The 57,671-nt window shown below is 62.4% G+C and carries 47 protein-coding genes (2 of these 47 cut by a window edge); 26 read left to right on the top strand and 21 right to left on the bottom strand.

Annotated features, from left to right (window positions below; genetic code table 11):
* Together ACIPY2_RS16900 and ACIPY2_RS16895 are read right to left on the bottom strand one after the other, a co-directional pair.
* A protein-coding gene (locus tag ACIPY2_RS16900) for a FadR/GntR family transcriptional regulator (RefSeq protein ID WP_400267549.1) crosses the window boundary here: on the bottom strand, positions 1–547 show its 5' portion. The gene continues 155 nt to the left of window position 1, outside the view; 547 of the gene's 702 nt are visible here — the first part of the coding sequence; it begins with the start codon at positions 545–547; its stop codon lies beyond the left edge, outside the window.
* A gap of 306 nt (positions 548–853) precedes the next feature.
* Positions 854–1,255, bottom strand: coding sequence for an alpha/beta fold hydrolase (locus ACIPY2_RS16895; RefSeq protein ID WP_400267548.1), 402 nt, complete (start codon positions 1,253–1,255; stop codon positions 854–856).
* Between the two features lie 131 nt (positions 1,256–1,386).
* Here ACIPY2_RS16895 and ACIPY2_RS16890 point away from each other — a divergent pair, with 131 nt between their 5' ends.
* From ACIPY2_RS16890 to ACIPY2_RS16870, 5 genes are all read left to right on the top strand, one after another.
* Positions 1,387–2,880, top strand: a complete 1,494-nt coding sequence (locus tag ACIPY2_RS16890; RefSeq protein WP_400267547.1) for a four-carbon acid sugar kinase family protein — start codon at positions 1,387–1,389, stop codon at positions 2,878–2,880.
* A 16-nt stretch (positions 2,881–2,896) separates the two neighbouring features.
* Positions 2,897–3,796, top strand: a complete 900-nt coding sequence (locus tag ACIPY2_RS16885; RefSeq protein WP_400267546.1) for an NAD(P)-dependent oxidoreductase — start codon at positions 2,897–2,899, stop codon at positions 3,794–3,796.
* A gap of 113 nt (positions 3,797–3,909) precedes the next feature.
* A complete protein-coding gene (locus ACIPY2_RS16880) occupies positions 3,910–5,376 on the top strand; it encodes a GntP family transporter (protein WP_400267545.1) in 1,467 nt (488 codons plus the stop codon).
* Entirely contained in the window at positions 5,376–6,251 is an 876-nt protein-coding gene (locus ACIPY2_RS16875; RefSeq protein WP_400267544.1) for a class II fructose-bisphosphate aldolase, read from the top strand. Before ACIPY2_RS16880 ends, ACIPY2_RS16875 begins: the two co-directional genes overlap by 1 nt.
* A 40-nt stretch (positions 6,252–6,291) precedes the next feature.
* The gene (locus ACIPY2_RS16870) at positions 6,292–6,678 is read left to right on the top strand and encodes a DUF1304 domain-containing protein (protein WP_400267543.1); all 387 of its coding nucleotides are present in this window, start codon (positions 6,292–6,294) and stop codon (positions 6,676–6,678) included.
* Between the two features lie 9 nt (positions 6,679–6,687).
* On the opposite strand, the gene ACIPY2_RS16865 is transcribed toward ACIPY2_RS16870, so the two are convergent.
* The gene (locus ACIPY2_RS16865) at positions 6,688–7,107 is read right to left on the bottom strand and encodes a VOC family protein (protein WP_400267542.1); all 420 of its coding nucleotides are present in this window, start codon (positions 7,105–7,107) and stop codon (positions 6,688–6,690) included.
* Positions 7,108–7,424: 317 nt separating this feature from the next.
* Positions 7,425–8,441, bottom strand: coding sequence for an Lrp/AsnC family transcriptional regulator (locus tag ACIPY2_RS16860; RefSeq protein WP_400267541.1), 1,017 nt, complete (start codon positions 8,439–8,441; stop codon positions 7,425–7,427).
* A 101-nt stretch (positions 8,442–8,542) separates the two neighbouring features.
* Here ACIPY2_RS16860 and ACIPY2_RS16855 point away from each other — a divergent pair, with 101 nt between their 5' ends.
* The 7 genes from ACIPY2_RS16855 (at position 8,543) to ACIPY2_RS16825 (ending at position 21,109) form a co-directional block, all read left to right on the top strand.
* Positions 8,543–9,961 (top strand): MFS transporter, encoded by a 1,419-nt coding sequence (locus ACIPY2_RS16855; protein ID WP_400267540.1) that lies wholly within the window; start codon positions 8,543–8,545, stop codon positions 9,959–9,961.
* Positions 9,958–11,166, top strand: coding sequence for a M20 family metallopeptidase (locus ACIPY2_RS16850; RefSeq protein WP_400267539.1), 1,209 nt, complete (start codon positions 9,958–9,960; stop codon positions 11,164–11,166). Before ACIPY2_RS16855 ends, ACIPY2_RS16850 begins: the two co-directional genes overlap by 4 nt.
* A gap of 58 nt (positions 11,167–11,224) precedes the next feature.
* Complete coding sequence (locus ACIPY2_RS16845; protein ID WP_400267538.1) at positions 11,225–12,565, top strand: acyltransferase; 1,341 nt, start codon at positions 11,225–11,227, stop codon at positions 12,563–12,565.
* The gene (locus ACIPY2_RS16840; RefSeq protein WP_400267537.1) at positions 12,562–12,915 is read left to right on the top strand and encodes a GNAT family N-acetyltransferase; all 354 of its coding nucleotides are present in this window, start codon (positions 12,562–12,564) and stop codon (positions 12,913–12,915) included. The genes ACIPY2_RS16845 and ACIPY2_RS16840 overlap by 4 nt, the downstream gene beginning before the upstream one ends.
* 478 nt (positions 12,916–13,393) lie before the next feature.
* Positions 13,394–14,995: a sigma-70 family RNA polymerase sigma factor gene (locus tag ACIPY2_RS16835; RefSeq protein ID WP_400267536.1), complete on the top strand. Its 1,602-nt coding sequence runs from the start codon at positions 13,394–13,396 to the stop codon at positions 14,993–14,995.
* Between the two features lie 216 nt (positions 14,996–15,211).
* On the top strand, positions 15,212–20,596 hold the full coding sequence (locus ACIPY2_RS16830) for a hypothetical protein (protein WP_400267535.1): 5,385 nt from the start codon (positions 15,212–15,214) through the stop codon (positions 20,594–20,596).
* An 87-nt stretch (positions 20,597–20,683) separates the two neighbouring features.
* A complete protein-coding gene (locus tag ACIPY2_RS16825; RefSeq protein WP_400267534.1) occupies positions 20,684–21,109 on the top strand; it encodes a hypothetical protein in 426 nt (141 codons plus the stop codon).
* 74 nt (positions 21,110–21,183) lie between these two features.
* Here the strand turns inward: ACIPY2_RS16825 and ACIPY2_RS16820 are convergent, their stop codons facing one another.
* Positions 21,184–21,540, bottom strand: a complete 357-nt coding sequence (locus ACIPY2_RS16820) for a hypothetical protein (RefSeq protein ID WP_400267533.1) — start codon at positions 21,538–21,540, stop codon at positions 21,184–21,186.
* 125 nt (positions 21,541–21,665) lie between these two features.
* On the opposite strand from ACIPY2_RS16820, the gene ACIPY2_RS16815 reads away from it, so the two are divergent.
* The 6 genes from ACIPY2_RS16815 to ACIPY2_RS16790 all read left to right on the top strand — a co-directional run bounded on the left by ACIPY2_RS16815 (position 21,666) and on the right by ACIPY2_RS16790 (position 28,837).
* Positions 21,666–22,508, top strand: coding sequence for a sulfurtransferase (locus ACIPY2_RS16815; protein WP_400267532.1), 843 nt, complete (start codon positions 21,666–21,668; stop codon positions 22,506–22,508).
* Positions 22,509–22,707: 199 nt separating this feature from the next.
* Positions 22,708–24,270: a pyridoxal phosphate-dependent decarboxylase family protein gene (locus tag ACIPY2_RS16810; RefSeq protein WP_400267531.1), complete on the top strand. Its 1,563-nt coding sequence runs from the start codon at positions 22,708–22,710 to the stop codon at positions 24,268–24,270.
* Entirely contained in the window at positions 24,267–25,601 is a 1,335-nt protein-coding gene (locus ACIPY2_RS16805) for a lysine N(6)-hydroxylase/L-ornithine N(5)-oxygenase family protein (protein WP_400267530.1), read from the top strand. The genes ACIPY2_RS16810 and ACIPY2_RS16805 overlap by 4 nt, the downstream gene beginning before the upstream one ends.
* Entirely contained in the window at positions 25,598–26,191 is a 594-nt protein-coding gene (locus ACIPY2_RS16800) for a GNAT family N-acetyltransferase (RefSeq protein WP_400267529.1), read from the top strand. Before ACIPY2_RS16805 ends, ACIPY2_RS16800 begins: the two co-directional genes overlap by 4 nt.
* Positions 26,188–28,020: an IucA/IucC family protein gene (locus ACIPY2_RS16795; RefSeq protein WP_400267528.1), complete on the top strand. Its 1,833-nt coding sequence runs from the start codon at positions 26,188–26,190 to the stop codon at positions 28,018–28,020. Before ACIPY2_RS16800 ends, ACIPY2_RS16795 begins: the two co-directional genes overlap by 4 nt.
* 31 nt (positions 28,021–28,051) lie before the next feature.
* On the top strand, positions 28,052–28,837 hold the full coding sequence (locus tag ACIPY2_RS16790) for an SDR family NAD(P)-dependent oxidoreductase (protein ID WP_400267527.1): 786 nt from the start codon (positions 28,052–28,054) through the stop codon (positions 28,835–28,837).
* Here the strand turns inward: ACIPY2_RS16790 and ACIPY2_RS16785 are convergent, their stop codons facing one another.
* Positions 28,838–29,881, bottom strand: a complete 1,044-nt coding sequence (locus ACIPY2_RS16785; protein WP_400267649.1) for an FUSC family protein — start codon at positions 29,879–29,881, stop codon at positions 28,838–28,840. It lies immediately after the preceding gene.
* A 137-nt stretch (positions 29,882–30,018) separates the two neighbouring features.
* Here ACIPY2_RS16785 and ACIPY2_RS16780 point away from each other — a divergent pair, with 137 nt between their 5' ends.
* Both ACIPY2_RS16780 and ACIPY2_RS16775 read left to right on the top strand, forming a co-directional pair.
* A complete protein-coding gene (locus ACIPY2_RS16780; protein WP_400267526.1) occupies positions 30,019–30,489 on the top strand; it encodes an SRPBCC family protein in 471 nt (156 codons plus the stop codon).
* Entirely contained in the window at positions 30,486–31,001 is a 516-nt protein-coding gene (locus ACIPY2_RS16775) for a GNAT family N-acetyltransferase (protein ID WP_400267525.1), read from the top strand. The genes ACIPY2_RS16780 and ACIPY2_RS16775 overlap by 4 nt, the downstream gene beginning before the upstream one ends.
* Before the next feature lie 3 nt (positions 31,002–31,004).
* Here ACIPY2_RS16775 and ACIPY2_RS16770 read toward each other — a convergent pair whose 3' ends face one another.
* Genes ACIPY2_RS16770 through ACIPY2_RS16760 form a run of 3 tightly spaced genes read right to left on the bottom strand, consistent with a single transcriptional unit; the run spans position 31,005 to position 32,999 of the window.
* Positions 31,005–31,406, bottom strand: coding sequence for a VOC family protein (locus ACIPY2_RS16770; RefSeq protein ID WP_400267524.1), 402 nt, complete (start codon positions 31,404–31,406; stop codon positions 31,005–31,007).
* 9 nt (positions 31,407–31,415) lie between these two features.
* Complete coding sequence (locus ACIPY2_RS16765) at positions 31,416–32,039, bottom strand: FMN-binding negative transcriptional regulator (protein WP_400267523.1); 624 nt, start codon at positions 32,037–32,039, stop codon at positions 31,416–31,418.
* A 27-nt stretch (positions 32,040–32,066) separates the two neighbouring features.
* Positions 32,067–32,999: a DMT family transporter gene (locus ACIPY2_RS16760; RefSeq protein WP_400267522.1), complete on the bottom strand. Its 933-nt coding sequence runs from the start codon at positions 32,997–32,999 to the stop codon at positions 32,067–32,069.
* On the opposite strand from ACIPY2_RS16760, the gene ACIPY2_RS16755 reads away from it, so the two are divergent.
* Positions 32,998–34,413, top strand: a complete 1,416-nt coding sequence (locus ACIPY2_RS16755; RefSeq protein ID WP_400267521.1) for a PLP-dependent aminotransferase family protein — start codon at positions 32,998–33,000, stop codon at positions 34,411–34,413. The genes ACIPY2_RS16760 and ACIPY2_RS16755 overlap by 2 nt on opposite strands.
* 125 nt (positions 34,414–34,538) lie before the next feature.
* Here ACIPY2_RS16755 and ACIPY2_RS16750 read toward each other — a convergent pair whose 3' ends face one another.
* The 5 genes from ACIPY2_RS16750 to ACIPY2_RS16730 all read right to left on the bottom strand — a co-directional run bounded on the left by ACIPY2_RS16750 (position 34,539) and on the right by ACIPY2_RS16730 (position 45,018).
* Complete coding sequence (locus ACIPY2_RS16750; RefSeq protein ID WP_400267520.1) at positions 34,539–36,158, bottom strand: MFS transporter; 1,620 nt, start codon at positions 36,156–36,158, stop codon at positions 34,539–34,541.
* Positions 36,159–36,923: 765 nt separating this feature from the next.
* Entirely contained in the window at positions 36,924–40,121 is a 3,198-nt protein-coding gene (locus ACIPY2_RS16745; protein ID WP_400267519.1) for a type I restriction endonuclease subunit R, read from the bottom strand.
* Positions 40,122–40,214: 93 nt separating this feature from the next.
* Positions 40,215–41,342, bottom strand: coding sequence for a restriction endonuclease subunit S (locus ACIPY2_RS16740; protein ID WP_400267518.1), 1,128 nt, complete (start codon positions 41,340–41,342; stop codon positions 40,215–40,217).
* Positions 41,339–42,967, bottom strand: coding sequence for a type I restriction-modification system subunit M (locus ACIPY2_RS16735; RefSeq protein WP_400267517.1), 1,629 nt, complete (start codon positions 42,965–42,967; stop codon positions 41,339–41,341). The genes ACIPY2_RS16740 and ACIPY2_RS16735 overlap by 4 nt, the downstream gene beginning before the upstream one ends.
* A complete protein-coding gene (locus ACIPY2_RS16730; protein WP_400267516.1) occupies positions 42,967–45,018 on the bottom strand; it encodes a hypothetical protein in 2,052 nt (683 codons plus the stop codon). The genes ACIPY2_RS16735 and ACIPY2_RS16730 overlap by 1 nt, the downstream gene beginning before the upstream one ends.
* A gap of 285 nt (positions 45,019–45,303) precedes the next feature.
* Here ACIPY2_RS16730 and ACIPY2_RS16725 point away from each other — a divergent pair, with 285 nt between their 5' ends.
* Positions 45,304–46,719 carry a DUF2130 domain-containing protein gene (locus ACIPY2_RS16725; RefSeq protein WP_400267515.1) on the top strand — a complete coding sequence of 472 codons (1,416 nt, stop codon included), beginning with the start codon at positions 45,304–45,306 and terminating at the stop codon, positions 46,717–46,719.
* A gap of 155 nt (positions 46,720–46,874) precedes the next feature.
* On the opposite strand, the gene ACIPY2_RS16720 is transcribed toward ACIPY2_RS16725, so the two are convergent.
* Complete coding sequence (locus ACIPY2_RS16720) at positions 46,875–47,663, bottom strand: putative protein N(5)-glutamine methyltransferase (protein ID WP_400267514.1); 789 nt, start codon at positions 47,661–47,663, stop codon at positions 46,875–46,877.
* Between the two features lie 321 nt (positions 47,664–47,984).
* Here ACIPY2_RS16720 and ACIPY2_RS16715 point away from each other — a divergent pair, with 321 nt between their 5' ends.
* Entirely contained in the window at positions 47,985–48,200 is a 216-nt protein-coding gene (locus tag ACIPY2_RS16715) for a hypothetical protein (RefSeq protein ID WP_400267513.1), read from the top strand.
* A 45-nt stretch (positions 48,201–48,245) separates the two neighbouring features.
* The gene (locus tag ACIPY2_RS16710) at positions 48,246–48,506 is read left to right on the top strand and encodes a hypothetical protein (protein ID WP_400267512.1); all 261 of its coding nucleotides are present in this window, start codon (positions 48,246–48,248) and stop codon (positions 48,504–48,506) included.
* A 72-nt stretch (positions 48,507–48,578) separates the two neighbouring features.
* Here ACIPY2_RS16710 and ACIPY2_RS16705 read toward each other — a convergent pair whose 3' ends face one another.
* Positions 48,579–51,119 carry an ATP-dependent DNA ligase gene (locus ACIPY2_RS16705; RefSeq protein WP_400267511.1) on the bottom strand — a complete coding sequence of 847 codons (2,541 nt, stop codon included), beginning with the start codon at positions 51,117–51,119 and terminating at the stop codon, positions 48,579–48,581.
* Positions 51,120–51,157: 38 nt separating this feature from the next.
* On the opposite strand from ACIPY2_RS16705, the gene ACIPY2_RS16700 reads away from it, so the two are divergent.
* Positions 51,158–52,024, top strand: a complete 867-nt coding sequence (locus ACIPY2_RS16700) for a Ku protein (protein ID WP_400267510.1) — start codon at positions 51,158–51,160, stop codon at positions 52,022–52,024.
* Positions 52,025–52,073: 49 nt separating this feature from the next.
* Here ACIPY2_RS16700 and ACIPY2_RS16695 read toward each other — a convergent pair whose 3' ends face one another.
* From ACIPY2_RS16695 to ACIPY2_RS16680, 4 genes are all read right to left on the bottom strand, one after another.
* Positions 52,074–52,910: a carbohydrate ABC transporter permease gene (locus ACIPY2_RS16695; protein ID WP_400267509.1), complete on the bottom strand. Its 837-nt coding sequence runs from the start codon at positions 52,908–52,910 to the stop codon at positions 52,074–52,076.
* Positions 52,907–53,875 (bottom strand): carbohydrate ABC transporter permease, encoded by a 969-nt coding sequence (locus tag ACIPY2_RS16690; RefSeq protein ID WP_400267508.1) that lies wholly within the window; start codon positions 53,873–53,875, stop codon positions 52,907–52,909. Before ACIPY2_RS16690 ends, ACIPY2_RS16695 begins: the two co-directional genes overlap by 4 nt.
* A gap of 8 nt (positions 53,876–53,883) precedes the next feature.
* Positions 53,884–55,182: an ABC transporter substrate-binding protein gene (locus tag ACIPY2_RS16685; protein ID WP_400267507.1), complete on the bottom strand. Its 1,299-nt coding sequence runs from the start codon at positions 55,180–55,182 to the stop codon at positions 53,884–53,886.
* Positions 55,183–55,243: 61 nt separating this feature from the next.
* On the bottom strand, positions 55,244–56,425 hold the full coding sequence (locus tag ACIPY2_RS16680; RefSeq protein WP_400267506.1) for an aminotransferase class V-fold PLP-dependent enzyme: 1,182 nt from the start codon (positions 56,423–56,425) through the stop codon (positions 55,244–55,246).
* Between the two features lie 280 nt (positions 56,426–56,705).
* Between ACIPY2_RS16680 and ACIPY2_RS16675 the strand changes: the two genes are divergently transcribed.
* Positions 56,706–57,398: a FadR/GntR family transcriptional regulator gene (locus ACIPY2_RS16675; protein WP_400267505.1), complete on the top strand. Its 693-nt coding sequence runs from the start codon at positions 56,706–56,708 to the stop codon at positions 57,396–57,398.
* Between the two features lie 59 nt (positions 57,399–57,457).
* Here the strand turns inward: ACIPY2_RS16675 and ACIPY2_RS16670 are convergent, their stop codons facing one another.
* A protein-coding gene (locus ACIPY2_RS16670; protein ID WP_400267504.1) for a Rho termination factor N-terminal domain-containing protein crosses the window boundary here: on the bottom strand, positions 57,458–57,671 show its 3' portion. Its footprint extends 53 nt past the window's final position; the window shows 214 of its 267 coding nt (coding positions 54–267); its start codon lies off the right edge, out of view; its stop codon occupies positions 57,458–57,460.

The raw sequence follows: 57,671 nt of genomic DNA, 5'->3' as shown, positions 1-57,671 counted from the left end.
AGGTCTCCGTCCGACGGGCCTCGAGAACGCGGTGCAGCGGCTCGAACAACACGGCGACGAAGACGTTGCCTGAAGCGTGAAGGATGACGTCGTGGAACGCGAGGTCCGATTCGACGAAGGCCGCGACGTCGTTCACCTCGTGGGCTGCCTGCATCTTGTCCACATGATCCTTGAGGACGGCAAGGTCCTGGTCCGAGATGCGCTCGGCGGCGAGTTCACAGGCCCCGGTTTCCAGCATGCGGCGCAGTTCGATGAGCTGGATCGCGGCTTCGGCATCCTTGGTTCCTTCGGAGGCGGCACGAAGTACGGCTTCCAGGGACGTCCACTGGTTCAATGGATTGACGAAGGTTCCGCGCCCCCGCTCGACGCTGAGGATGCGCTGTGCTTCCAGCGTTTTCATGGCTTCGCGCACGGTCATCCGGCTCACTTCGTGGCGTGCGCTGAGCTCCAGTTCGCCTGGGACTACGGTGCCGGGCGGAAATTCGCCGGTAACGATCCGATCCAACAGCTCATCAGCAACAACGCCCACCAGCGACTTGCGTGCCATGTGTCCCCAATCTTCTACTCCGGACCGTCCACCTGGAGGATTTTTCTCCCGGGCGGAAGGGTTGTCAGACATCTTACGCTGGCGTTGGCCGGCTTGTTCTCCAAAACCCCTGCAAGGCTGCGGCGCACGCGTCCGGCTGTTCCCAGTGGACGCTGTGGCCCGCGTCGGGGACCGCGCGTAATTGCCGTCCTGGCGCTCCAGCCACGAACCCTTCCATCTGTCCGATTGAGCGCACCCGGTCGCCGGTTCCGGCGATCACCAGCAAGGGCGCGGTGACGCGCCCGGGCACTGAGGGTTCGACGCCGGTCATGGCCGCCTTGGTGCTGGCGGCGAGCACGGGGAACGGTGCTTCAAACCCTTTGCTGAGCAGGTCCGTATTCTCCCGGGACAGCTTCCCATACCCCCCAGCGAATGTCCCACCAGGTGCACTCGTGACGCTCCCTGCGCCTCGATGGTGGCCGCGACCGAGGCTGCGGCTGAATCCAGCGTCCAGGTGAAGCCCGGTGGCAGCTCCTGGCCCGGGTGGTAGCCGGGAAGGTCCAGGATCCACACCGTTTGGCCGGCCTCGGCGAGCCGTGCGGCAAGCGGCTCCCAATATAGGGAGTGGGAGGCCCAGCCGTGGATCAGCACTGCCGGCGGCTGGTTGCCGGGCTGGCCGGCGGGCATGCGCACCTCGACGAAGCACTGCGGAGCCGGAGTGTCAGGCATGGCCCCAGCCTAGTGACGAGCGGCACCTTGCGCAGAGAAGAGCCGCGTGTCACACTGACAAGGAAATGTTAGATGTCTGACATCTTACATTCACGCAATTGCCACACAGATTTCCCACGATGGAGTGTTCCGTGATCCTTGAAGCCGACGTTCTGTCCGCATTTCCGGCGGAGGTCCAGATCCCCGCGCAGCTCGTGGCCGACGCCGTTGCAGCGTCCTCTGCCGATACACCAAAGATCCTGGTGGTCCTGGACGACGACCCCACGGGTACCCAGTCCGTAGCCGACCTGGCCGTGCTGACGCGCTGGGACGTTGAGGACTTCACGTGGGCTTTCACCCACATCAGCGAGAACCAGACCAAGCCTGCCGTCTACGTGCTGACCAACACCCGTAGCCTGGATGCGGCCGAGGCCGCTGCACGCAACGAAGAGATCGTCCGCAACGCCCTCGCCGCAGCCGACGGCAAGGTGAAGCTCGGCTTCGTCAGCCGCAGCGACTCCACCCTCCGCGGCCATTACCCCCTGGAACCGGACACCATCGCAGCCACAGTTGCCGCCGAGACCGGCGAGCCGACCGACGGCGTCGTCATCGTTCCAGCATTTCCCGACGCCGGTCGCGTCACCATCGGCGGGGTGCACTACATGCGCGGCACCGGAGAAGACGCCGGAACGCTCACCCCCGTGGCGGAAACCGAATTCGCGAAGGATGCCACCTTCGGCTTTGCCAACTCCGAGCTGGCCAAGTACGTGGAGGAGAAGTCCCAGGGACGCTTCTCCGCAGCGAATGTCATCGTCCTTGACCTGAACATCATCCGCGCCGGAGCCGCAGCCAACGACCCCGCGATCTCCGCCAAGGCAATCGCCGACGCGATCGAGTCAGCCACGGACTCCACCCCGATCGTGGCCGACATCGTCACCGAAAACGACTTCCGCGCCCTGGCCCTCGGCCTGGACGAAGCAGAACGCCGCGGCAAGAAGCTCCTGTACCGCGTGGGCCCGCCGTTCGTCCGCGGCCGCATCGGCCAGGAGATCCGCGAAGCCCTGACCGGCGAAGAGGCGTACGCGGGCAACACCCCCTCCACCGCCGGCGGCCTGATAGTGGTTGGTTCGCATGTTGGCCTGACCACCCGCCAGCTCAACGTCCTCACCAGTGAGCACAGCCGCGCCCGGATCGTCGAGATCGACGTCGAGAAGCTGCTGACCACAGCAGGCGAAGCAGACGAGTACATCGGAACCGTAGTGTCCGACGTCGTCGAGGCTCTTCGCGAAGGCGACGTGATCGTCCACACGAGCCGCCTGCTGATCAAGACCGACGATCCCGCAGCGAGCCTGGAGATCGCCCGCAAGGTCTCGGCCGCCGTCGTGTCCGTGGTGAACCGCACACTGAAGATCTTCCCGCCGCGCTTCGTCATCGCCAAGGGCGGCATCACCTCGTCAGATGTCGCCGCGCACGGCCTTGAAATCCGGCACGCAATCGTGCGCGGCCCCATGCTCCCGGGCATCGTTTCCCTCTGGGAACCCGTGGACGGACCGGCGAAGGGCATCCCCTACATCGTTTTCGCGGGCAACGTGGGCGACGACCAGTCCCTTGCCCAGGTCACCCGCAAGCTCAGCAACGCTTTCTAATTCAACGGAGAACACCATGACCAGCAATTACACCGTAACCGTCCTTGGCCTCGGCGCCATGGGCCTGCCGATGGCAACCCGCCTCGCATCCCAGCTGACCGTACACGGTTTCGATATCGCCGAAGCCCGCCTGGAGCTTGCAGCCGAAGCCGGTATCAAGACCTTCGCTTCCGCCCGCGAGGCTTCCCAGGACGCCGACGCGCTGCTCCTGGCTGTCCGCAACGGCGAGCAGCTCAACGATGTGCTCTTCGGCGAGAACGGCGTGGCGTCGGTGTTGAAGCCGGGCGCCGTCGTGATCCTCGGCAGCACCGTAGGCACCGAAGCCATCCCGGCCACGGTCGCCAAGCTGGCGGAATACGGCGTTGCCCTGGTTGACGCCCCGCTCTCCGGTGGCCCGAAGCGCGCCGGCGAAGGCGACCTGCTGATCGTCGTTGGCGCCGAGCCCGAAGCCCTTGAAAAGGCCCGTCCGGCACTGGAACTGCTGGCCTCCACCCTGAGCATCGTTGGCGACAAGCCCGGCGACGGCCAGGCGCTCAAGACCGTCAACCAGCTCCTGTGTGGCGTGCACATCGCTGCCGCTGCCGAGGCCATGGCCCTCGCCGATGCCCTCGGACTGGACCAGGCGAAGACCCTCGCTGCCCTTGAAGCCGGCGCTGCAGGCTCGTTCATGCTGTCCAACCGCGGCCCCCGCATCCTGGAGGCCTACACCGAGGACGGCGCCGAGGTACTGAGCCGCCTGGACATCTTCGTCAAGGACATGGGCATCGTGGGCAAGGCCACCCGCGCCGCCGGACTTGCTGCTCCTGTTGCTGCTGCCGCCGAGCAGCTCTACCTTCTCGGCCAGGCCCAGGGCCTCGCCGCCGCTGACGACTCCGCCGTCATCAAGGTTGTCGCGCCTGCCAAGCGCACCGCTTAGGTGCCTGCCTAAGTACCCCAGATAAAACCGCGACGACGGCGGTCCCCCCTTCGCCGTCGTCGCGCCTTTTTACCGGTCTTCTAGACTGGTATGTCAAAGGAGACACTCCCCAAATGAATCCCCTCATCAATTCGCTGATGGTTCGCGCCGCCGATGCGCCGGCCATCAAACCCGCAGTGGAACTGGGCACTCCGCTGCTGTTGACCATCGCCGCCGCGGGCATCGCTTTGCTGCTCGTGTTGATCATCCGCTTCAAGATCCAAGCCTTCGTGGCCCTCCTGGCCGTCAGCATCCTGGTGGGCGTTGCCGCGCAGATCCCGCTCAAGGACATCTTCACGGTAGTCACCAACGGTGTTGGCAGCACCATGGGCAAGGTGGCCCTGCTCATTGCCCTCGGTGCCATCCTTGGGCGCATGATCGAGGTGTCCGGCGGCGTGCAATCGCTGGCAACCCACTTCACCGAGAAGCTCGGCGCCAAGCGCGTTGCCATTGCCCTCACCGCCGTTGGCTTCCTCGTCGCCATCCCGGTCTTCTTCGAGGTGGGCGTCATTGTCCTGGTCCCGATCGTTTACGCTTTCGCCAAAATCGCCAAGGTCCACCCGATCAAGTTCGGCCTGCCCATGGCCGGAATCATGCTCTCCATCCACGTGGCTGTCCCGCCGCACCCGGGCATCGTTGCAGGTGCCGGCGTGTTCGGGGCTGACATCGGACTCATCACGCTGATCTCGCTGATCATCTGCGTGCCGCTCGGCTTCCTGTCCTACTGGGTTGCCAGCATCATGAACCGCAAGGACTACGAGCTGCTTCCCGGCGTCAAGGCGCAGGTTGAAGAATTCGGTTCCGACTCGCTGGTCCGCGTTGGCCACGACGGCCCCGGCGCCCGCGCCATCGCTCCGCCGCGTCCGGGCCTGATCATGTTCCTGATCGCCGCTCCGATCGTCCAGATCCTCCTCGGCACCGTTGGCACGCTGACTATCGCCAAGGACAACTACTGGTACGGCGTCGCTTCCTTCATTGGCAATCCGTTCTTCGCGCTCCTCGTTGCCGTTGCCCTCTCCTTCTTCCTGCTTGCTGTACGCCGCAACTGGTCGCTAAAGGAAACCGGCGAGATCTTCGAAGGCGCACTGCCTCCCATCGCTTCCATCCTGATGGTGGTGGCGGCCGGTGGCGTGTTTGGTGAAGTCCTCCGCACGTCCGGTATCGGCGCCGCCCTGTCCCACACGCTGGACAGCCTGGGCCTGCCGGTGATCGTGCTCGGCTTCATCATCTCGCTGGCACTGCGCGCAGCACAGGGTTCGGCCACCGTCGCCATCGTGACGACGACGGGCCTGCTCACCTCCGCGGTCATGGAGGGCGGCTACTCACCCGCCCAGATCGCCGTCATCGTGATCGCCATCGGCTTCGGCTCCTTGGGCCTGTCCCACGTGACCGACGCCGGCTTCTGGACCGTGATCCGCTACTACGGCCTCACAGTGTCCGACGGGCTCAAGACCTGGACCGTCCTCACCACCATCCTTGGCCTGGCCGGCTTCGTCCTGACGTACGTTGCGTGGATCCTGGTGGGAGGCCTGGCCCACTGATGCGCGCTTCCCTGGACCAGTTGGTCGGCTCCGCCTTGGCTTCGGGCTCTGCCGTTCCCGCTTTCACGTGCTACGACTTCACCACCGCGCTTGCTGTCGTTTCCGCGGCGGAGGAGGCCCGGCTGGGTGTGATCCTGTTGGTCGCTCCGAAGACGGCTTCCACGCCGAACGGCCTGCGCCTGATCAAGGCCCTGCGTGGCTTGGCGGACGATGCCGGCGTTCCGGTCTCCGTTCAGCTGGACCACGCCTCGGACCTGTCCGTGATCCTCGATTCCGTCGCGGCAGGCGCCGATGCGGTGCTGGCCGACGGTTCCTCCCTCGAATACGAGGACAACATCGCCCTGGTCCGCGAAGTCCGTGCCGCACTGGAAAATGCCGGCCACTCTGACGTTGTGCTGGAAGCCGAGCTTGGCGGCCTTGCGGGCGACGAGGACAAGGCCTTCGGCGCCTCGGTTGACGCGCACGACGCCGGGACTTCCGTTGCCGGGCTCACTGACCCGGCGCAGGTGGCTGACTTTGTTGAGCGTACCGGCGCGCAGTTGCTCGCCGTCGCGGTGGGGAATGTGCACGGAAAGTACAAGGGCGAGCCGAACATCCGCTGGGATGTGCTGCAGGACGTTGCCTCACGGACGGAGGTGCCGTTGGTGCTTCACGGTGCCTCGGGAATCCCGGCTGCGGAGTTGTCCAAGGCGCCATCCATGCGCGTGGGCAAAGTGAACTTCAACACCGAGCTCCGGACGGGCATCCTGTCCACGTTGGAGTCCGAAACCACGGCCCACCGCGCCGACGGGGAGAACCTCCAGGGGTTGCTGGCCCGCTGGAGTTTCTCTGCCGCTGGCTTTGCCGGCGCCACGCTGGAGCTGCTCCGCGCCTGACTTTCCGAGCCGGGAATTACAGGGAGGCTAGGATCAAAACATGATCCTGGCCTCCCTGATTTTTGCCCTCATCGCGGCCCTGCTGCACGTGTACATCTTCACCATGGAGTCAATCACCTGGACCAAGCCCGCCACGTGGAAACGCTTCAGCCTGACATCCCAGGCCGACGCGGAAACCACCAGGCCGCTTGCCTACAACCAGGGCTTCTATAACCTTTTCCTGGCCATCGGAGCGTTGGTGGGCATCATCGCCGTGTGGGCCGGTTCGCCGCAGGTGGGCTGGACCCTCGTGTTCAGCTCGTGCGGCTCAATGTTGCTGGCCGCACTGGTCCTCGCAGCAAGTGGGCGGAAGTACCTCCGGGCTGCAACCACGCAGGGTATTACTCCGCTGATCGCCGTCGTGCTTGGAATTGTCGCCATCCTCTAAAGCCGGTGGTTAGTGCTCCGGTGGGCCGGCCTGCGCTGCGGCGTCGTCCATCCACAGGATTTCCCAGTGGTGGCCGTCGAGGTCCCGGAACGCGCGGCTGTACATGAAGCCGAGGTCTTGGGCTTCGTAGGTTTCCGTACCGCCGGCTTCGAGTGCTTTGTTGGCCAACTCGTCCACAGCTTCCCGGCTCTCGGCCGAAAGGGCGACGATGGCCGCCGTCGAGTTCTTCGTGTCGGCGATGGGGTGCTTGGTGAATTCGCTGAACTTATCGTGCGTCAGCAGCATTGCGTAGATCGTGTCGCTGAACACCACGCACGCCGCGGTGTCATCGGTGAAGTTTGGGTTGATCTCGTAACCAAGCGCTGTATAGAAGGCTTTGGACGCCTCAAGGTCGCTGACAGGGAGATTCACAAAAATGGAGGTTGTCATGGCTCTGATCCTGCCGGTGTTTCGTCGAACCGTCCATAGCGGCCCACCGACGTTCTTCCGGTACCTCCTCCGATTGGAACAGGACGCGGCGCGCCGCCGGGCAACTGAACATTGCGTCGACGGTGCGTGGGCCATAGACTCAAGACGTGGCGTTTGAGGTTCTATGGCCCTCTTTACCGCATCAATGAGCGCACTGCTCTGAACAGGGACCCGATTGCCGTCGGGTCCATTGTTCTTTAACCGTGCAGTGGACTGTTGCCCACATGGCATTAGACTATCGTTTTATTCGCCGCTTTCAGCGGGGCCTTTCCTGTGAATTACGGCGCGGTCCACAGTGGCAGGGGAACCACGCGTGTGCTTCGGCCGGCTGCGTCCAGCACATGCCCGAGCCTCTTGAAGGTTCGCACTACCGCCTGGCGTGAGATGACGGAGCTTCCGGGCGCACGTTCCGCCAGTTCGCGTTCGTAGGCTTGCACTTCGAGATAGTCCCGGACCCACAGGGTCACCAGCAGGTTTTGCGCACCAAGGACCTGTGCGCTGAGCCGGCAGTTGCCCAGTCCGGCGAAGTAGCGGCCCACGTCGTCGACGTACTGGGCCGGGACGTTCAACACCAGGGTGACCTCCCGCAGTCCCTGTTGTGCCGCCGTCGATGCGTCACAACGCAGCGTGATGTAGCCGGTGGCAAGGAATCGCTCCACCCGGCGTCGCGCGGTTTGCGGTGAGACGCCGCAGGCACTCCCGAGTTCCGCCCAACTCGCCCGTCCGTCCTTAGCCAGTTCCACGAGCAATTCGGCGTCCAGGCGGTCCGGTGCGTAGCCCGGCTGCTCGGCCAGCGGCTGGGCTGAGACCAGCCGGGCACGCGCGGGTTCCAGTGTCCCGCTCCGCCAATCCGAGGCCTGCCTGTATAACTTGGTGACGAAAACCACCTCGCGATGGGTCACTCCGGGAAGCTCGGGGAAGGAGCCGGTGACGATGTCCATGAGCTCCTCGTGGCTTGATGCGAAGCAGTCCACAAAGAGGTCGTGCGAACCTGTCACCAAAGAGACGGTGCCAAAGGCCGGTTCAGCGCAGACGCGTTCGATGAGCGCTTGGCTATCGCTGGGCGTCGAGGAAATGTGGATGAACGCGGACCATCCGGCGCTGAGGTAGCGATGCCCGGGCGCAGGTGTGATCCATGCCTGGCCCTGCTCGGCCAGGGCATTCCACCGGCGAGCGGCGGTCGGGGCGGAGAGCCCCAAAGCTTCGGCAATCCTGCTCCATTCGGCCCGTGGATTGATCTGAAGGGCATTCACGATTTCCAGATCCGCTTCGGCAATCATGGTTGATTCGTGCATTTGTCCTCGGCGGAAGTCGGATTCGAACGATTTGAGATCAAGTGTAGTTGCCCACCCTAACGTTGTGACTCGCCTCACCACTTCACGACACAAGGACGGACATGGCAAGCAACACAGCCCCTCCCGCAACTTCGGCCACGGCACGCAGGTCCATCGCGGGGATGATCCTGGCGATGGCCTTGATCGAATCTCTCAGCGGCGTAACCCAGGGATACCTCAACCCGATCCTTCCGGCATTGGGGCCGGTCTTCGAGATCGACGATCCCACCATCAACGGCATCTTCCTGATCTCCAATGTGAGCTTCGCGGTCCTCACTCCGATCATTTCCAGGCTCGGTGACAGTTACGGATACCGGTTGGTGCTGCGCTGGTCGACCGGCATCGTAACCCTCGGCGTTCTTCAGATGGCCCTGTGGCCCTCTTTGTGGACTGTGACCCTTGGCGTTGTGATGTTGACGTGCGTGGTGGGCTTCATCCCACTCATGATGGGAATCCTCCGCGTCACCAGCCCCGCCCACACCCGTACCGGAGTGAGTGTCATGATCGGCATGCTCATGATCATGGTTGGTGCCGGAGGGTTGCTCGCCGGAATCGTGGGCGTCACCGACCCCACGCTCGGCTTCTGGGTGGGCGTTCCGTTCGCGGCGGTGGCCCTCGTCTGTTCCTTCATACTGCCCGACGCCGGGGTCCCCACCCGTGAGGGAATCGCCCTTGCGCCGCTGCTGGCTTGCTCGCTGGGCCTGATTGGCTTTGTGGTGGCTCTTTCCATGGCACCGGAGTGGGGCTGGCTGGACCCCCGCACGATTGGGGCAGGGCTGGTGGGACTCGTCCTTCTGGCCTACTGGGCCCGGCGCGACTTCAGGGCCGGATCAGGCCGTCGTTTCATGGACCTGCGGATGCTGGTGAACCCGAGGATCCGCACCATCTCGCTCGCCACGTTCTTCTTTGGGTTCGCATCCATCAGCTACTTCGGCACCAATGGCATCTTCCTGCATTCGGCACCGGAAAAATCCGGATACGGCTTTGCGCTAAGCCCCCTCATGATCGCCATCGTCCTGGCTTTGGCCTCGGTGCTCTCCCTGGTGTCCTCGCTGCTGACGGCCAAGGCCATGCGTCGATTCGGCGAACGCGCCACCTTGGTTACTGCAGGTCTCCTGTTAGCCTGCGGTTTCCTGGTCATGGCCCTGGCCCACTCCTCCTTCGCCGGGTACTGCGCTGGCTTCGCACTGTTCAACGTAAGCCTGGGGATGTACCAGGCCGGGACCCGTGCCCTTTCCGTGGAGGGCGTTCCCTTGGAGGAGACCTCTACGGCAGCCGGACTCAACGAGTTGGGGTTGTCCGTGGGGATCGCCGTGGGTGCGGCGGTGGTCAAGCTCATCTCTTCCGCCTTCGTCGAGTCGGGGCACATTTCCCAGGGCGGGGTATTCGCCATCTGGGGTGCGTTGGCCCTGGCCGCATTGGTCGCGGCAGGCGCGAGTGCCAAGTACCCCAAGCGTGCTGCCGTAACGGTGACCGCATGAGTACGGGGGTTGGATTCATCAAGCCGCACGCCGCCGTCGGGCTTGTCTCCCAGGGCGAGCTGAACCCGGAGCTGGACGAAGCCCTGGACCGCTGGAAACCGGACCTGCTGGACCTGAGCCACGCCATCCATGCTGATCCGGAATTGGGCGGCCAGGAGTTCCGGGCAGCCAAACGGGTACGGAAGCTGCTGCGGAAGGCGGGGTTCACTTTCGACGCCGTGCAGCCGGGGCAACCGACGGCCTTCAGTGCCCGGGCCGGAAGCGGTGAGCTGGTGATTGCCCTGTGCGTGGAGTATGACGCACTTCCGGCGATCGGCCACGCCTGTGGGCACAACGTGAACGCGGCCAGCGCTGTCGGGGCAGCGCTCGCCCTTGCAGCCGTGGAAGACCGCGTGGGCATAACCGTCAAGGTGTTGGGCACTCCGTCCGAGGAGACGACGGGCGGAAAAGCGGACTTGATTGAGGAAGGCTTTTTCGACGACGTTTCGCTGGCCATGATGGCCCACGCCGCAGGCCGTGACGTGGTGGGTGGAACCTCCTTGGCCATGGGCATGTGGGACGTGCTGTTCGAGGGCCGGCCCGCCCATGCCGCGGCCGCGCCTTGGGACGGCGTGAACGCGTTGGACGCGCTGGTTGTTGCCCAAACCGCGATCGCCCTTGCCCGCCAACAATTGCCCGCAGGCTCCATTGCATCCTTGATCGTGACGGAGGGTGGCAGCGCCGTAAACGTCATCCCCGAACGTGCACGGGCAAGCATCGAAATGCGTGCTCGGAACATCGCGACGCTGAAGATCATCCAGGACAAAGTCCGGCGATGCCTGGAGGCCGGTGCCCACGCCAGCGGTTGTACCCTGCAGGTCACCCCGCACGGTAATGACTATGCCGAACTGCGCCAGGATCCCTTCCTCTCGGACGCTTACCGTTCCGCCTTGGAATCCCGGGGCCGTTCCGTGGAAGTCAACGCCGATCCTGTTGCGTCCACCGATATGGGCAATGTCTCCCAACTGGTGCCGAGCATCCACCCAATGGTCGGCTATGAGGTCCGTGGCGCCGCGCACCACACTGCCGAGTTCGCGGCCTTTGGTGCCACGGCGGCCGCGGACAAGGCGGTGTTGGATGCCGCCTTTGGCATGGCCGCGGCGGCTTGTGCGGCAGCGGTGGATCCGTCGGAGCGGGAACGGTTGCTCCGGCGCACGGACGGCTGATCTCTGGCTGCTCTTGCGCCCTGGGCGGACAATGGAGGCAGCAGGAGGTGGGAAGGCCATGGAGAGGCCACAGCATCTGGACACTCCGGCCGGCCAAGCAGCGGCCGTTCGGCGGGACCCGGCGATCGACCTTGTCCGCTTTGCTTGCCTGCTCCTGGTGGTTGCCGCACACTGCATGATGGTCAGCCCGGTCCTCCACAAGGACGGAACGGTCACCACCGAGAACACCCTGATGGAGCAAGGGTGGTTCACCCCCGTGGTGTGGGTGCTCATGATTGTTCCGCTGTTCTTCGTTCTGGGCGGCGTGACAGGCCTGCAATCGTGGCGCCGCCTCCGCGCGCGTGGAGGCAACGGCTTTCAATTCGCCCAGGTGCGCCTGCTAAGGCTGGTCCGCCCGGCTATGGCCTTGCTCGCTGTCATGTGGGGCGGGCTGTGGGCGGCGTTGCTGCTGGGAGTCCATCCCCAGGTGATCGGACTGATGGCCACTGGGGCAGCGATGCCGCTTTGGTTCCTCGCCGCCTACCTGACTGCGCAGGTGAGCATTCCCCTGATGGCCCGCTTCCACCAACGCGCACCATGGTTGACCCTCGGAATCCTGACGGCACTGGTCATCACGGTGGACTCCCTGCGCGGAGCCATCCCCGTGCTGGCCTTCGTCAACATGGTGTTTGTGTGGTGTGCGGTGCAGCAGCTGGGCTTCTTTGTGGCTGACGGCTACTTCCGCAACCGCAGCCGCACATGGCTGGTGGGGGTGATCGCAGCCAGCAACCTGCTGCTCGGGATTGTCACCGGCGTTGCAGTCTACCCGGGGAACATGGTGGTGAACATCAACCCGCCCAACCTCTGCTTGTTGCTTCTCGGTATTTCGCAGACAGCCACGCTCCAACTGATCCGCGACGGCATCCAATGGCTGGGGTCGGTCCGCTGGATCCAGGCCATGATTGCCGTTGCGGGTCGGCGCGCCATGACGGTCTATCTCTGGCATTTGCCGCTTCTGGTCGGCATGTCCGGGCTGCTCCTGCTCACCGACTTCCCCAAGCCGTCACCTGTCACCGCTGAGTGGTGGTGGGCGCGGATTCCGGTCTTCTTCGCCGTGGTCGCCTTGTTGGTACCAGTCATCCTCGTCTTCGGCCGGCTGGAAAACCGTCCGACAGCGGCCAGCCACGCGCGCGGTCCCTCAAGGACCGCTGTGGTGACTGCCGGCGTCGTGGTTTTCCTCCCGGTGATGGACGCCGCCCTTAACGGCCTGACGCTGGCGCTGCTCGGCGGGGGCGCGGCGTGCTTTGCGCTCGCCGTCCTGCTTTTGGGAAGGGTTCCGACGCCGGTGCTGCCGCCCCAGGTGCCGGGCGGGGAGCCCACGTTGCCAGCGCAAGGTTTACGTGCCAATCTCGAATCATGACCGACACTGAATCATTGGCCGACTCTTTCCGCGCGGGCGTCACCACTGTCCGCAATGACAAATTCCACCGTTACGAACTGCATGTGGATGGGGAGCTTGCGGTGATATCCCAATTCATCGATCGGCCCGGTCATATCGACTTCACGCATACCGAAACTAAGCCCCGGTTCAAGGGTCAGGGACTGGCCAAGGTCCTGGCGCATTTCGCGCTGGACGATGTTGTGGCCTCCGGCAAGCGCATCATCCCGCACTGCCCCTACATTGCTTCCTATCTGCAGAAGCACGAGGGCTATGAGCAGGACGTCGACTGGCCAGCGGAGAAGCCCGTGGGTGAACCGGACAACGACTAGGGGTTTTGTCCCGCCGCATTGAAGCTGCGCGTGATGCTTTCGCCAGGCGGTTACATGGCCTCGTTGGTGAATGAGCGGGGATTAAGACAAATGTTACGCAGGTGGCTTTTGGAGCAGTTGGTGATCCATGCGGTAGAGCTCACAGTGTCTCCCGTAACCGCAGTCGACTTATCTGCGCCGTAGACCAACGTCACGTGGTTTGTGCCTTTGGATTGGACCATCCGGGTTGCCCGGGGACTTCGTGTCGGCCCATCCGTCCGGCTGTATTTCCGGGTAGAACGGGCAATTTTGCTCAATGGTGAGCCGCTGACCCGCACGCCCTGCTTCGGGTGAAGATGCGGTGATGGGAGAGCTCATATCGCGTTAGTGGCGCCTCGGTCGATGTCGTGTTGCAGTCCACCGGGATTTTTGTGCCGCTTATAGTCGTAAGCATCCTGAGATTCAAGTCATATTGCAATCTGATGTCACACTACTGCTTATGGATCAAGCATTGGTGGCAGGGGCACGCGGGGGATCGGCCTTGACTGCAGTCGACAGCGATCCCCGAATTTTGGACCTGGTGCGACAGGGGTCAACAGACGCCTTCGACATTCTCTATAAAAGGCACCTTCCGGTTGCCCAATACGTGGCGAGGCAGCAGACGGACAATCCGAGCGACGCCGATGACGTGGTGGCAGAGTCGTTTGCCTCGATTTTCCAGTCACTGAAGGACGGCAAGGGTCCGAGGGAGTTCTTCCGTTCCTACCTCCTGACAGTCGTACGGCGCACCGCCCACGATAGGAACAAGAGGGCCAGGCGCACGCCCATGGCCGTCGACGACTCCGTGCTGGATTCAGCCGTGCAGGACCCCGATACCGTCCTGCTCGAATTCGAATCCAGCACCATGGCCAAGGCGTTCAAGTCCCTGCCGGAGCGCTGGCAGGCCGTCCTCTGGCACATGGACATCGAAGGATTGAAGCCGGCTGCAGCGGCACCGTTCGTGGGTCTGAGCCCGAACGGCGTGTCCTCATTGGCGATCCGTGCCCGGGAAGGCCTCCGCCAGGCTTACCTGCAGCACCACATCAGCCAGTCAGTGGACGAAGCCTGCGATGAATACGCAGGCCAGTTGGGAAAATACGCTCGCCACGCTTTGAAGCGTTCCTCACGGGAAAAGGTCAGCGCCCATCTGGAAACTTGTGCCAAGTGCACGGCGCTGTTAATGGAACTCAGCGATGTTGAGGCCCGCATGCGCGGGATCGTATTCCCCCTGTTTGCAGGTTTTGCGCTCACACCGGCTGCGGCGGCCGCCTTTACATCCGCAGTTGCGGGCTCCGGCGCCACAAGCACGACGGCGGTCCTGCCCACTGCGGATGCTGGCAAGGGTTCCGCGGCGCTGTCCAAGCTGTTGGTCGCTGCGGCCATAGCAGCAGTGGCCCTGGCTGGATTCATGGCCTGGATCCTCCAGCCGGTTTCCGAATCGCCAGTGGCCGGGGCCGACGTTGCCCCTCCAGCCCAGTCCGCCACTCCGGACACTCCCATGGTTTCGGCGCCACCCAGCGCCGCTGCCCCCGAAGCACCGCAGGCCACGGCTGAAGAACCTCCTGCTGAGCCGGAGGTGGAAATGGTCCCACAAGTTCCCGCCGTCGTGGTTCCCGATGTGCCGGTGGTGCAGCGTAAAGCGAGCGTCATCGCTTCCGCAGTGGTCACTTCGACGCCGGTCGTCGCACAGCCTGCTGTTGCGGCGCCTGGCCAAACTGTCGAGGCTGCGTTTGCCGCTGGCCACGGGGCCAACCCAGCCGAAAGGGACCTGACGGTGGAGTTTTCCCTGCTGGGGGACGGTAGGCCGTCCTCCGGTGAGGCGATCTTTACCCTTCCCGCGCAAGCGACGTTCATCTCCGGAAAAACCGTGGCACCCGCGGGGTGGACTTGCGCGACGGCGGGGGCGGGGCAGGTTCGCTGCACAACAGCCTCCCTGAATGCGACCCAACTCAAGTTCGCCCTGGGAGTTTCCCTGTCCCAACCCGCGGATCCGGGAACCCTGGATTACCAGCTTGGGGGAGCCGGGATCGTCACCAAGACCTTCACCAACACGTTTCACTAAAAAATTCTCAAAACTTTCTTGATTTCTCGCGTCACGTTTTCAGCATGGGCTCCACAGGAGCACTAGGTCGCCCTGGTCGGCGTCCTCGTTGAAGTCCGGCCGGGTTTCGACGACACGAAAAAGTCGGCCGCCCGTACTGGACCAGTGGCGAGCAGCCGAGCGAACCCCGTTTTTTGGATGGGCTATTCGCGCGATCTAGAGAAACCAAGAGAGTCAATGAAACATACGCGTCCACGAAAGCTGTTAGCGGGTCTACTCGCCACAGCGATCATCTCCTTAGGGGTGGGCGGCGCTTTGGCGCCCCCGGCCCTGGCCACAGTCCCGGGAACGCCAGGCGTGACCCAGCCCGGCACGGTGGTCTTCACCGAAGACTTCGAGAACGGCACAGACAACACCGCGCTGGGCGCCCAGTCCTACTCGGCACCCGGCTCCACAACATACGTAGGTGCCGCCGGGCAGACCTACTCCGGTTCCTCCGGATGGATTGATGCCGCACGATGCAATGGCGTCATCCTAAGCTACGCCAATACGGATACGCCTCCGTGGGCAGTGTCTGGAAGCGGTGTTTCAGGGACCAGCAATCGTTGTGCCGACAACTCAACCCGCCGCAGTTACCAGCAGTTGCGGATGCTCGCCAAGGGCATGGGCCAACAGTTCACTCCCGGTTCTCCCGACACGGACCACGTGACCAGCTCCTTTACGGAATGCCCTTCCACAGACACCACCACTGGCTTCTGTGCCCTCGTCCCGGCCGGCCCCAACAACGGCGTGATGTTCAAGACGGTCAAGCCCATTTCCACCACGGCAGGCCATTACTACACCTTCGGCGTTGATACTGCCTACATCAACTGCATGGCTGCATCCGCGGACCCGTCCTACCAGTTCGCCAAGGTGGATGCTGACGGAACCGTCACGCCCATCGGCGATCCCTTGAACGGATGCCAGACCTCGTCTGATCCAAATGTAAAAACGTACCAGCAGCAGGTCACCAGCGATATTGGCGGTGTTTTCGGCACTGTCACCAAGACCGTGAACATCAACTCGATGATCACCAACCAGGCTTTCCAATCCGCTGGTGCTTCCTTGGGCCTGGAGATGTGGAACAACAACGGAACCACCAACGGCAACGATGGCGCCTTCGACAATGTGCGCCTCGTGGACGTTACTCCGCAGCTGGACAAGTCCTTCTCACCGGCACTGATCGGTCCAGGTGGAACGTCCACCCTGACGCTTACCGTGACCAATACCAGCGAGCTCAACGCCAAGGATGACTGGTCCATCACGGACACCCTGCCCAACGGACTGGTTGTTGCAAAAACCCCCAAGATCGGTGGCACGTGTGTTCAGTCCGCTGGTGCTCCGCTGGCTACCACTGCGACAGCAGGCAGCGGGGTCATCTCCGTTACTGGTGGCGACTTGGCGGCAGGCCAGGAATCGTGCACCATCACAGTTGATGTCACCTCGGATACCGAAGGCAGCTACGTTAACGGTGCCGCGAACATCCAGACAAACCTGAACCCCCCTGCCGACGCTACTTTGGTGGTCAAGGCTCCCCGCATCACGCTGAGCAAGGCGCTGGATGCTCCCCGCTTGAGTGATTCCGATCAGTTCACCATGGAGATCCGATCGGGTTCGGCAACCGGTGCAGTGGTCAACAGTACAGCCAACTCCACCACGTCGGGAACGGGCTCTGCGGTGGTTGCCGGTACGGGTACTACGGGTGAATACCTTGCCGACGCCGGCGCCGCTTACTACCTGACGGAGTCCGGTACGAACCTTGGTGGCTACACCCAGGCCATTACCTGCACGGACGCCAACGGACTCCAGCCCGGCCTTCCGTCGGGTGCGGCATTCTCTGGTTCCCTTTCGTTGACACCGGTTCCGGGTGCAAAGATCGATTGCGTGCTGACGAACACTGCGCAGCCTGCTCCGGCCTTGGAATTCAGCAAGTCGGCTGATGCTTCGGCCGTAAAGTCTCCGGCGCAGGTGGGTGATGTGGTCACCTACAACTTCACGGCAAAGAACACCGGGAATACTCCGCTGACCGGTGTCGTCATCAATGATCCCCTGGCTGGCCTGTCCAACCTCACCTACTCGTGGCCGGGAACTCCCGGCACGCTGCTTCCGGGTGAAACGGTGACGGCAATGGCAACGTATGCGATCACGCAGTCGGATATTGATGCCGGTCACGTGGCCAACTCGGCCACCACTTCGGGTAATCCTCCCACCGGTCCTCCGGTCACCCCTCCGCCCGGAACCACGGATACTCCGCTGACCCCGGGGCCGGACATGTCCCTGACCAAGTCTGCTGATGCTTCGGCTGTTCAGAACCCTGCGACCGTGGGTGACAAGATCACCTACACCTTCAAGGCCAAGAACACGGGCAACGTGAAGCTGACGGGTGTGACGATCAATGATCCTTTGGCTGGTTTGTCGGCGCTTTCCTACACGTGGCCTGGTGCTGCGGGTGAGTTGCAGCCCGGTCAGTCGGTGACCGCGACGGCGACGTACGCGATCACGCAGGCGGATATTGATGCCGGCCACGTGGTGAACAGGGCGACCTCCACGGGCACTCCGCCTACGGGTCCTGCTGTGACTCCGCCTCCGGCCGGTACGAATACTCCGTTGACGCCGTCGGCCAATATGACGCTGACCAAGTCGGCCGACGCTTCCGCGGTGCAGAAGCCTTCGCAGGTGGGTGACATCGTCACTTACACCTTTGAAGCCAAGAACACCGGCAACGTTGCGCTTACGGGTGTTGTGATCAACGATCCCTTGGCTGGCCTGTCGGCTCTGAGCTACACCTGGCCTGGTGCCGCGGGAACCCTGCAGCCCGGTCAGTCCGTGACTGCCACTGCTACGTACGCGATCACGCAGGCTGATATAGATGCAGGTCACGTGGTGAACACGGCCACCTCCACAGGCACGCCCCCTAACGGCCCGGAAGTAACTGCTCCGCCCGCCGGCACGGATACTCCGCTGACCCCGGCTCCGGCGATGGAGTTCTCCAAGTCGGCTGATGCTTCGGCTGTTCAGAACCCTGCGGCCGTGGGTGACAAGATCACCTACTCTTTCAGCGCCAAGAACACCGGCAACGTGAAGCTCACAGGGGTCACCATCGATGACCCGCTGGCTGGCCTGTCCGCTTTGACGTACAGCTGGCCTGGTGCTGCGGGTGAGTTGTTGCCGGGTCAGTCGGTGACGGCTACGGCTACGTACGCGATTACCCAGGGTGATATTGATGCGGGCCACGTTGCGAACACGGCGACGACCACGGGCACGCCGCCCACCGGTCCTGCTGTGACTCCGCCGCCGGCAGGTGCGGATACTCCGTTGACGCCGTCAGCCAATATGACGCTGACCAAGTCGGCTGATGCTTCGGCTGTTCAGAACCCTGCGGCCGTGGGTGACAAGATCACCTACACCCTGACGGCAAAGAACACGGGCAACGTGAAGCTGACGGGTGTTACGATCAACGATCCTCTTGCTGGCCTGTCTGCCCTGAGCTACAACTGGCCGGGAACTCCCGGTGAGCTCCTTCCCGGCCAGTCGGTGACTGCGACGGCAACCTACGCGGTCACCCAGGCGGATATCGATGCCGGCCACGTAGCCAACGAGGCCACTGCTACTGGCGTTCCTCCGACCGGTACCCCGGTCACGTCGCCTCCGGGAAAGACGGACACCCCGTTGACCCCGGCGCCGGCAATGCAGTTCACCAAGACGGCTGACGCTTCCGGCGTTCAGAACCCTGCCGTGGTGGGCGATCGCATCACCTACGCGTTCGAGGCGAAGAACACCGGCAACGTCACGCTCACCGACGTGGTCATTAATGATCCACTCGCCGGCCTGTCTGCGCTGAGCTACAACTGGCCGGGCACTGCCGGTGAGTTGCTGCCCGGCCAGACGGTAACGGCGACGGCAAAGTATGCCTTGGCCCAGTCGGACATCGACGCCGGCCATGTCGCCAACAGCGCCACGACGACGGGCAACCCGCCAACGGGCACCCCCGTGACGCCTCCTCCGGGAACGACGGACACTCCGTTGGTTCCGGCCCCGGGGATGGTGTTCACCAAGACTGCTGATTCGTCGGCGGTCCACAGTCCTGCGGTCATTGGCGATGTCATCACTTACACGTTCACTGCCAGCAACACCGGCAATGTGACGCTGAAGGATGTTGGCATCAACGATCCGCTGGCTGGTCTGTCCGCGCTGAGCTACAAGTGGCCGGGCACTCCCGGTGAGTTGCTGCCTGGCCAGACGGTGACGGCTACTGCGACATACGCGGTCAAGCAGGCAGATATCGACGCCGGTCACGTCGCCAACGTAGCTACCTCCACCGGCACTCCGCCAACGGGCACCCCCGTGACGCCTCCTCCGGGAACGACGGACACCCCGTTGACCCCGGCGCCGGCAATGGAGTTCACCAAGTCGGCCGATTCGAGCGCCGTTCAAGACCCGACAAAGGTTGGCGACCAGATCACCTATGCCTTCACGGCCAAGAACACCGGCAACGTGAAGCTGACCAACGTGTCCGTCAATGATCCCCTGGCCGGGCTCTCGGCGCTGGTCTACAGCTGGCCCGGGACTCCGGGCGAACTGCAGCCAGGCGAGACCGTGACCGCTACGGCAAGGTATGCGATCACGCAGGCAGATATCGACGCCGGTCACGTCGCCAACCTGGCAACCACCACGGGTACTCCTCCCACCGGCCCGGCGGTCAGCCCGCCTCCGGCAGGAACCGATACCCCGTTGACGCCTTCGCCGGCCATGGAGTTCAGCAAGCAGGCACTGGTTTCGTTGGTGGGCGGTCCGTCCCACGTGGGAGACGAAATCGTCTACCAGTTCACGGCCAAGAACACCGGCAACGTGAAGCTGAGCAACGTGTCCATCGATGACCCCATGGCTGGCCTCTCCGCACTGGCTTACACCTGGCCGGGCACGCCCGGCGAGTTGTTGCCCGGCGGGACGGTCACGGCCCAGGCGACTTACCACGTCACCCAGGCTGATATCGACGCCGGTCACGTCGCCAACGTGGCAACCACCACGGGTACTCCTCCCACCGGCCCGGCGGTCACCCCGCCTCCTGCCGGCACGGACACCCCGCTGTCGCCGGACGCTGCCCTGGAGTTCTCGAAGACCGCGGATGCTTCCGCCGTCGGAGATCCTGCGAAGGTGGGTGACATCGTCATCTACAACTTCACAGCGAAGAACACCGGCAACGTCACGTTGACGAACGTATCCATACAGGACACCCTGCCCGGACTGTCCGCACTGCGCTACAACTGGCCGGGTACTCCCGGCGAGCTGCAGCCTGGCCAGACGGTAACTGCTGCGGCAACGTATGCAGTCACCCAGGCCGACATCAATGCCGGCAAGGTCCTGAACAACGCGACTGCGACGGCCCTGCCTCCGACGGGACCGCAAGTCACCACGCCACCTGCAAGTGCCGTTGTGACCTTCCCGCCGGTTGTTCCGAACCAGCCAGGTGAATCGTTGGCCTACACCGGTGTTGTTCTCACCGTGTTGCCCATCAGCATCCTGGTGGTTGGCGCGGGATTGCTCCTGTTCCTCATCGGACGCCGTAAGCGTTCCGAGGCCTAGGACACGGTGCGCGGCAATCGGCCCCCATCCGGTTGCCGCGCACTTTCCACACCCTCCACGAAATCCACAGAATCAGGTAGTTATTCCATGAAGAAGTCAGTCGTGTGCATCGTGGGCGTGCTGGTCTCGGCAGCGGCGCTTGCAGGTTGTTCATCATCCAGCAACGAGGCGGGCCAGTCGCCGTCGTCCACTACAACCCAGGCCGCCACCACCGGTGAGGCCAAAGCCGCCAACCCCGGCACCGGCATTATCGAGGCCACCAAAATGACCTCCTGCGATACCGCGGCCGGAAAGGTGGCTGCCAAGGGAACCGTGACTCCACCGGACGGAACCAAGGGCACAGTAAAAGTCAGCGTGAGTTGGGTGGATCCCAAGACGTCAGCCGTGCTGGCCCGCGGAGAGCAGTCTTTCAAGGATGTCCAGTCAGGTAAAGCCCTCGACTGGGTGGTAAACGCTGAGGTCCCGGCTAACGCGGCCGAAGCGAAGTGCGTGCTCGGTGCAACCGTTCTTTAGCGGAGGCGGCGGGCATCCGGCTCAAGCAGCCGGGTCGGAGTGCACTTAAGAGAAGGCGGTCGATCAGGTCATCCTCACCTGGTCGGCCGTCTTTTTTGCCATGCGGCTGCGTGCCAGAAGAGAAGCGCCGCAGTGAGCAAAAGGAAGGCAAGCAAGCCGTAGGGGAGTGTGGAGAGCAGAAGGAAATTCCAGGGAATGCCTCCGCCGGCGGTGCTCGTGGCAGTGGGCTGGGCTGACTCGTTTAAGGTCCAGATGCAGAACCCGAGCAGTACGAGGTCAAGCGCCCACAGCGCAACGATGAAGGGGTTGACGGCGCGGAGTCCTTGGGCTTGGTGCGCGGGGTCGGGTGCGTGGGGACTCACGGCCGGCACCGCGTTGCCGTCCTGGTCGATCTCGCGGAAGCCGATCCGCTCGTGGACGTCGTCAGTCATTGGTCCCCCAACCGTTTGTGAGTGCGGTTCCGACCCTATCCCATTACCGTTTCGGCTGGACCGATCGCGTCCCATATCCTGAGATTTGAATCTCTTAGTGTGAGACGCGGCGTTACGCTCACTTCATGATGACTTCCTCTCAGCTCCCTCCCTTCGTCTCCCTCGATTGGTGCCGCGAGCATCAAGAGAGCATTATCCTTGCCGACGCCCGCTGGTATCTCGACGGATCTTCCGGGAGGGAGGCCTATGACCAAGGCCATCTGCCTGGCGCTGTATTCGTCGACCTGGACAGGTGGCTCTCAGGAGACGCGTCGGGCCGTGGTGGCCGCAACCCGCTCCCCGAGCCCCGTGTTTTCTCAGAGGGGATGGCCAGCTTGGGAATTGGGGACTCCGACGTGGTAATTGCGTACGACGACGCGGGTGGGGTCATTGCGGCGCGCTTGGTCTGGATGCTCCGGGTCACCGGCCGTCGCGCCGCACTGCTTGATGGCGGCCTCGCGGTTTACGAAGGCGAGCTGGAGTCGGCGGCCGCCATCAGGAAAGCTGCCGATTTTGCGGTTCGTCCGTGGCCGGAAGCGCGTTTGGCGGAGCTTTCGGATGTCCTGGGCGGAGGCGCCGTGATAATTGACGCCCGCAATCGCGAGCGGTTCGAGGGGTGTCAAGACCCTGTCGATCCACGGCCCGGGCATATCCCTGGAGCGATCAGCTTTCCCTGCCGGGAGAATCTGGATCCCACCGGAAGGCTGCTACCGCTCGAGCAGCTTCACCGTAATGCCAGCAGGGCGGGCATCGACAGTGCGGCAGCCCTCATCAGTTACTGCGGCTCGGGGGTAACGGCGTGCCACAATCTGCTGACGTTGGAGCATCTGGGCATGGGTGAAGGGCGGCTGTTCGTTGGCGGATGGTCCCAGTACAGCCTTGCCAAGGAGTTGCCCGTCGGGCTTGGGCCGGGCAAAAAATTGGCCTGAAGTCACCGCCGTTGGCCGAGAGGCGTGGCATTTTGCACTTGAAGAGCCGCCGGGAAAAGTCAATGACGCACTAGCGGGCATTACGTCACCACGAAATCGCCTTCAAAAGGAATTAGGTCACAAAAGTTTGACGGAAAGGCAAACCTAAGTAAGGCTTGCCTTGCTAACTAGCGACCCAATGCAACGGAAGGAAGCTGACGTGACGTCACCCAGTGTCGAAGAGCAGATAGGCCAGGAACAGGACTTCGGCTCCAAAGTGGAACTGGCCCTAGCTGCCACCAATCAGCTCTTCAACGCAAGAAATTCGCCCAGCTATGTGGCGCAGGTCCTACAGGGAGTCAATGCCGTCTCCACCAAGGTCCAACGCACCAACCGGCCCTTCACCGGCGTCGGGCACGCGGAGCTGAAGGCGAAAGTTGGTGCAGTAAACCTCGATCGTCCCCTTCCGGACACTGCATCAGCCCTCGAAGAACTGGATGAGCTGTACCTCAAGGACGCCATCTACTTCCACGACGCCCGCTACGCAGCGCACCTGAACTGTCCCGTTGTCATCCCCGCACTGGTGGGCGAGGCCGTGCTCGCTGCGGTCAACTCCTCCATGGACACCTGGGACCAGAGCGCCGGCGCCACCATGATCGAGCGTCGCCTCATCGACTGGACCGCCGAACGCATCGGCTTCCCGGACGAAGCCGACGGTATTTTCACTTCGGGCGGTAGCCAGTCCAACTTCCAGGCCCTGCTCATCGCCCGAAACCACGCTGTTGCCAGGCTCCGCGCGGACCACTCCGACGCCCGGCTTCCGCATCTCTTGGACCGCCTCCGCATCTTCACGTCGGCGGACAGCCACTTCAGCATCCAGAAGTCCGCATCGATGCTGGGCCTTGGCTTCGATGCCGTGGTCGCCGTGCCCACCGCTGAAGACCACCGAATGGACCCCGCCGCGCTCGCGGCTGCTTTGGCGGAAGCGAACGACGCCGGGCTGGTGCCCATGGCGGTGGTGGCCACCGCAGGGACCACGGACTTCGGTTCGGTCGATCCGCTCTCGGAACTCTCCGCACTGGTTCGCGCCTATGGTTCCTGGCTGCACGTTGATGCCGCCTACGGTGGCGGGCTGTTGGTGTCCGGGCGCTACCGCCACCTGCTGGATGGCATCCATCTGGCCGACTCCGTAACCGTGGACTTCCATAAAACGTTCTTCCAGCCCGTCAGTTCCAGCGCGGTCCTGGTCCGCGACGGCTCCATGTTGGGCCATGTGACTTACTACGCCGACTACCTGAACCCGGAGAGCGCGGCCAAGGCCGAGATCCCCAACCAAGTGGACAAGAGCATCCAAACCACCCGCCGCTTCGACGCCCTGAAGCTGTGGCTCACCCTGCGGACCATGGGCGCCGACGCCATCGGCGCGCTCTTCGACGAGGCAATCGACCTGGCAGGGCGGGTGGGTTCGCTGCTTGGGGAGGACGCCGAGTTCGAGCTTGCGGCGGCTCCGCAGCTCAGCACCCTCGTTTTCCGCTACCGCCCGGTTGTCGACGGTACGGTCCTCGACGAGGACGCCGCCGACGTGCTCAACCCCGCCATCCGTGCCGCGATCTTCGCCTCCGGTGAAGCCGTAATAGCCGGTACCAAGGTGGCAGGACACCACTACCTCAAATTCACTCTCCTCAACGCCGAGGCCTCCCTGAGGGACATTCAGGAAATCATCGAACTCATTCGCCGGACGGGCGCCAGCCTGCTCGCAAACACCACGGAGGCCGCCGCGTGAGCACCCCGGACAACAGCAGGATTTACGACGTCGCAGGTATCGGCGTCGGGCCGTTCAACCTCGGGTTGGCTGCACTGAGCGAGCCGCTCGAGAACCTTGATTGCGTGTTCCTTGAACGCCGCGAGTCGTTCGACTGGCACCCGGGCATGATGCTGGAACCCGCCCATCTGCAGGTGCCGTTCATGGCTGACCTGGTAAGCCTCGCCGACCCGACGTCGCCGTATTCGTTCCTCAACTTCCTGAAGCAGACCGGCAGGCTGTACCGCTTCTATATCCGCGAGAACTTCTATCCGCTGCGCGCCGAGTACAACCAGTACTGCCAGTGGGTGGCCGGGCAGCTGGAGTCGGTCCGTTTTAGCACGGATGTGCTGGATGTGGATTACGACGACGGCTTGTACCGGCTGTCCGTCCAAGGCCCGGACGGTGCTGAGGTGCTTCGTGCCCGGCGGCTGGTCCTTGGCACCGGAACCTCACCGTATATCCCGGTGTCCTGTGCGGGAATAGTGGACGGTGGGGGACTGGTCCTCCACAACGCCGAGTACCTGTCGAGGAAAAGTGAGCTGCAGTCCAAGCGCAGCATCACGATCGTGGGCAGCGGGCAAAGCGCAGCCGAGCTTTACTACGAGCTCCTCCAGGAAATCGACGTCCACGGCTACCAGCTCAACTGGGTCACCCGCTCCCGGCGTTTCTTCCCGCTGGAGTACACCAAGCTCACTCTCGAGATGACTTCGCCGGAGTACGTGGACTACTTCCACTCGCTGCCCTCGGAGCAGCGAGATTCCCTGATCAAGAGCCAGAAGAATCTGTACAAGGGCATCAACTCGGACCTGATCGACGACATTTACGACCTCCTGTACACCAAGAGCCTTTCCGGCATGGTGGACACACAGCTGCACACGCATTCTTCACTCACCGCAGCAGCGTGGGATGGTGCCGCCGGGACCCACACCCTGCGGTTGCGTCACGAAGAACACGGCCGCGACTACACCTTGGAGTCCGAGGCCGTTGTCCTCGCCACCGGCTACTCCTACAAGGAGCCTGCCTTCCTTGCAGGGATCCAAGACCGGATCCGCCGTGACCACAAGGGCCGGTTCGACGTCGAGCGCAACTATGGAACCGGCGTCGAACCCGGTGAGATTTTCGTCCAGAACGCAGAGTTGCACACGCACGGTTTCGTCACGCCGGACCTGGGCATGGCTGCCTACCGCAACTCGGTGATCCTCCGCGAAATCACCGGCCGCGAGGTCTACCCGATCGAGCGCAGCATCGCGTTCCAGCAGTTCGGCGCGCCTGCTCCGGTCACTGCTGAAACTGTAGGAGCGGCCCTGTGAGCTTCACGTTTCGGCTCGTAGATGCTGTGGAAGACGCACCTGTCCTCCACAGCTGGGTCAGTCAGGAGTATGCACGCTTCTGGGGCATGGTGGGATGTGCCGAACAGGATGTTTTGGAGGAGTACTCGAAGATTGCCGCCACCGACCACCACCAGGCTTACTTGGGACTCGACGGCGGTGTCCCCGCTTTCCTGATGGAACGGTACCTTCCGGAAGCGTCACCACTGGCGGACGTCTATGAGGTCCAGCCAGGCGATATCGGAATGCATCTGCTCGTGTCACCGCCCAAGGATGACCCGCGGCCCGGCTACACCACCGCCGTCATGCAGGCCGTTATGACGGAACTGTTCGCTGACCCGGCAAACCGCCGGATCGTCGTCGAACCTGACGCCCGCAACCACAAGATCCATGCGCTCAACGAGAAAGTGGGCTTCCGCCCGCACGGCGTGGTGACCCTACCCGCCGTCGACCCTTCCGAAGACCACAAGCAGGGCCTCCTGAGTTTCTGCACGCGCGAGGATTTCCTGTCCACTTTGACCCCAATCTTGGCTTCGGCCGCCGCCCTGCTGACCAGAGGAGAAACCCAGTGACCAGCACAGTAGAAGCCCGTGCATCGCGGGCCCACGACCACCTGACCCCGGAACGCTGGGCCGTTGCCAACCGGCACCTGCTCCTTAAAGCCATCGCCGAGTTCTCGCATGAACGCATCCTCGTTCCGGAACTCATCCGTGGTGAGGGGGACGGCCCCGGTCTCTACAGGGTGGTGAGCGACGACGACACGGTTGAATACCGCTTCCGGGCGAAAGTCTTGGAGCTTGAACATTGGGCGGTGCGGCCGGAATCCATTGCCCGCTTCCGCGATGGCGTGGAGTTGCCGTTGGACGCCTTGGACTTCATCGCCGAATTCCATGAGGCACTGGGCATCAAGATGGACATGCTTCCTGTCTACCTCGAAGAAATCAGCAGCACGCTGGCAGGCCACGCATACAAGCAAGGTAAGCCGTTCAGTTCTGCCGAGCTGGCTGCGGGCATCACCGGCGGTTTCGATGCTGCCGCGGACTTCCAAGCAATTGAGCACAGCATGACGGAAGGCCACCCCTGTTTCGTGGCCAACAACGGCCGGCTGGGTTTTGGCATGGAGGATTACCACGCGTTCGCGCCGGAGACCGGTGCTGCCGTGAAGCTGCAATGGATCGCAGTGCACCGTTCGAAGGCAGTGTTCACCTCGAGTGCCGGCCTGGACTACAGGACGCACTTCGAAGCCGAATTGGGCCCCGCCATGCTGGCCTGGTTCAACGCCGATTTGTCCGCTTCCGGCCTGGATCCGGAGGACTATCTCCTGATGCCCGTCCACCCATGGCAGTGGGACAACAAGCTGACGGTGACTTTCGCTGCGGAAATCGCCCAACGCCACATCGTTCATCTGGGTACCGGCGAGGATGACTACCAGGCACAGCAGTCCATCCGTACGTTCTTCAACACCGCCTCACCGGAAAAGGCCTACGTGAAGACCGCAATGTCCGTGTTGAACATGGGCTTCATGCGTGGGCTCTCGCCGCAATACATGAAGGCAACGCCAGCCATCAACGATTGGCTGCAGGAACTGATCGACAATGACCAGGAGCTCCAGGACCGGGGCCTGGCCATGATCAAGGAATGTGCCGCGATCGGCTACCACAACCGCTACTACGAGGTGGCTTCGGCCAAGGGTTCGCCCTACCGGAAAATGCTCTCGGCCCTGTGGAGGGAGAGTCCTCTTCCGTTGCTTGAAGATGGTCAGCAGCTTGCCACGATGGCATCGCTCCTGCACGTGGATTCATCCGGAGTTCCCATGGCTTCTTCCCTTATTGAGCGGTCAGGCCTGGCTCCCACTGAGTGGCTTCGGCGGTACTTCGAGGCCTACCTGGTCCCGCTGGTGCACTGCCTCTATGAGTACGAGCTCGCGTTCATGCCCCACGGCGAAAACGTCATCCTGATCCTGGAAAACGGAGTTCCCGTCCGCGCCGTCATGAAGGACCTAGCGGAGGAAATCGTGGTGATGGGGGACAGGCTGGAGCTGCCGGAGGCGGTTTCGCGCATCAAGGCGGAGATCCCCGCCGAGGAAATGGTCCTGGCCATCTTCACCGATGTCTTCGACTGCATCTTCCGCTTCCTGGCCGCCATCCTGGAGGAGGACGGAACGATTGGCGAGGACGAGTTCTGGGGCACTGCCGCAGCTGTGCTGCACGAATACCAAGCCCGCCACCCGGAACTCGCGGACCAGTTCGCCAAGCATGACCTCTTCGCTCCGGACTTCGAGTTGTCCTGCCTCAATCGCCTGCAGCTGCGGAACAACCAGCAGATGCTGGACATCTCGGACCCCTCGGGAGGCCTGCAAATGGCCGGCCGGCTCGTCAACCCGCTGGCCAAGTTCGCCTGACGTTCCGTGAGGGGGCCGCTAGGGTAGGGCCATGACGACTCGAGCCAATGAACTGACTGCCTTGGTCACCGGCGCTACTGCAGGGCTCGGTGCAGAATTTGCCCGCCAACTCGCTGAGGCGGGACACCACTTGGTCCTGGTGGCCCGCGACGAGGAGCGACTGAAGGCCAAAGCGGAGGAGTTCGAACGCGACTTCAGTATTTCAGCGGAGGTGCTGCCCGCGGACCTGACCACCGACGTGGGGGTTTCCACTGTCGCCGACAGGCTTCGCGACGTAAGCCGACCGGTGGATGTGCTGGTCAATAACGCTGGGATCGGTCTGCTGAAGTCCTTCGAGAACAACGAGCTGGAGGAGGAACGCAGGCACCTGCGCCTTCACGTCCAGACACCCATGGAGCTGTGTCACGCCGCGCTGGAAGTCATGCTCGCGCGGGGCAAGGGCCGGATCATCAACGTGGCCAGTGTCGCGGCGTTTGCCAACCGTGGGAGCTACTCCGCTGCCAAGGCCTGGCAAGTAACTTTCAGCCGCTGGGCCAACACGGCGTACGGCAAATCCGGCGTCCAGGTCACGGCTGTTTGCCCCGGATTCACGCACACGGAATTCCACGACCGTATGGGCATGGACAAGTCCGTCGCTCCGCGGTTCCTGTGGCTGAAGGCGGAGCGGGTTGTCCGGGAGGGTTTGGAGGACAATGCGCGCGGGAAGGCCGTCTCAATTCCGACTCGGCGGTACAAGGTGGTCAGCTTCTTCGCGCGGATCCTCCCGGCGAAGCTGACGGCAGGACCGCCGCGGCGCCCCGCTAAAAGCCGGAACTGACTAGCGCCGCCGCTGGACCACCACTGCCACGGCGATCCCCACCACCGCGCCCACGAATGTCTCAATCGCGCGCTCCAACACCAATACCCCCGGGTCCATGGGCGATGCGAGTTGTGCGATCAGCAGGATGACCGGCGTGAAGAACACCATGGCCCACCCGTAATGCCGGGTCATGAACAGCTCGGTGGGGAACTGGCAGAGCACCACCACAATCGCCAGGACCACCCCACTATGGCCTGGGAAGTACTGCAGCGGGGACAAGGGGCTGGGGAAGAGCACGACGGCGACTACGCCCAGGCCGAGGAACGTTCCCACGATGCGGTGGATACCACGGTGGACGCGGCTTGGTAGGTCTGCACCTGCCAGAGGCACTGCGGCTGCGGCCATGGCCCAGTGGGGGTGTCCGCTGCCGCTCAACACGCCAATGACCCCGGCTCCGGCGACGGCGAGCACATAACGCAGGGCATGAACCAGCGAAGACTGCCGCAATGGACCCTGTAAGAGCGGGACATCGCGGACGGCGCCACGCTTCCAGTTCCTATGCCGGATCCAGCCGGCAAAACCCACCATGATCGAGAAGGCCGCCGACGCAGCCCCGATGAGTACCGCCGTCGTGAACGGAACGCTGGTTGGAACCGAGGCGCAGGCACCCAAGGCGAGAATCCCGAAGAACGGTCCGATAGGCCGCAAGCGCACGTAATCCGCATAGAGGGAGCCGAATCCGGCAAAGACAGCGGCCACCAGCACCAGCCACCACGAGTGGATGTGGTTGACGGACAGCAGCACGCCGATGGTCAACCCGCCCACCAGGATGACGGCGGCCTGGGCTTGGTGCTTCAGGCGTAACTGGTGCGTTTCGTTCCGGCCGTACATTCCCGTCAAGGCGCCAAAGACCGCATACATCATGAGGTCGGGCCGCCCGGTCAGGATCAGTACCAAGGCAGGAACAGCGACGCTGAGCGCCACACGTACCGCGGAGAGACGGTCGTTATTGGCCGGTCCCAGCCGGTGGAGATCCCGTGCGTGCGTCATGAACGCGGGCATGGGAACACCACCAATCATCGAAGGCTTGTGGGCAAAAGGCCCACGGTCGAAAATTATCAGCATCCGGGCGCGGCCCGCCATAAGCCCGGTCACAACGCGAAGCAAAGACACACTGGGGAGTCTGGAAAGATTTAAGTATGCCTGTAGCTTTCGTCTGTCGAACCCGCTCCGCCATGTCGCCGCAGGAGCTGTTTGACCTCTCCCGTAACATTGACGCCCACGTCGGCTCGATGACAAAGAGCCGTGAGAAGGCCATCGCCGGCACCACCACCGGCCTCATCTCGGAAGGCGAGTACGTCACCTGGCAGGCGTGGCACCTCGGAGTCCGGTTCCGGATGACCAGCCGCATCGTGCGGATGGAGGCGCCGACGTCGTTCTCCGACGAACAGGTGAAGGGCCCCTTCAAGTACCTCCGTCACACGCACGAGTTCCGCCCCGACGGCAGCGGCACCCTGATGGTGGACACGATTGAGTTCGCAGCACCGTTCGGACCGCTGGGCCGCTTGGTGGAGAAGCTCGTCCTGGCCCGTTACATGCAGAACCTCATCGAGGAGCGCAACGAATTCCTCGTTTCCCAGGCACCGCCCATTCCGGAGCCAAACACATGATCCGGCTCGCACATGCAGATGATTTGGGGCTGCTGCAGGACATCGAACGGGCTGCGGGGGAGGCCTTCAGGTCCCTGGGCATGGACCAGATCGCGGACGACGAACCCCTTCCGGTCGATGAACTGCAGACGTATGTGGCTGCTGGTCGCGCATGGGTATATGTGGACGGACTCGACTTCCCAGTGGCCTACCTCCTGACTGACGTGGTTGACGGCAACGCCCATGTGGAGCAGGTCAGCGTGCATCCCGAACAGGCGCACCAGGGTTTCGGACGTGAACTCCTGCACGCCGCCCGGATTTGGGCGCGGGGCCACGGCATGCAACGCCAAACCCTCAGTACTTTCCGCGATGTTCCATGGAACGCGCCGTACTACCGCCGCCTCGGCTTCGAAATGCTCGACGCCGGCAGTTGGGGTCCGGAGCTTGCCCGCCTCATGGAGCATGAGGCAGAGCTGGGCCTGACCCGGTGGCCCCGCGTTGCAATGTGGCGCCCGGTGGTTCCGCCCCGGTAGGCGCTATTCCGCTACCAGCTCCACCTCGTAGCTGTCCGTATTGACCAGGTACGCAGCATAATGATCGGGACCTCCGGCGTGCGGGTACTTCGATTCGAACATTTCATACCAGCCCCGATCGGCGCCGAGCTCGCGGATGCGGTCCACGTTCTCCCGTGTTCCCGCGTGGAAGGCGAGGTGGTTCATTCCCGGATCTGTGCGTCGGTGGGCTGTCCCGGTGACCGCATCGGAGCATTCCACCACCACGTACATGCCACCGAGCCGCCAGCTGCAACCCGTGGGCCAGTCCTGGAACGGCTCGTAGCCGAGTTCCCCCAGCAACCAGCTCCACTCTTCTTTGGCCCGCTCAAGATGCGGCACCCAGATCTCGACGTGGTGGATGGCTCCCACCTCAACCTCACGCATGGGGCGAGTCTACGAGGTCCGCGCCCGTTCCACATCCGCAGCGCTCGCGGACTCGCCGCGTGCGCGGAGCCCGGCAATGACACCGTCTATGTCGGCTGGTGTGCGGTTCTGGCTCAGTTTTGTCTTCGCCTCGAGACGCGTGATGACAAGTTCGACGCCGACAATCGCTTTTAGCTGCCCCGCAATGAACCGCTCGGGTGCCTCGTCGACCGACCATGGGCGGGGCATGGCAGCCTCGTGCTGGTCGGACAGCCGCCGGACGTGCCGCGACAGCCACCCGGCGTCGTCGTGGACCACCAACTCCCCGTAGACGTGGGCTGTGGAGTAGTTCCACGTGGGGACCACCCTGCCGTGTTCGGCCTTGGAGGCGTACCAGGACGGCGAGATGTAGGCATCCGCGCCTTGGACGATCATCAACGCTTCACCGGCCACCGGAGATGACCACTGGGTGTTGTTGCGGGCCATGTGTGCCTGCAGTGCGCCGTGTTCTCCAACGGAGGGATCGTAAACGAAAGGCAGGAGTGTCGCGAGCAAACCCTCGTGGGAAATCGTCACCAGGTTGGCGGCGCCGGAGTTCCGGAGCAAGTCCTCCACTGCCGAGGGTGATGCCGCGAAGTGCGCGGGCGTGTACATGGGTTTCTTCCTTTCGGTGGGTGCCGGCTAAGAGCCCGACGGCGGAGCGAGCCTTACACGGACGGCGGCACCTGCGCAGAGGATCACCATCAGACCGCCAACAATCGTGGTCAGGTTCAGGGATTCGCCCAGCAGCAGGGCTGCCCAAGCGATGGTCATAACGGGTTGGACCAGTTGGATTTGGCTGACCTGGGCCATCGGCCCGATGGCGAGGCCCCGGTACCAGGCGAAGAAGCCAAGGAACATGCTCACCACTCCCAGATAGCCGAACGATGCCCAACCGGCAGGGGAAGCCCCGGGCAAGCCGGCGCCCAAGGATGCCGCCGTCAGCAGGATCATGACCGGCGAGGCAACCACCAGGGCCCACGAGATGGTTTGCCACGAGCCCAGTTCGCGTGCCAAGAGGCCTCCCTCGGCGTATCCGATGGCTGCGGCAATGACAGCACCCAGAAGCAGGGCATCTGCCCAGTGCAGTGATCCGAATCCGCCCGATTGAACGAGTGCGAAGGCCAGAGCGGCTACCACTCCAACGATTGTCAGGACCCAGAACAACGGCCGTGGTCGTTCCCGCCCGCGCAACACCGCTACTGTGGCGGTGGCTGCCGGGAGTAGCGCAATGACGACGGCGCCGTGGCTTGCCGAGGTGCTGGTAAGAGCGAACGTGGTGAGCAAGGGGAACCCTGCAACAATGCCTCCGGCCACGACCGCCAGGCGGAACCACTGGATGCCGCGGGGTAGTTGCTGCCGTGTAAGAGCCAGCGCCGCCGCGGCCAAAACGGCTGCCACGACGGCGCGGCCGGCGCCGATGAACAACGGCGACATGCCCTCCACGGCCACCCGAGTGAGCGGTACGGTGAAAGAAAAGGCGAACACGCCGAACAGGCCCCACCAGACGCCGGTGGAAGTGCGGCGGGATAACGCTGGTACGGAAACTAGAGTAGCGCTACTATGTTGATTCATGAATAACGATAGCAGCTCCCGGATTGTTCTGAGGCTGAAGGAATGGATTTCCGCCGCCGCTCCGGGTGCAAAGCTGCCGTCCACCAGGCACTTGGTGGCCGAATACCAAGCCAGCCCGGTGACCGTCCAGAAAGCGCTTCGCACGCTGACCTCCCAGGGTCTGGTCGAGAGCCGCCCGGGAGTCGGGACGTTCGTGCGTGCTTTCCGTACCGCGAGGCCCGCCGACTATGGGTGGCAGACGGCCGCGCTGGGAGCGCTTCAAGCGCCACGCCTCACCAATACGGCAGCGATGCGCAGCGCATCCAACGACGTCATCGCCTTCCACTCGGGATATCCGTCGCGTGAACTCCTGCCCGAGCGGCTGGTCCGGGCGGCGCTTACCCGCGTGGCCCGGTCGGAAGCATCCCTGTCGCGGCCACCAGTTGCCGGTCTCCCGGAGTTGCAGTCGTGGTTCGCGCACGAGCTCAGTACCTCAACGCCGGTTGGCGTTACGCCGCCCCAGCCGAGCGACGTCGTCGTGCTTCCCGGCAGCCAAAGCGGACTCAGCTCGATTTTCCGCGGGCTGGTGGGGCATGGCCAGCCGCTGCTGGTCGAGTCGCCCAGTTATTGGGGCGCGCTGCTTGCTGCCTCGCAGGCCGGCGTCCGCGTGGTTCCCGTGCCCAGTGGTGCGGACGGCCCCGAACCTGGGCAGCTGGCCCGCGCCTTCGAGGAGACGGGTGCGCGGATGTTTTATGCCCAGCCCAACTTCGCCAACCCCACCGGCGCCCAGTGGTCGGCGCAGCGTGGGGAGGAGGTCTTGGAGGTGGTGCGGAGCTACGGGGCTTTCCTTGTGGAGGACGACTGGGCCCATGATTTTGGAATCACCTCTGCTTCGATGCCGATCGCGGCGAAGGATGACTCGGGGCATGTGCTCTACATCCGCTCACTGACCAAGAGTGTCTCGCCGTCCATCCGCGTAGCTGCGGTCATCGCCCGCGGGCCCGCCCGCGAGCGGGTGCTCACCGCGCAGGCCGCGGAGTCCATGTACGTCAGCGGCCTTCTTCAGGCGGCGGCGCTCGACGTCGTCACGCAGCCTGGCTGGCAAACCCACCTTCGCGGCGTGAGTGCTCAGCTTCAATCGCGTCGCGACCTCCTGGTCACCAGCCTTCAAAGGGACATCCCGCAAGCGCATCTCGCCAATCTGCCCAAGGGCGGCCTGAACTTGTGGCTCAGGCTGCCGGACGGGACCGACGTCGAACGTCTCGCCCGAGATTGCGAAGCGGCAGGTGTCCTCATCGCGGGTGGTGGGGAATGGTTCCCGGCCGAGCCGGAAGCGCCCTATATGCGCCTCAACTACGCCGGGCCCAATCCGGGCGCGTTCCCGGAGGGAATCCGGATCATCGGCGGGCTGTTGAGCCGCCAGCGGCAGTCCTAGCGAAGGCCCTTAACGCCCATAGCCACCAACCCCAAGGAGAGCGCCTTGTGGGTGGGTGGCTATGGTGGGCGGCCCCTGGCCGCGGACTATCGGTAGCGCTGCTCAGAAGTTGCAGGCAAGTGGTCCTAGGCCGGAGTCAGGTCCTTCTTGTCGTTGCCAAAGGCCACATTGCTCACCGTCTGGCCGTCGAACGGCATTTCATCCAGGTTGATGAGCGGGTTGGTGTCCTGCGTCTCCACGAGTTCGCGTGCCTCTGCCTCGGTGTCCACGCTGGGCATCGAGCCCGGGAGTGGACGCTGGGCCGATTCACGCAGGAAGAAGATGGCGATCGCACCAACAATGGACGTTGCCATCAGGTAGTACGCGGGCATCATGTCGTTGCCGGTGCCTTCGATCAGGCCCTGCACGATGAACGGAGTGGTTCCGCCGAAAATTGCCACCGAGAAGTTGTAGGCGATGCCCATTCCGCCGTAACGGCTGGACGTCGGGAACAATGCGGGCAATGCCGAGGCGAGGTTGGCAACGTAGAACGTCACGGGGAAGGCCACGAGGGCCAGGCCTGCCAGGGTGGACCAGATCTCGCCGATGCCAATGAGCATGAAGGCGGGAGCGGCGAACAGGACGGTGCTGCCCGCGCCGATCCATAGGACCGGGCGTCGGCCGATGCGGTCGGACAGCTTGCCGGTCAGCGGAATGCAGACAGCCATGATCACCAGGACCGGAATGGTCAGCAGGGTGCCGTGGACGGGGTCGTAGCCCTTGGAATCCGTGAGGTATGTGGGCATATAGGACGTCAGTGCGTAGCCAACGGTATTCGCCGCGGCAGCGAGGATCATGGCGAGTACGATCTGGCGCCAGTAGGCCTTGATGATGCCAACAGGACCCTTGGCAACGTCCGCATCCTTGGAAGCGGCATCCTTGGCCAAGGCCTCCTGGGCATCCAGGGTGGCTTGGAACTGCGGGGATTCCTCGATTTTGCTCCGGAAGTACACGGCGATCAGGCCGAGCGGTCCGGCGATCAGGAACGGGAGCCTCCAGCCCCATTCCTCCATGGCCGACTGGCCGAGCGTCAGCTGCAGGATGGAAACCAGCGCGGCGCCCAGGGCGAAGCCGATGTAGCTGCCCATGTCCAGGAAGCTGGCGAAGAAGCCGCGGCGCTTGTCAGGAGCGTATTCGCTGACGAAGGTGGTGGCACCTGCGTATTCACCGCCGGTGGAGAAGCCCTGGACGAGCTTCAGGATGACCAGCAGGGCTGCTGCCCAGATACCGATCTGTGCGTAGCCGGGCAAAAGACCGACGGCGAAGGTACTTGCCGCCATCAGCATCAGCGTCGCGGCGAGCACCTTCTGGCGGCCGACCTTGTCACCGAGCCAACCGAAGACCACGCCGCCCAGCGGACGGGCGATGAAGGTTGCAGCGAAGGTGCCGAGAAGGAAGAGTGTCTGGACGGACTTGTCTGCTTCGGGAAGGAAGACAGGGCCCATGGTGGTGATGAGGTAGCCGAACACACCGACGTCGTACCATTCCATGGTGTTGCCGACGATCGTGCCGCCAAGGGCCTTTTTCAGCATGGGCTGGTCCACCACGTTGACGTCGGATTCCTTGAGCCGGCGTTTGGGGCGGAGCTTAATTTTTTTCGAATTCTTGAGGGTGCTGGCGGCAGCCGGGGTGGTGGCTGTGGCCGGGGTTCCGTCGGCGTTCCTTGCACCGTCCGGAGAGACGATCTTGCGTTGGTCTATGGGCATTTGGGCTTCTCCTAGGGAGGTCATTTGCTTGCGACTTCTGCTGCCCCGCTCTGGGCAGGGTTTCAATTTTACGCGGTTTTGTCCCGGAACCCGAGTTGAGATCTGATTTGTTGGCTGATTTTGGGCCTTAGTTGCCCAGATTCCTTACTTGTTTGTGCCCGTTCTTGCCCTGCAAATCCGGGGTTTTGGCGCTCGATGGAGCACTGTTACCAAATTGTTTGGCTTTGCCCATGTAACTGGGTTGGGTTCAGCGGAAAAGCTTGACTATCTGGGGGGGGGGACGCAGATGATCGTGCCCACGAAAACGGACCGGCGGGCAGGTGCCCGAGTAGAACGAGTCGCCGGCACATTGACGGTGGCCACCGACATAGCGCCGATGGCCACCGCTCCCGGTTAGGGGATGTTGTGCCAGAACAGGCGGACGACATCAACGACTAATCTGATGATGTTCACCGCCAGGTTCCAGGCGCCCCATGGTTCTTCACGTTCCGTTTGGACTCCATGCCGGCACCTCCTCCCAGAGGAACAGGGCACGGCCTGCACGTGTCTGTCGGCACAACAACGTTGCGCCCTACGTGCGCAGGGCCATAGACTCAAAGTGTTCGGATTTGAGGCTATGATCCTCTCGACCGCACCAATGAGCGCACCGCGCTGAACAAAGACCCGATTGCGCTCGGGTCTTTCGTTCGTTAACGGCACAGCAGGCTCTTGCCTGATAACCCCAGCGTATCGGCCAGAAGGCGCGTCAGCGGACAGCCGGACCTGTTATAGCCGCGCCTCCGCAAATCGAGGAGCCATAGACTCCATCTGCTCCATCACTAGTTTGATGGCTTCCGGCTGCTTGTCCGGCGGGTACCCGAAACGGACCAGAAGCCTCTTGATCGAGGAACGAAGTTTGGCCCTGACGTCATCGCGCACCGTCCAATCGGTCCGTACGTCCCGGCGCATCACGGACAGCAGCTCGCGGGCGATATCGGCGAGCACGCCTTCGCCCTGTATCTCCACGGCAGACTCGTTGGAGGCTACGGCGTCGTAGAAAGCCAGCTCGTCCGAATTCAGAGGCGGACTGAAATGAGCGCCTCGGTTGCTCTCGGCCGCCACTTCGCGTGCCAACTCAACCAACTCCGCGATGATCTCCGCCGACGTCAGCTGCTGGTTGGTGTACTTCCGCATAAGCTCAGTAATGCGTTCTGAGAAGGCCCGTTGGCGAATCACGTTGTTTCGCGTAGCGACGACAGACTCGTCAGCGATGAGCTTCCGCAATGCCTCTATTGCCAGCTGTGGGTTGCGGGCATTCTGGGTCTTGGCGATGAATTCCGGCGTCAGGTCATCCAGCGAGGGCTTCGGCATACCGGCCGCCTCGTAGATGTCCAGTACCTCGCCGGAAGAGGTTGCGGACGCCACGAGGTTGCCCAGAAGTCGCTGAATCTCCTCCGGCACAGGTTCGCCGCTGGCCTGTCGGTCTGCGGCGTCGAACTTGGCCATGTAGACCCGCGTCTCCTCGTAGACCTGGATTTCGGGCAGAAGTTCAGCCAAGGTATCCGAGCCGGAACACAGCGCCCACGCTCGTGACAACTGGCCGGAGTACCGGCGGTACTTTGAGGCCAGAGTCTCTTCGCCTTCAGCCGGCTTGTTCCCCGGTGTCTCCGGACTTCGCAGGTAGTTGGCAGCGCCCGTCGCAGCGCTGACAAAGGCCCGCGGGCCGCCCTTCATCAACACGGATTTCCAGTCGTATCCGGAGAGCATCCCACGAAGTTCCTCGACCAGCCGCACCGTCTGCCCAACGGCTTCTTCTAGGTTCTTGCCGACGGGCTTGTTCACCTGATCGTCGTTGGTGTACTCGCCCAAAGCCTTGGTTAGGTTTTCCGCCAAAGGCGCGTAGGCCACAAGCAGGCCGTCCTGCTTGCCGCGGAAGGTGCGGTTTACGCGGGCCAGGGTCTGCATCAACAGCGCACCCTTCAGGGGCCGGTCCAGGTAGAGCGTGTGCAGCGGCGGTGAGTCATAGCCGGTGAGCATCATGTCTTTGACGATGACGAGCTCCAGTTCGTCGTCAACGTCCTTAAGCCGCTCTTTCACCGTCGCATTCGCCGAGTCGCGGCGCACGTGATTGGAGACCGGGGGAACATCGGTGGCGTCACCGGAGTACACCACTTTGATCTTTCCCTTGGCAAGGTCATCCGAATGCCAGTCGGGCCTCAGCGCCACGATGGCCGAGTAGAGGTTCGCGCAAATTTCACGTGTGCCGCCCACGATCATCGCCTTGCCTGGCGCTTCAATGAACTTGCGCATGCGTTCGCGACGGTTCTCCCAATGCGCCACCAAGTCTTCCGCCAACGCAGCGATACGCTGCGGCGCACCGTACACGGCGTTCACGACGGCGACGCTCGCCTCGAGTCGGGCCCGTTCTGTATCGTCGAGGCCGAGAGTGGCTTCGTCGGCGGCTTGGTCAAGGACCTCTTCCGTCACGTCGGACGCCAGTCCCACCTTGATGAGTCGCGGCTCAAAGTACACCGGCACCGTGGCGCCGTCCTCAACCGCCCGGGTGAGGTCGTAGACGTCGATGTAATCGCCGAAGACTTCCTGGGTGTTCCGGTCAGCAAAAGAGATGGGCGTGCCGGTGAAGGCGATTAACGTCGCGTGCGGGAGTGCGTCCCGCAGGTGCCGTGCGTATCCGTCCAGGTCGTCGTAGTGCGAGCGGTGCGCCTCGTCCACCACCACAATGATGTTGCGCCGGTTGGACAGCAGCGGGTGTTCGGCGCCGGCATCTTTTTCGGCTTTGCTGCGGCCAAACTTTTGCAGGGTAGTGAAGTAGATACCGCCAGTCGCTCGGTTGCTCAGTTCCTCCCGCAGTTCGGAGCGCTTCCGGATCTGCTTCGGCGACTCGGCCAGCAGCATGCTCCTATCAAAGCCCTCGAACAACTGGCCATCGAGCTCGTTCCGGTCCGTGATCACCACGACCGTTGGGTTTTTCAACTTCGGATGCCGTGCCACCAGGTTGGCATAGAGCTCCATCTCCATTGACTTGCCGGATCCTTGCGTATGCCAGACGACTCCCGCTTTGCCGTTGCTTTCCACTGCTTGAACGGTGCTGCCGACGGCTTTGGTGACCGCGAAGTACTGGTGCGGCTTCGCGATGCGCTTTAGTAACCCTTCCGGACCACCGTCGAAGGCAGTGAAATTACGGACCAACTGCAGAAAACGTTCTTGGTTATATAGGCCGTAAAGGGCGGTTTCCAGCGCCGTGACAGCGACGCCGGCCTCCATGTAGCCAGGTGCGACCGGCCGACCATCATCGTCCACATTCCAAGGTGAGAAGTGATTGAGTGGAGTGAACGGAGTTCCGTACTTTGCTTGGATTCCGTCTGATGCGAGCGTGAACACGCAGAAACGGAACGCCATGGGAAACTCCCGAAGATACGTCTGTAGCTGCGCATGCGCCGCCGCCACGTCAGCTGTGGCGCTGCCTGCCTTCTTCAGTTCAATGACACTTACCGGCATGCCGTTGCAGTAGAGAACGACGTCGAAGCGGCGCTTGTAGTCGCCTTGGACCAAAGTAACTTGGTTGACGACGAGCCAGTCGTTCTGATCAGGGTCCTGGCTCAGCAGGTGGATAGTGGGATTGACTTCGCTACCGTCCGAGTCGATGTAACTGAGCCGATACCCGTTCACGAGGTAGTTGTGGATACGGTGGTTTTCGGCGATAGCGTCGTTCGATTCCGGAGAGGCGATCTCGGCGAGTGCTTGCTGCAGGTACTCGGCGGGCACCTTCGGGTTAAACTTCCGAAGCGCGCCAAGCAGCTTGGGCCGGATCAGCAGTTCATCCCATGTCTCGCGCTGGCCCGTACCGGGAGCAATATCTTGTCCAGGCAAGGGCTGCCAGCCGAGCGGCTCGGCCAGAAGCTCAACGGCCATACCCTCCCAGTCGGCTTCGGAAAAGGCTACTGCTGGTGTTCCTGCTGTCACGGTTGTTCCCCCCTATTGGACCGAATTCATTCTGAGATTGTGTGCAAATCCTGCTTTAGGTCGGAGTCGCTGGACGGGCTGGCGCGTCGAAGCTCACACCCCCACGTCTTCCAGCACCTTCTCCGCGTCCTTGACTCTCAGCTTGCCGGACATGAGTTGTGGGAGGAGAGCGTCGCGGGTGGCGGTGAGTTTACGGTTCTCGTTGAGATGCGACTGAATAAGCGCTCGTAACGGTTCGACGGTTTCATTGAATCCAACGAGGACGTCGTGCCCAGGAAGTGCAACATCAGTCGCAACGATCACTTTCGCGTTCATGTTCTTCTGCACGGAGCCTGTCATTGCTCCCTCGGCGTATTCGAGATACTGCGGCGACCTCAGGAAGTAGTAGAGATACAGGGCTTGGACGGGATCGTGCGGCTTGAGGCGAACGAGATAAGACGCGAAGACTGCTTCAGGGTCACCGGAATCGATAAAGGCTGCCTTGCCTGGATCTGCCATACGGGCGACCAATATATCCCCGGGCGATACACGGTACTTGGCTAACTCCGCGTGGCTGACAGTGCAGTTCGGGGTGCTATCCCATTCGATCCAAGGTTTCTTATTAATATCCGTGACTCGGAGAAACCTAGGGCCGGGCTCTGCGTGCGCTGATGTCGTTACCCCGTACTGCGTCGCAACCAACTTGGACAGAAGAACCGTCTGATCTGCATCCTGATTTACGTGGGAGAAGTGAATAGTTGCCAGCTCAGCAATGGAGGTAGCCAGTTTGGTGTTGGCGGCGATCTTGTTGTCGAGGGCGCCCAGAACCTCCGCGATTGCCTGCTGCTCGTCGAACGGTGGCACGAGAACAGGCACCTGCGCAATATAGTTTCTGTTCAACATCGGTTGAACAGAACCAGAGTCGTAGCCAGCAAGATCCGTGTTTTCAAAGTAGTGGAATACCCACCGGGGCAAGTTACCCTTAAAGTCCTTCACAAACATGGTGGTGTTGTGTGGCCAGAAGTCACCCTCCGACCACTTCGGCTGACCGAGATTCGTTGCCCGTCCGATCGTGACTCCTGGGCCCCTAACGGGTCCTTCGTCATGGAATCCGCCGGTCTCTCCCGACGTGAGCACCGGGAATGGACCGGGACGACGGGCGTGATGGGGGAGGTCGAATCCCCTTTGTATGGATACCACTTCTGAAAGCGGTTGAACCTGCCAGCCTTCCGGCGTGCTCACGAAACCCTCCCCAACTGCTCACGCACAACAGCCGCCAGCCGCTCGGACTCTTCGAATTGTTCAAACAGCTCCTTGGAAAGCCGTGCGATCTTCTCCTCGATCGGTTCGCCGTCGTCCTCCACCTCGGCCGCACCAACGTATCGTCCAGGCGTCAGTGCATAGTCCGCGGCCTTGATCTCGGCAAGTGAAGCTGAATAGCAAAAGCCTGCTTCGTCGTCGTACGTCAACCCGGCCTCAATCGCCGAAGCCGTGCCACGCCACGCGTGGTAGGTGTTGGCGATCTTGGCAATGTCCTCATCCGACAGTGCTCGCTCGGCTCGGTCCACCATGTGGCCGAGGTTCCGAGCGTCGATAAATAGCACTTGCCCGGTTCGATCTACCGAGCCGCGGGGGCCGGCCGTCTTGTCCTTGGCGAAGAACCACGTACATACAGGGATGCCGGTGCTGCGGAATAGCTGCGTGGGCAGGGCCACCATGCAGGAGACGAGGTCGGCCTCCACCAGCTGGGCGCGGATCTCACCTTCGCCGCCGGAGTTGGAGGACATGGACCCGTTGGCCATGACCACGCCTGCGCTGCCGCCGGGTGCCAGCTTGGAAATGATGTGCTGGATCCAGGCATAGTTGGCGTTTCCGGCTGGCGGGACGCCATACTTCCAGCGTGGGTCCGACTCAAGTCGAGCCCAGTCCTTGATGTTGAAGGGCGGGTTGGCCATGATGAAGTCCGCGCCGTTGTTGCCGGTCAGCTCGGGGTGCTGGTCGCGGGCGAACGTGTCGCCCCAGCGGGAAGCTAGGTTGGCGTTGAGGCCGTGGATGGCCAGGTTCATCTTCGCCATCCGCCAGGTGCGCTCGTTGAGCTCCTGGCCGTAGACGGAGATGTCGGAGCCTTCCATGTTGTGCGCCTCGAGGAACTTCTCGGCTTGCACGAACATGCCGCCGGACCCACAGCAGGGGTCATACACTCGCCCGCGGTGGGGTTCCAGAACCTCCACCAGGACGCGGACCACACCGGCGGGCGTGTAGAACTCGCCGCCTCGCTTGCCCTCGGCCTTGGCGAATTTTTCGAGGAAGTACTCGTAGACCTCACCTAGCAAGTCCCGGGCCTTGCTGGCGCCCTGGCCCGTGAACCGTGCGGAGTTGAACAGGTCCAGCAACTCACCCAGGCGACGCTGGTCCACGTTGTCTCTGTTGTAGATGCGGGGGAGCGTGGCGGCAAGGGACTTGTTGTCCATCATGATCATGTCCATGGCCTCGTCAATGAGCTGGCCCACTAACTTGGGGTGCTCGCCCATGGCTGCAGGAAGGCCCTTGGCGTTCTCTGCCAGATAGCTCCAACGTGCCCGAGGCGCCACCCAGAAGACGCCGCGGCCGGTGTACTCGTCGACGTCGTCAATCAGCTGAGCAATCTGGTCCTCGTTGAGACCGTCGGCCTCCAGTTCGGCTTGGATCTGTTCACGGCGTTCGTCGAAAGCGTCGGAGACGTACTTCAGGAACACCAAACCCAGGATCACGTCCTTGTACTGTGAGGCATCCATGGAGCCGCGCAGTTTGTCCGCGGCTTTCCAGAGGGTGTCCTTGAGTTCCTTCATGGTGGACGGGGCGAGGTCCACCTTCAATTTCGGGGGCATTACTGGGTTCCTTTGGTCTGTGGGTCGGCGAGATTAGTGCTTGGATCTATCAGAGTGAGGCTTCCGCTCGCCACGCCGTCCGTAATCAGCGTAGCGACTTCTTGGAGTTGCCTGAGTCGTTGTCGGGCTTGTTCCTGCTCGTGCTGCAGCCGGGCAAGAGCATCGCCCAGATTTCTCAGCTGGGCCTCAGGTACGCGACGCAGGCGCCACCGGCGCCAGGCTTTGTCCGTTGGGGAAAGGCTGTTGATGTCCGATGCAACGACGGACGGCAACAGCCCGCCCGGGTCGCCGGCCTTGACCCGTAGTATCTTCGCCGGGAATATGACGACGGAACCACCGTGGGTGTCTACCACGGCGGCGGGCCGAGGGCTAGTGCAGAAGACGATGTCGCCGGGCTGAGTGAGCCGGCTTGCAGGATAGTTGGCTGCCAGATCCAGGAGGCCGATGTACCGGTGCGGTGCGTTGTGCGGGTCAAGCAGTTCCGCCGGGCCCAAGGCCCGGGCTCCCTTCTGCGGATTCAAGTCTGCCTCCGCCAACCGGTTTCCCTTGATGTGCTTGAGGGTGCCGTAGGTGATGAGTCTCTGGATGGAAGCAGCCTGATTCACCATGTTGTTATGTGTGGTCACGACCTGCGGAGCAGGCGATGCACCGGAATGCAGCAGACGTCCCAGTTCCTCTACCCGGAGTGCTGCCTCCGCGCCAGTTGGCATTCCAACCGAACTATAGGGCGGCGCTGGCACCAAGGACTTGCTGGCCAGCAGCTGCTGGGTTGGCATCAGTCGAGCGAATCGTAACGCATGGGCGCGGACCATAGCGCCGGTCCCCATCGAGGCAATAATGTCGCTGACCAAATCCTGCTTCACGTCTTCAGTGAGATCTTGAGTGCTGACGTCCGCCACCATGGTCCAGCGTCCAGCACTGGGATTGTCAGCTAGAGAGGGACCCATCACCCAGAGGGCTTGAGCTTCGCGGGGTTTGGCGCGCAGCAGGCCTTGGGGCAACCGCACAATGGCGCGGACCCGCCCGATTCGCAGCAAATCTCCACGGAGCGCCGCTAGGCCGACGTCCATCGGGGGATCGCAGAGAACCCGTGCTGGGGCGATGATGACAGCCCGCTGTTGATCATCCATCTGCAGGAGAAGCTGTTCCATTGTCTCAAGGATCTGTGCTCCGTTCATTCCGGATTCACCTGGAGAAGGGTACTGAGCCACGTGAACTACAGGTCCTTGAACGGCGAACTCCCCGCTCGGATCGAGATGGATCTGCCCGCAGTCCACACCGTGCACCCGCAGTCGGCGCCGCACCAGGCGACCTGAAGCGCCGTCGTCGTCCGCTGTCAGAAACGTGACCGGCGCTGCTTCTCCGGCGGCATGGACGACGCCCAGCAGAAGATCGCTACCGCCTCTTGAGGAATCAGCAAAGACGGAGTTTCCGCCAAGAGTTGCGGCCAGTTCAACGGCGGCAGCGGCCACCAACTCCACAGCAGAGTCGGTGAGGGCAGTGGCCGAGTACTCTTTCGGCCCCTCGCGGAACCTCCCAGCCAGCAAACGCTCGAAGGCCGCTGCAACGTTGTAGGCACTGTCCGTCAGCCGGTCGGCCAATGCCGCAGTGGAGGCAAGCGACGTCCCCGCGGCTTCGATTTCGGAATACAGGAATGTGTCATCCGGATCGCACTCGTCTGCAGCATCCAGCAAGTCCTCCCGGCTCAGTTGTGCCAACGAGTTGCCAGTAATCGCCTTAAGCACCAGCAGAGCCGTGAGGGTGTCGAAGGTATTTACCTGGACGCCGTCGGTGGTCGTTACAGGCATTCGGGTGAAGGCGGCGACGTCGTTGGCAGCCTCGGGGTTGTTGCCCCGTCCAGTGTCGGTCAGCCAAGCGGCGACGTGGGCGGAGTCGAAGAGCTCCAACCCGCCGTCGTGCTCTACAGGCTGCGGAAACGGGTGGACGGATCTTGCGCTGCGTTTGCGCCACATGGACACCACTGGGCGCTGTACCTGGGCGAGGGCGGCAACGTCCGAGAGGGTCATATGCATGGCTTCTGTTTGGTCCATGAGCGTCTCCTTTCGTCGTTGATCTCAGCTTAGTATCGCGTTCTAGTTCGCGGACAGCGAATGGTGATAAGGGGGGTTATCAACATCTTTGATTTCAACGCTTTTGCATTGCCGTAGCTTCATTCTCAAACAACGAGGGAAGTCTCCGGAGTTGTGACTGCCGCGGAAACCATGCATTGGGGGCCTGGTTTCCGCGTATCTCGAGAGTCCTTCTCCCTCTGAAAAACGGAGGGTCCACCAGTGCGGCCGTTCAGGGCCGACCTAGCCTGATTTGAGGTTCCAGACATGCATGACATCAAGTGCCCGCACTGCGGACAGACATTTACTATCGACGAAGCCGGCTACGCCGACATCGCCAAGCAGGTTCGCGATGCTGAGTTCGAACAGCAGCTCAACGAACGGCTAGAACTGGCAGAACGGGACAAGGCCGCGGCTCTCGAGCTCGCGGCGACGAAGTCCGCCGGTGAACTTCAGAAGGCTGCATCGGCCAAGGATGCTGAGATCCAGGAGCTGAAGTCGAAGCTCGATGCTGTTGAGGTCGCACAGAAGCTCGCCGTAACAGAGGCGCTTAGTGCCGTCGAGAAGGAGCGCGATGGGCTCATGAAGGAGCTCGAACAGGCGAAGCAGGAGAAACAGGCATCAGCTGAACTGGCCGAGGCGAAGCTCGCTAACGAACTTCAGAAGACTGCATCGGAGAAAGACTCCGCAATCCAGGACCTCAAGGCGAAGCTCGAAGCCATCGAAACCGCGCAGAAGCTTGAGATCTCCGAAGCAGTCAACACGGTCGAAAAGGAGCGGGACAAACTCAAGAGCAGCCTTGATCGGGCCGATCTCGAGAAGCAGCTCGGTGAGAAGGCTCTGAAAGACAAATACGAAACCCAGATCAAGGACCGTGAAGAACAGATCGAGCGGCTGCGGGACTTGAAAGCGAAGCTGTCTACCAAGATGGTCGGCGAAACTCTTGAGCAGCACTGCGAGACCGAGTTCAACCGCATCCGCGCCACAGCCTTTCCCCTTGCCTATTTCGAGAAGGACAACGATGCGCGGGCCGGGAGCAAGGGTGATTACATCTTCCGCGACTTCGATAGTGTCGGTACTGAGATTGTGTCGATCATGTTTGAGATGAAGAACGAGAACGACGGAACCGCGACCAAACACAAGAACGAAGACTTCCTGAAAGAGCTGGATAAGGATCGCACGGAGAAGGGGTGCGAGTACGCCGTGCTGGTCTCTCTGCTCGAGCCTGATAGCGAGCTCTACAACACCGGGATCGTCGATGTCTCTCACCGCTATCCGAAGATGTACGTCATCCGGCCGCAGTTCTTCATCCAGTTGATCGCGCTGCTGCGGAATGCCGCGATGAATTCGCTCGAATACAAGACCGAGCTGGCCATGGTCAAGGCGCAGAACTTGGACATCACGAATTTTGAACAGCAGATCAGCGATTTCAAGGACGCGTTCGGTCGGAACTGGAGGCTCGCCTCCGACGGCTTCGTGGAGGCGATCAAGCGTATCGACGAAGCGATCAAGGACTTGGAAAAGACGAAAGTGGCGCTGCAGAAGTCTGCCGACAACCTGCGGCGTGCGAACGCCAAAGCCGACGATCTCACCATTAGGAAGCTCACACGGGGTAACTCGACAATGACCGCCAAATTTGCCGAATTGGAGGCGGCGAAGACGGCAGGGTGGGACGTCAACTGACACGCCTTTTCAGGGTGCGCGTGGTGTACTAATGCCATCAAAGATCCTGATGTGCGTATTCCCAAGAGACTGATTGCATCAACTGAAGCAGCGAAGGCCGTCACCCGAAGTGGTGCGGCCTTCGCTGCTACTTTGGATCCTCGAAAGCCGGCGGTTCAGTGGTCCCTTGGGGAACCGATCACCAGTGTGGCATCAAGATCTGCGTCCGTCACCACGTCCGCAGTCAACCCGGCTCGCGCCAGAAGCCCCGCGGTCGTGCTGGCCTGCACTTTCGAGGTCTCAATCAGCAGGACGCCATTCAGCGCCAACCACTCTGTTGAGTCCATGGCGACCCGACGCTGCACATCCAAACCGTCAGCACCGCCGTCGAGCGCTGCCAGTGGTTCATGGAGCCGCGCTTCCGGCGGCATCATGCTGATCGCGTCGGTGGGGACGTAAGGGGCATTGACCAGGAGGACGTCGACCCTTCCCATCAGCCCGCGGGGGAGCGGCTCAAAAAGGTCGCCTTGGAAAACCTGGCCACCGCGGGGTTCGATGTTCCGCCGGGCGCACTTCACGGCTACGGGATCAATATCGGCCGCGTACAGTTCGCAACCGGAGAGGACGTCGCTGAGCGCCGCACCGATTGCGCCGGAACCGCAGCATAAATCGACGACGACGGCGGCCGGGTTGCCGCGTTCGGCCATCATCCGGGCCGCCTGCTCCACGAGGAACTCCGTACGGCGTCGTGGAACAAAGACTCCTGGTTCAATGGCCATCCGGGTCCCGCAGAATTCCACCCATCCAAGTAGGTGCTCCAAGGGGAGTCCACCGGCCCGTCGGCGCACCATGACGTCCAGCTCTTCAAGGCTTCCGGCCGCCTCCATCAGCAGGGCTGCTTCCTCCTCCGCGAACACGCAGCCTGCCGCCCGAAGTGCGTGCACGATCGCGGAATCCGGGGACATGGAGCCATGCTAACAAGCCGCCCTTTGAAGATGGACGCACGGAAAGGGTTTCCAAAGACTGCTGTTCCTGGTTATGGTGTGACGCATGGGAACACTGATTTTTGAGTAGACCGGCCTGCGCTTTTGTTGGCGCAGCCCGTTTTACCTGACAAGAATCCACGCCTGTTGAGGCCCTGCCTCCATGCCGTTCCCGTCGTCGCCCGCGGTTCCTGTGGTTCCGCCCCTGTCTGCATGACTGCACAGTTGCCTGCGTAACTGCATGGGACGCCGTGGTTCCCGTGTCTCTTCAGGACTTCACCGACACTCTGAAGGAGTCCACCAGTGACTGCCAATACGCCTGACAACAACCAAGCTGACCAGAACATCCAAGCTGGCCAAGGCGGCATCAAGTCCAAATTGACCGATGCCCAGAGGGCCATGCTGGCGAGCAAATCCGGGGGTGGCGCTCCCGGTGGCTGGCAAAGCACCGGCAAGGGCCACAAGCCCACGCATGCCAGTGGAAAGCAGGCAAAAACCATGAAAAAGGTCCGCTGGTAGGCCTAAAATTAGAAGCGCTTCGTTTCACTGAAGAAAGGAAGAACCATGACCACCAACCATGACGCCGCAGGCATTAACCCCGAGGTGGCAAGCCATCTCCTGGAGTCCATGGACATGGCTCCGATGCCGGAGCCCGCCAACCTTGCAATGGCCCTGGGAACAGACCAAGGCCAGCAATGGCCGGACGGCAACGGCAAGCGCCGTCATCCGAAAGACCGGGACCAAGCCCACGGACGGGCTGGCCAGGGAGCTGCGGTCACGGCCGTACACCGGACCAGCCGGCCCCAGATGCCGCACTCCTCCTGACCAAACCCCGGCCTGCCCAACCAGGGGACAGCACACGTTCCACTGAGCGCGTAGTGGAACGTTAGCTGTCCCCTAGTCGGGCAGGCTGACGTCGGAAGGGGACTTGTCCGGCCGCCAACCCCGCCACACCGGGTGGCGCAAACGTCCGGGCCCGGTCCACTCGCCGAAGGTCACCTCGGCCACCAGCTCCGGCTCCACCCACCGTGCACCGGCCGAATCCTCCCGGGGTATTTCGCTGAAGGGGGATTCCGTTACCGCGTGCGACTCCAAAACAGCCAGGATCTCCTTCAGCTGCCAGTCCTTGAAACCCGTGCCAACGCGGCCCACGTACCGCAGCTTTTCGCCGTCGGGAATACCAAGCAGCAGGGATCCGAAGGTGCCGCTGCGCGCTCCCGCTCCCGGACGCCAACCTCCGATCACCACTTCCTGGCTTCGCTCCAGCTTGAGTTTGATCCACGAACGGCTCCGGCGCCCCGGCGTGTATCGGCTGTCCGCCTTCTTGGCCATCACGCCTTCGAGCCCCAACTCACCCGCCACGGTCAAAAGGTCCTCGACGTTGTGGTCCAGGACCTCGGACAAATGCAGGGGGCAGCCAGTATCCAGTCGTCCCGCGAACTCCTGCAACCGGTCCCGGCGCAGGCGGTAAGGCAGCCCGCTCAAGTCCGTACCGGCGTCGTACAACAAATCAAAAAGGATCAGCTGTACCGGAACCGAGGCCCGGGCGCGTTCGATGTCCGCGGTCTTGACCAGGTTCATGCGCTGTTGGAGCCTGCCGAAATCAGGCCGGGACCCTTTGCCGAGCGCCACGATCTCGCCGTCGGCCACAAAGTCGGCGTCGGGCCAGCAGGCGCGTTCGGTCAGTTCGGGGTAGGTGGCTGTGAGGTCGTTGCCATTGCGGCTCATGAGGCGGATCTTGCCTTCGGTGCCGGTAATGATGGCGCGGATGCCGTCCCATTTGAGTTCATAGAGCCAGTCGCTGCCGGTCAGTTCGGCCGTGGTTCCCGAGGATGCCAGCATCGGTGCGTAGTCCGGCATGGGTCCAGGCTCGACGGCGGGCGCGGGCTTGCGTGCGGCCGCGGCGGGCTTCGCCGACGGTCCCTTTCGGTCGGGCTGCTCCTTCATCAAGTGGATCAGCCAGCGGTCGCCTGTGTTGATCAGGGCAAAGCGCTTGGTTCCGCCCAAGCCGCCGCCGGGCTCACCCGTGAGTGTGGCGATGACTTCCTTGCCTTCGCGCCACTTCTCGCACGTGTACTCGCCGCGGTCCCAGATGGTCACCGTGCCGCCGCCGTACTCGCCCTTGGGGATCACTCCGGCGAAGTTGGCGTAGTCCATGGGGTGGTCCTCGGTGTGGACGGCCAGGTTGTTACGGTCCGGTGTCTCCGGTACCCCGCGGGGTAGCGCCCAGGAGACGAGGACGCCGTCGTGTTCCAAGCGAAAGTCCAGGTGATAGCGGCGGGCGTGATGTTCCTGGATGACAAAGATGCCACCCGGTGGCTGGGGGTCGCCCGGCCTGGGCTGATCGGACGAGCCACCGGGCGTCCGCCCGACGGAGGGAACGGACGACGACGGGAACGGTTCCGGCGTCTTGTCCGGATCGCGCATTCCCACGTACTTGGCCAGGCGCCCCTCCACCGTGGCCTTTTCCCGACCACCCGCCTTCGGCGGCCCTTTACCGACTCCGGAAGTCCCGCCGTCGTTGTCTTCTGCGTGGGGCGGGAGGTGCCTGCCCGAGATGGGTGCAAAGAAGTCCTCGCCTGTGCTGACTCGCTCCATGACCTCGGTAAAGTCCAGATGGTCCAGATCCGGGTCCTCAAGTTCAGCCCACGTCCTGGGCGCTGCGACCATGGGGTGCGCCTTTCCGCGGAGCGAGTACGGGACGATGGTGGTCTTGTTGCCGCTGTTCTGGCTCCAGTCGACCAGCACTTTGCCCTTGCGCAGGGACTTCTTCATGTCGCTGACAACGAGTTCCGGATGATCCGCTTCGAGGGCGCGGGCAAGCTCGTGCGCGAACGCGGAAACCTGCTCGGACTTGAGTGTCCCGTCCAGCCCGGTGTAGAGGTGGATGCCTTTGCTGCCGCTCGTGACGGGAACCGGCTCCATGCCCATGTCATGCAGGATTGACCGTGCCAGGAGGGCCACCTCAACGCATTCGGGGAGGCCGGCGCCCGGGCCGGGATCCAGATCCAGGACGAAGCGGTCCGGTCGCAGTGGAGTGCCGGACGGATCCACTTGCCACTGCGGGACGTGAATTTCCAGCGAAGCAATCTGTGCCATCCACGTCAGCGTGGCGAGGTTGTTGACCATGGGGTAGTCGTTGGTGTGGTCCGAATGGTGGATAGTGGCCCGCGGGATCCACCTCGGTGCGGAGTCCTCGAGGTTCTTCTGGAAGAACACCTCGCCTGGGTTCGCGGAGGTGCCCACGCCGTTGACCCAACGCTTGCGGGTCACGGGCCGGTTGGCTGCCGCGGGTATGAGGAACGGGGCAACCGCGGCGTAGTAGGCCAGGACTTCAGCCTTGGTGGTGCCGGTCTCCGGGTAGATGATTTTGCCCAGGTTGGTGAGGGTCAGCTCGTGGCCCTCGACGACGACACGCTCCTTCTGCTTTACTGCCACCTCTTCTCCTCTGTTGTCTTGTGCTGTTGACTGGGTGCATGAGGGCCATCTGGAAGGGATCTATCGCGTTCGGTCTGGTCAACGTACCAGTGAAGCTCTACAGTGCCACGGAGGATCACGATATTGGACTCCACCAAGTCCACAATAAGGATGGTGGACGCATCCGTTACCAGCGCAAATGCGAAATTTGCGGTGAAGTTGTGGCGTACGAGGATATCGATAAGGCCTACGAAGAAGAAGGTCGCACGGTCGTCCTCACCTCAGCCGAATTGAAGTCCCTCCCCGAAGAAAACAGCCGCGAAATCGAGGTGGTGGAGTTCATTCCCGCCGAGCAGCTGGACCCCATCATGTACGAACGCAGCTACTTCCTGGAGCCGGACTCCAAATCGCCCAAGGCCTATATGCTCCTGCGGCAAACCCTGGAGGACACGGACAGGATCGCGATCGTCCAGTACGCACTGCGCCAGAAAACACGCCTAGGAGCCCTGCGCGTTCGCGGTGACGTGTTGCTGCTGCAGGCTCTCTTGTGGGGTGATGAAGTCCGGGAGGCCAAGTTCCCTTCCCTCGAGACCGACATCAAGATCTCGGACAAAGAACTGGAGATGTCCTCCGCCCTGGTCGAATCCATGGCCCACGACTTCGACCCCGATGAGTACACCGACGACTACCAGGTGCAGCTGAAGACGCTGATCGAGGCCAAGCTGGAGAAGGGCGAGGCCCTGGATACCGAGGCCACGTTCGGCAATGTCGAAGGCGAAGGCGAGGGCGGCGACGTCATCGACCTCATGGAAGCGCTCAAGCGAAGCCTCGACAAGAAACGCGGCAAGGACAAAGCGTCCGACGACGACGCTGCCGCCAGCAAAACCGCCAGCAAACCAAAGGCGCGGGCAAAGAAAAAGGCGTGAATCGCCGTCGGGCGCCTGAGGGGCGCCCGACGGTTCCGTGTTCGCAGTCTCAGCCCTTCACTGAGCCTGCCGTAAGTCCCTGGACAATGAACTTGCTGGCAAAGGCAAAGATCACCAGCGTGGGAACCACCGTCAAAACTGCGGCAGCGGACATGGAACCCCAATCAATGTTGAAGCTCGAGATGAAGCCGGCCAACGCCGTCGGGATGGTCTTGTTGCTGTCGCTGTTCATCAGCGTCACGGACAGGAAAAGCTCGTTCCAGCAGTTCACGAAATTGAACACAAAACTCGCCGCGATACCGGGCAACATCACCGGGACGATGACCCGGAAGAGCGCCCCCATCCGCGAACAACCATCAATCATGGCGGCCTCTTCCAAAGCGTCGGGGACGTTCTCGAAGAAGCCGCGCAGCATGATGGTACAGAACGGGATGCAGATGGCGATGTAGATCAGGATCAAGCCGGTCTTGGAATCCACCAGCCCGAAGTCCGTCATCATCAGGTACAACGGACCCAGGGCGATGAACCCCGGGATCATCTGGGTGATGAGGAAAGCACCCAAAACGGCGCCCCGCCCGGAGAACTGGAACCGGGCCAGGACATAGGCGGAGAGCAGCGAGATGAGCGTCGCCACCGACGCGGCAACCAGCGCCACCACCAGGCTGTTGAGCATGTACTGGCCGAAATCGGACTTGGTGAACAACCCGACGTAGTTGTCCAGGGACAGCTGCTTCGGCCAGTAATCCAAGGGCAGCGAGTAGATGGCGCCCGGCGCCTTGAGGGACGTCACCACGATCCAGTACAGCGGAAAGACAGTGACGATCAGGCACAGGCCCAGGAAGACCACCTTCGAAATCCGCCCCACGAGCGTTGGAGTATTGATCATCGGTCTCCCTTTCGAAAGCGGACAGCCATGAGGTAGAAGGCCGCGAAAAGCATGAGGGTGACCATGACGATCAACCCCAGGGCGGATGCCTTGCCGTAGTCACCTTCCTGGGTAATTTTGATCATGTACGTGGTGATGATGTGGGTTTGGTCGGCCGGACCGCCGCCCGTCATGGCGAAGATGATGTCCGGGAAGTTGAAGATCCAAATCACCCGCAGCAGGATGGTCAACGCCAGCGTGGTGGAGATGCTCGGCAGCGTGATGCTGAAGAACGTCCGAATCTTGCCGGCGCCGTCCAAGGCGGCGGCCTCGTACATCTCGTCGGACACCGACTGCAGGGCGGCAAGGATCATGATGGCGAAGAACGTCACGCCGTACCAGATGTTGGCGATGATGATCGCGGTCATGGCGAAGCCGGGATCGGACAGCCACGGAATGGGCGAGCTGATGAGCCCAGCCTTCATCAGCAGGTCATTGACTACGCCAAACTCCGCGTTGAACATCCACCGGAACAGCATGCCGATGAGGAAACCGGACACGGCCCAAGGGAAGAAGATCATGGCCTGGTAAGCCCCGCGCATCCGGAACCGCCGCTTCAGGAACAAAGCCACGGCAAACCCGATGACCACTTGCGGGACCAACGAGCCGACGACCCACACCACGGTATTGCGGACGATCGTTCCGAACTCGGGGGCGTCGAACAGGCTCTGGAAGTTTCCGAAGCCAATCCAGGAAGTATCGGAAAGGTCATTCAGGTTCCAGTTCCGGAACGCCATCTGGCTGCCGGCGATCATGGGGTAGTACGTGAAGACCCCAACGAACACCGCGGCCGGAGCCAGGAAGGCCAGCAGGGCCAGGGCGGTCCGGCCGTTGAACCGCCTTTTTGTGCTGCCGGTACGCTGTTCCCGCTGACCTTCCTTGGGCCTCGAAGGCGGCGATGTGGAGCGCTTGACGTCGAGACTCATCGGACTGCTTAGCCCTTCATCTTTCCTGTCCAGTAGCTGTCCCAGCTGGCCAGCAGGTCCTTGGTGCTCATCTGTCCCGTGAGCACCCGCTGGAGTTCGCCGTCGGACTTCTTGATCCATTCAGTCCACCAGGAAACGCTGCGCGGCTGGATGGCGGAAACGTACGTGTCCGGGTTCTCAGTCATCTTCACGTAGGCAGCCCAAGGGCCGGTGCTGTAGAAGGTGTCCTGGGCCGCGGACTTCAGCGTCGGGACAAGGCTGTTGTCCTTGCTGAACGTTGTGGCGGCGTCGCCCTGCGCCAAATATTTGACGAGTTTGATTGCCTCCGGCTTGGCATTCGAGGACTGGGCAATGCCCCAGCCTGCCGAGGCAACGGGCTGGATCGCCTTGCCGCCCGGTCCCACCAGCAATGGCGCCACGTTCCACTGGTCCTGCTTGATCGCCTGGGACTCCTTGACGGTCGCGATGACCTCAGGGTCCTGCAGCAGGAAGGCCGTTGAACCGTTGCTGAAGCCCTGCACCATCTCCGGGTAACCCCATGCAACGGATGACGGCGGGGAGCCCTTCTTGAAGAGGTCGATGTAGAGATCCATTGCCTGCTGGGCTTTGGGTGAGGAGAAGATCGTCTTGCCGCTGGTCAGCTTGAAGGCGTTCTCCCTGTCGACCTCATCAGCAACGTAGGCCTCGATGATGGCGACGGCGTTGGAGTTTGCGTTTGTGCCTCCGCGGAACGCGTAGCCGAACTTGTTTTCGGACGGCTTGTTGAGCGCTTCAGCCTGCTTCGCCATCTCCTCCCAGCTGCCCGGAGGACCGTCGAATCCGGCCTGCTTGACCAGATCGGAGCGGTAGAAGAGGGAGAGGCCGTAGAAACCGTAGGGGATGTAGTAGGTCTTGCCGTTTTGCTTGGAATACGTGACCGCGTTTTCCGTGAGGTTGTTCCAACCGTCCCAACCCTCGAGGTCCTTGGTCATGTCGTAGAGCCAGTTGTTGGCGCCGAAGGAACCCACCGTGATGTCGCGTGCCTCCACCACATCCACGCCCTTGCCGGACTGGAGCATCTGCTGGATTTTCTGGTCCGCCTGGTCGGTGGGGGGAGAGATGAGATCGACTTTGATGTTCGGGTTTGCTTGCTCAAAACCGGCAAGGAGCTTCTTCAGGGTTTCTGTCCTGGTGGGGTTGGTGAGGCTCTCCACCATTTTCAAAGTGACCTTGCCGTCGGCGGCGCTCTGCCCGCCGCCGCCGCAGCCTGCCAAGGCCAGAACTGCCGCCAGGCCTGCTGCCGCAGATGCCATTATCCTGGATTTCACGTGGAGCCCTCCGTTGTTCGGTTAAGGTGGTTTGCGCCTTCATCGGCGCGGATGTTGATGTCTAAAGGGATCCGGCAAGCCGAACGAGTTCCGGCACTGCCCGCTCCGCGAAGAATTCGTAGTCACTGGGTGAGTTGTAGAGGTGTGCAGATAGTCGAAGGAATCCTTCACCGTTGAAGGTGGTCACCGCGGTCTCGATGTCCAGCCGCTCAGAGATAAACGCCCGCACGTCGTGGGAATCCTCATGCGTGGTGGCAAGGCCCGCGGGCAGGCGGATCAGCCGGAGCGGTCCCACAGGCATGCCTGCATCCACCTTGTGGTTCTGCCCGGTGAGGTCTGCAAAGGCATCGCCGATGATCGCTTCGCCGTAGTCGCACAGGGCCTTGGCATAGCTGCGGAATGTGGACCAGCCGTACCGTTGTTCGATGCTGCGGAACGAGGTGCCTGCGGCCATCCATGACGTCACATCCTGGGTGCCGACGTGGTCAAAGCTCTCCGGGAAGCTGTAGGGGAAACCCCATGAATCGATGAGTGGAGTCAGGCAAGCAGCGCGGTCCCCGCGAGCGACGAGTGCCGCCGTACCCCTGGGGGCGCAGGCGAATTTGTGGAGGTTGCCTACCCAGAAACCGTCGAATTCGGGCACGGGATTTTCCAGGACGCCGGGTGCGTGGGCGCCGTCCACGAGCAGGGGTACGCCGTGGGCCTCTGCCGCCCGGGCAACGGCCTCCACCGGAAAGGCCCGTGCCGTAGCCGATGTGATCTGGTCGAGCACGATCAGTGCCGTCTGGTCGTTTACTTCCGCCATCACGAGGGCAGTTGCAGTCTCTGCGTCCGCTTCAAGGGGTATTTGGGCAATACGGACCCGGCCATCGTACTTCCGTGCGATGCGGTAGGCGCCGTGCAGCACGGCCCCATAGGCATGGTTCGTCATCACAATTTCTGCGCCACGACCCAGGTCAAGTGAGTTATAGACGGCGCTGACTCCGGCACTGGCGTTCAACACCAGTGCCATGTGTTGCGCCTCGACTCCCAGGAAGGCGGCAACTTCAGCCCGGGCAGCTGCTACTGCTTTGTACTGTCCCATGAACCATGTGCACGGGTTCGAGTCCATGCGGGCCTTGAGTTCCAGTTGGAATTCCTGGGCCGCCCGGGGAACCGAACCGTAGGAACCATGGTTCAGGTGGACCTTGGAGGGGGTGAGGGTCCAGTCGGAGAGGGAAGGGGCGCCGTCGGGCGTTGTCATCGGACTTGGAGCCGTGAGGTTACTGGCTGGGTGCACAAGGGCCTTCTTGATCGAAGAGGCAGGACTGCCTGTAAGTTACCTCACATGAATGACCAAGACAACAGACGACTGCGGAAAGTCATAAGACAACTTGGCGGTAATTGTGCCCTTACAGCCCGCCGAGCCAGCATTTTGCAAAAGACATAGGATCTCTTTGACTTTGAAGTCTGATCACCTGCACCAAAGGCGCTTCGCGGCCGAAGTGCTGTAGCGTGTACCAAGTCTGGAGGAGGCGCGGCAAATGGGTGCAGTCGAAACGGCCATGCAGGGCCTGCGAAACAAGATCGCATCGGGCGAGCTGGCACCCGGGCAGAAATGCCCTCCGGAAGCGGAACTGTGTGCGCAGCTCGGAGTGTCACGGAGCTCCCTGAGGGAGGCCGTTCGAGCCATGTCGGCACTGGGCATTATGGAGTCGAGGCACGGCTCAGGGACCTACATATCGTCCTTGGAGCCGACGGTCATCCTCCAGAATTTCGCTCTGCTGGTGGATTTGCTCCCTCTGGACGGCTTGCTGGAGCTGTTCGAAATCCGGCGGCTGATGGAGTCGCATGCCGCGTCTTCGGCGGCTGCGAACGCGTCTCCTGCCGCCCTGGAATCCCTCACCTCTTTGGTGTCGAGCATGGAAAATACGCAAGACCCTGCTGAATACTCTGAATTGGACTCGCAGTTCCATGAGGAAATCTGCCGGGCAAGCGGTAACTCAACGTTGGCGGGCTTGGTGCGCCTCTTCCGTTCGCGGGGTGGCCACTTCCATATTTTCGACGGCGATGAGGGCACCGCTGTGCGGGAAGGCAGCACTGCCGGCCACGCTGCGATTGTGGAAGCCATCGCGCAGAAGAACCCCACCCTGGCCGCCACCGCCATGGGCGCTCACATTGCCCAGACCGAGGCCTGGCTCAAAAGATTGCGGCCTGTGCCGCGGCTCACTGATTGACTCGCCCGCCCGGCCGCAGCGGATGTCCTCACGCGGATTGCGTTGTCTGGCTGCTCAGGTCAGTGGTTACGGAGCATTGAAATCAGTTCGGACTTCTTCTTGCCTGAGTAGCCCGTGATGCCCAGTTCCTTGGCCCGGGACTTCAACTTTTCGACTGTCCAATCGTCGTAATCGCCGGACTTTCCGCCCTTGCGGCCAACTTCCTTGCGCCCTTGTTTGGCAGCGGCATTGGAGATCCTGGCGGCCTTTTCCTTCGAAGCGCCGTCTTCACGG

It is taken from the genome of Paenarthrobacter sp. NPDC089675 (assembly GCF_044749185.1).
Classification (GTDB): Bacteria; Actinomycetota; Actinomycetes; order Actinomycetales; family Micrococcaceae; genus Arthrobacter.
This window is presented reverse-complemented; position numbering and strand designations above follow the sequence as displayed.

Excerpts from the sequence above, each read along its gene's own strand:
- ACIPY2_RS16895 (WP_400267548.1), bottom strand. The coding sequence starts at position 1,255 with ATGCCTGACACTCCGGCTCCGCAGTGCTTCGTCGAGGTGCGCATGCCC.
- ACIPY2_RS16885 (WP_400267546.1), top strand. The coding sequence starts at position 2,897 with ATGACCAGCAATTACACCGTAACCGTCCTTGGCCTCGGCGCCATGGGC.
- ACIPY2_RS16880 (WP_400267545.1), top strand. The coding sequence starts at position 3,910 with ATGAATCCCCTCATCAATTCGCTGATGGTTCGCGCCGCCGATGCGCCG.
- ACIPY2_RS16875 (WP_400267544.1), top strand. The coding sequence starts at position 5,376 with ATGCGCGCTTCCCTGGACCAGTTGGTCGGCTCCGCCTTGGCTTCGGGC.
- ACIPY2_RS16870 (WP_400267543.1), top strand. The coding sequence starts at position 6,292 with ATGATCCTGGCCTCCCTGATTTTTGCCCTCATCGCGGCCCTGCTGCAC.
- ACIPY2_RS16865 (WP_400267542.1), bottom strand. The coding sequence starts at position 7,107 with ATGACAACCTCCATTTTTGTGAATCTCCCTGTCAGCGACCTTGAGGCG.
- ACIPY2_RS16860 (WP_400267541.1), bottom strand. The coding sequence starts at position 8,441 with ATGCACGAATCAACCATGATTGCCGAAGCGGATCTGGAAATCGTGAAT.
- ACIPY2_RS16855 (WP_400267540.1), top strand. The coding sequence starts at position 8,543 with ATGGCAAGCAACACAGCCCCTCCCGCAACTTCGGCCACGGCACGCAGG.
- ACIPY2_RS16850 (WP_400267539.1), top strand. The coding sequence starts at position 9,958 with ATGAGTACGGGGGTTGGATTCATCAAGCCGCACGCCGCCGTCGGGCTT.
- ACIPY2_RS16845 (WP_400267538.1), top strand. The coding sequence starts at position 11,225 with ATGGAGAGGCCACAGCATCTGGACACTCCGGCCGGCCAAGCAGCGGCC.
- ACIPY2_RS16840 (WP_400267537.1), top strand. The coding sequence starts at position 12,562 with ATGACCGACACTGAATCATTGGCCGACTCTTTCCGCGCGGGCGTCACC.
- ACIPY2_RS16835 (WP_400267536.1), top strand. The coding sequence starts at position 13,394 with ATGGATCAAGCATTGGTGGCAGGGGCACGCGGGGGATCGGCCTTGACT.
- ACIPY2_RS16830 (WP_400267535.1), top strand. The coding sequence starts at position 15,212 with ATGAAACATACGCGTCCACGAAAGCTGTTAGCGGGTCTACTCGCCACA.
- ACIPY2_RS16825 (WP_400267534.1), top strand. The coding sequence starts at position 20,684 with ATGAAGAAGTCAGTCGTGTGCATCGTGGGCGTGCTGGTCTCGGCAGCG.
- ACIPY2_RS16820 (WP_400267533.1), bottom strand. The coding sequence starts at position 21,540 with ATGACTGACGACGTCCACGAGCGGATCGGCTTCCGCGAGATCGACCAG.
- ACIPY2_RS16815 (WP_400267532.1), top strand. The coding sequence starts at position 21,666 with ATGATGACTTCCTCTCAGCTCCCTCCCTTCGTCTCCCTCGATTGGTGC.
- ACIPY2_RS16790 (WP_400267527.1), top strand. The coding sequence starts at position 28,052 with ATGACGACTCGAGCCAATGAACTGACTGCCTTGGTCACCGGCGCTACT.
- ACIPY2_RS16785 (WP_400267649.1), bottom strand. The coding sequence starts at position 29,881 with ATGCCCGCGTTCATGACGCACGCACGGGATCTCCACCGGCTGGGACCG.
- ACIPY2_RS16780 (WP_400267526.1), top strand. The coding sequence starts at position 30,019 with ATGCCTGTAGCTTTCGTCTGTCGAACCCGCTCCGCCATGTCGCCGCAG.
- ACIPY2_RS16775 (WP_400267525.1), top strand. The coding sequence starts at position 30,486 with ATGATCCGGCTCGCACATGCAGATGATTTGGGGCTGCTGCAGGACATC.
- ACIPY2_RS16770 (WP_400267524.1), bottom strand. The coding sequence starts at position 31,406 with ATGCGTGAGGTTGAGGTGGGAGCCATCCACCACGTCGAGATCTGGGTG.
- ACIPY2_RS16765 (WP_400267523.1), bottom strand. The coding sequence starts at position 32,039 with ATGTACACGCCCGCGCACTTCGCGGCATCACCCTCGGCAGTGGAGGAC.
- ACIPY2_RS16755 (WP_400267521.1), top strand. The coding sequence starts at position 32,998 with ATGAATAACGATAGCAGCTCCCGGATTGTTCTGAGGCTGAAGGAATGG.
- ACIPY2_RS16760 (WP_400267522.1), bottom strand. The coding sequence starts at position 32,999 with ATGAATCAACATAGTAGCGCTACTCTAGTTTCCGTACCAGCGTTATCC.
- ACIPY2_RS16750 (WP_400267520.1), bottom strand. The coding sequence starts at position 36,158 with ATGCCCATAGACCAACGCAAGATCGTCTCTCCGGACGGTGCAAGGAAC.
- ACIPY2_RS16735 (WP_400267517.1), bottom strand. The coding sequence starts at position 42,967 with ATGCCCCCGAAATTGAAGGTGGACCTCGCCCCGTCCACCATGAAGGAA.
- ACIPY2_RS16730 (WP_400267516.1), bottom strand. The coding sequence starts at position 45,018 with ATGGACCAAACAGAAGCCATGCATATGACCCTCTCGGACGTTGCCGCC.
- ACIPY2_RS16725 (WP_400267515.1), top strand. The coding sequence starts at position 45,304 with ATGCATGACATCAAGTGCCCGCACTGCGGACAGACATTTACTATCGAC.
- ACIPY2_RS16720 (WP_400267514.1), bottom strand. The coding sequence starts at position 47,663 with ATGTCCCCGGATTCCGCGATCGTGCACGCACTTCGGGCGGCAGGCTGC.
- ACIPY2_RS16710 (WP_400267512.1), top strand. The coding sequence starts at position 48,246 with ATGACCACCAACCATGACGCCGCAGGCATTAACCCCGAGGTGGCAAGC.
- ACIPY2_RS16700 (WP_400267510.1), top strand. The coding sequence starts at position 51,158 with ATGAGGGCCATCTGGAAGGGATCTATCGCGTTCGGTCTGGTCAACGTA.
- ACIPY2_RS16695 (WP_400267509.1), bottom strand. The coding sequence starts at position 52,910 with ATGATCAATACTCCAACGCTCGTGGGGCGGATTTCGAAGGTGGTCTTC.
- ACIPY2_RS16690 (WP_400267508.1), bottom strand. The coding sequence starts at position 53,875 with ATGAGTCTCGACGTCAAGCGCTCCACATCGCCGCCTTCGAGGCCCAAG.
- ACIPY2_RS16680 (WP_400267506.1), bottom strand. The coding sequence starts at position 56,425 with ATGACAACGCCCGACGGCGCCCCTTCCCTCTCCGACTGGACCCTCACC.
- ACIPY2_RS16675 (WP_400267505.1), top strand. The coding sequence starts at position 56,706 with ATGGGTGCAGTCGAAACGGCCATGCAGGGCCTGCGAAACAAGATCGCA.